Annotated in this window: 51 protein-coding genes and 1 tRNA gene (2 of these 52 cut by a window edge); 20 read left to right on the forward strand and 32 right to left on the reverse strand. The window is 70.2% G+C overall.

Translation table 11 applies throughout. The features are described from left to right. Positions 1–431 carry the 5' portion of a CDP-glycerol glycerophosphotransferase family protein gene (locus M3195_RS06490; RefSeq protein ID WP_251585768.1) on the reverse strand. It extends 820 nt beyond the left edge of the window, so only the first 431 of its 1251 coding nucleotides appear in the window; it begins with the start codon at positions 429–431; the stop codon falls past the left edge of the window. 56 nt (positions 432–487) lie between these two features. Further along, the gene (locus tag M3195_RS06495) at positions 488–2125 is read right to left on the reverse strand and encodes a S1C family serine protease (protein WP_251585770.1); all 1638 of its coding nucleotides are present in this window, start codon (positions 2123–2125) and stop codon (positions 488–490) included. A gap of 100 nt (positions 2126–2225) precedes the next feature. On the opposite strand from M3195_RS06495, the gene M3195_RS06500 reads away from it, so the two are divergent. Next, positions 2226–3425, forward strand: coding sequence for an aminotransferase class I/II-fold pyridoxal phosphate-dependent enzyme (locus tag M3195_RS06500; RefSeq protein WP_251585772.1), 1200 nt, complete (start codon positions 2226–2228; stop codon positions 3423–3425). A 25-nt stretch (positions 3426–3450) separates the two neighbouring features. Here M3195_RS06500 and M3195_RS06505 read toward each other — a convergent pair whose 3' ends face one another. Then, complete coding sequence (locus M3195_RS06505) at positions 3451–4257, reverse strand: carbon-nitrogen hydrolase family protein (protein ID WP_251585774.1); 807 nt, start codon at positions 4255–4257, stop codon at positions 3451–3453. A gap of 81 nt (positions 4258–4338) precedes the next feature. Here M3195_RS06505 and M3195_RS06510 point away from each other — a divergent pair. Next, positions 4339–4412, forward strand: a tRNA-Met gene (locus tag M3195_RS06510). A 69-nt stretch (positions 4413–4481) separates the two neighbouring features. Here the strand turns inward: M3195_RS06510 and M3195_RS06515 are convergent. From M3195_RS06515 to M3195_RS06530, 4 genes are all read right to left on the reverse strand, one after another. Next, positions 4482–5978 (reverse strand): purine-cytosine permease family protein, encoded by a 1497-nt coding sequence (locus M3195_RS06515; protein ID WP_251585775.1) that lies wholly within the window; start codon positions 5976–5978, stop codon positions 4482–4484. 55 nt (positions 5979–6033) lie between these two features. Next, on the reverse strand, positions 6034–6858 hold the full coding sequence (locus M3195_RS06520) for a nitrilase-related carbon-nitrogen hydrolase (protein WP_251585777.1): 825 nt from the start codon (positions 6856–6858) through the stop codon (positions 6034–6036). A 165-nt stretch (positions 6859–7023) separates the two neighbouring features. Continuing rightward, positions 7024–9924, reverse strand: coding sequence for a UPF0182 family membrane protein (locus tag M3195_RS06525; RefSeq protein WP_251585779.1), 2901 nt, complete (start codon positions 9922–9924; stop codon positions 7024–7026). 65 nt (positions 9925–9989) lie between these two features. Next, complete coding sequence (locus M3195_RS06530) at positions 9990–11066, reverse strand: YlbL family protein (protein WP_251585781.1); 1077 nt, start codon at positions 11064–11066, stop codon at positions 9990–9992. Between the two features lie 134 nt (positions 11067–11200). Between M3195_RS06530 and M3195_RS06535 the strand changes: the two genes are divergently transcribed. Continuing rightward, on the forward strand, positions 11201–12634 hold the full coding sequence (locus tag M3195_RS06535; RefSeq protein WP_251585783.1) for a zinc-dependent metalloprotease: 1434 nt from the start codon (positions 11201–11203) through the stop codon (positions 12632–12634). A gap of 814 nt (positions 12635–13448) precedes the next feature. On the opposite strand, the gene M3195_RS06540 is transcribed toward M3195_RS06535, so the two are convergent. Both M3195_RS06540 and nudC read right to left on the reverse strand, forming a co-directional pair. Beyond that, on the reverse strand, positions 13449–15170 hold the full coding sequence (locus M3195_RS06540; protein WP_251585785.1) for an ATP-dependent helicase: 1722 nt from the start codon (positions 15168–15170) through the stop codon (positions 13449–13451). After that, positions 15167–16063, reverse strand: a complete 897-nt coding sequence (nudC, locus tag M3195_RS06545) for an NAD(+) diphosphatase (protein ID WP_251585787.1) — start codon at positions 16061–16063, stop codon at positions 15167–15169. The genes M3195_RS06540 and nudC overlap by 4 nt, the downstream gene beginning before the upstream one ends. 64 nt (positions 16064–16127) lie before the next feature. Here nudC and M3195_RS06550 point away from each other — a divergent pair, with 64 nt between their 5' ends. Beyond that, complete coding sequence (locus M3195_RS06550) at positions 16128–17510, forward strand: hypothetical protein (protein WP_251585789.1); 1383 nt, start codon at positions 16128–16130, stop codon at positions 17508–17510. On the opposite strand, the gene M3195_RS06555 is transcribed toward M3195_RS06550, so the two are convergent. Then, positions 17456–20953, reverse strand: a complete 3498-nt coding sequence (locus M3195_RS06555) for an ATP-dependent DNA helicase (RefSeq protein ID WP_251585791.1) — start codon at positions 20951–20953, stop codon at positions 17456–17458. The two genes, M3195_RS06550 and M3195_RS06555, sit on opposite strands and share 55 nt — an antisense overlap. Then, the gene (locus tag M3195_RS06560; RefSeq protein WP_251585793.1) at positions 20950–24183 is read right to left on the reverse strand and encodes an ATP-dependent helicase; all 3234 of its coding nucleotides are present in this window, start codon (positions 24181–24183) and stop codon (positions 20950–20952) included. The genes M3195_RS06555 and M3195_RS06560 overlap by 4 nt, the downstream gene beginning before the upstream one ends. Between M3195_RS06560 and M3195_RS16880 the strand changes: the two genes are divergently transcribed. From M3195_RS16880 to M3195_RS06570, 3 genes are read left to right on the forward strand one after another with little or no spacing between them, the layout of a single operon-like run. Then, positions 24182–24310: a hypothetical protein gene (locus M3195_RS16880; protein WP_285885508.1), complete on the forward strand. Its 129-nt coding sequence runs from the start codon at positions 24182–24184 to the stop codon at positions 24308–24310. The genes M3195_RS06560 and M3195_RS16880 overlap by 2 nt on opposite strands. 42 nt (positions 24311–24352) lie before the next feature. Next, complete coding sequence (locus tag M3195_RS06565; protein WP_251585795.1) at positions 24353–24577, forward strand: DUF3107 domain-containing protein; 225 nt, start codon at positions 24353–24355, stop codon at positions 24575–24577. Between the two features lie 6 nt (positions 24578–24583). Next, positions 24584–24871 carry a hypothetical protein gene (locus M3195_RS06570; protein ID WP_251585797.1) on the forward strand — a complete coding sequence of 96 codons (288 nt, stop codon included), beginning with the start codon at positions 24584–24586 and terminating at the stop codon, positions 24869–24871. 24 nt (positions 24872–24895) lie between these two features. Here M3195_RS06570 and M3195_RS06575 read toward each other — a convergent pair whose 3' ends face one another. Then, positions 24896–25609, reverse strand: a complete 714-nt coding sequence (locus tag M3195_RS06575) for a ferritin-like fold-containing protein (protein WP_251585799.1) — start codon at positions 25607–25609, stop codon at positions 24896–24898. Positions 25610–25776: 167 nt separating this feature from the next. On the opposite strand from M3195_RS06575, the gene M3195_RS06580 reads away from it, so the two are divergent. Beyond that, positions 25777–27291 carry a DEAD/DEAH box helicase gene (locus tag M3195_RS06580; RefSeq protein WP_251585801.1) on the forward strand — a complete coding sequence of 505 codons (1515 nt, stop codon included), beginning with the start codon at positions 25777–25779 and terminating at the stop codon, positions 27289–27291. Here M3195_RS06580 and M3195_RS06585 read toward each other — a convergent pair. Continuing rightward, positions 27204–28211 carry a DUF817 domain-containing protein gene (locus M3195_RS06585; protein ID WP_251585804.1) on the reverse strand — a complete coding sequence of 336 codons (1008 nt, stop codon included), beginning with the start codon at positions 28209–28211 and terminating at the stop codon, positions 27204–27206. The genes M3195_RS06580 and M3195_RS06585 overlap by 88 nt on opposite strands. Positions 28212–28275: 64 nt before the next feature. Further along, positions 28276–29148 carry a PHP domain-containing protein gene (locus tag M3195_RS06590; protein ID WP_251585806.1) on the reverse strand — a complete coding sequence of 291 codons (873 nt, stop codon included), beginning with the start codon at positions 29146–29148 and terminating at the stop codon, positions 28276–28278. Positions 29149–29234: 86 nt separating this feature from the next. Between M3195_RS06590 and M3195_RS06595 the strand changes: the two genes are divergently transcribed. Further along, a complete protein-coding gene (locus M3195_RS06595; protein WP_251585808.1) occupies positions 29235–30263 on the forward strand; it encodes an endonuclease/exonuclease/phosphatase family protein in 1029 nt (342 codons plus the stop codon). A 36-nt stretch (positions 30264–30299) separates the two neighbouring features. Continuing rightward, on the forward strand, positions 30300–31721 hold the full coding sequence (locus M3195_RS06600; RefSeq protein WP_251585810.1) for an aminopeptidase P family protein: 1422 nt from the start codon (positions 30300–30302) through the stop codon (positions 31719–31721). A 129-nt stretch (positions 31722–31850) separates the two neighbouring features. On the opposite strand, the gene M3195_RS06605 is transcribed toward M3195_RS06600, so the two are convergent. From M3195_RS06605 to M3195_RS06615, 3 genes are read right to left on the reverse strand one after another with little or no spacing between them, the layout of a single operon-like run. Continuing rightward, complete coding sequence (locus M3195_RS06605) at positions 31851–32495, reverse strand: alpha/beta hydrolase family protein (RefSeq protein ID WP_251585812.1); 645 nt, start codon at positions 32493–32495, stop codon at positions 31851–31853. Then, positions 32495–33133, reverse strand: a complete 639-nt coding sequence (locus M3195_RS06610) for a DUF4870 domain-containing protein (protein WP_251585814.1) — start codon at positions 33131–33133, stop codon at positions 32495–32497. Before M3195_RS06610 ends, M3195_RS06605 begins: the two co-directional genes overlap by 1 nt. Further along, the gene (locus M3195_RS06615; RefSeq protein ID WP_251585816.1) at positions 33133–33855 is read right to left on the reverse strand and encodes a general stress protein; all 723 of its coding nucleotides are present in this window, start codon (positions 33853–33855) and stop codon (positions 33133–33135) included. The genes M3195_RS06610 and M3195_RS06615 overlap by 1 nt, the downstream gene beginning before the upstream one ends. A 99-nt stretch (positions 33856–33954) precedes the next feature. Here M3195_RS06615 and M3195_RS06620 point away from each other — a divergent pair, with 99 nt between their 5' ends. Genes M3195_RS06620 through M3195_RS06635 form a run of 4 tightly spaced genes read left to right on the forward strand, consistent with a single transcriptional unit; the run spans position 33955 to position 37371 of the window. After that, positions 33955–35235, forward strand: coding sequence for a magnesium transporter MgtE N-terminal domain-containing protein (locus M3195_RS06620; protein ID WP_251585818.1), 1281 nt, complete (start codon positions 33955–33957; stop codon positions 35233–35235). Then, a complete protein-coding gene (locus M3195_RS06625; RefSeq protein ID WP_251586436.1) occupies positions 35235–35777 on the forward strand; it encodes a DUF1003 domain-containing protein in 543 nt (180 codons plus the stop codon). Before M3195_RS06620 ends, M3195_RS06625 begins: the two co-directional genes overlap by 1 nt. Continuing rightward, positions 35774–36898: an Mrp/NBP35 family ATP-binding protein gene (locus M3195_RS06630; RefSeq protein WP_251585820.1), complete on the forward strand. Its 1125-nt coding sequence runs from the start codon at positions 35774–35776 to the stop codon at positions 36896–36898. Before M3195_RS06625 ends, M3195_RS06630 begins: the two co-directional genes overlap by 4 nt. Continuing rightward, positions 36895–37371: a YcxB family protein gene (locus M3195_RS06635; RefSeq protein ID WP_251585822.1), complete on the forward strand. Its 477-nt coding sequence runs from the start codon at positions 36895–36897 to the stop codon at positions 37369–37371. Before M3195_RS06630 ends, M3195_RS06635 begins: the two co-directional genes overlap by 4 nt. A gap of 21 nt (positions 37372–37392) precedes the next feature. Here the strand turns inward: M3195_RS06635 and M3195_RS06640 are convergent, their stop codons facing one another. Continuing rightward, entirely contained in the window at positions 37393–37779 is a 387-nt protein-coding gene (locus M3195_RS06640; protein ID WP_251585824.1) for a twin-arginine translocase TatA/TatE family subunit, read from the reverse strand. Between the two features lie 90 nt (positions 37780–37869). Here M3195_RS06640 and M3195_RS06645 point away from each other — a divergent pair, with 90 nt between their 5' ends. Further along, positions 37870–38505, forward strand: coding sequence for an O-methyltransferase (locus M3195_RS06645; protein ID WP_251585826.1), 636 nt, complete (start codon positions 37870–37872; stop codon positions 38503–38505). A 118-nt stretch (positions 38506–38623) separates the two neighbouring features. Here the strand turns inward: M3195_RS06645 and M3195_RS06650 are convergent, their stop codons facing one another. From M3195_RS06650 to dapE, 3 genes are all read right to left on the reverse strand, one after another. Beyond that, on the reverse strand, positions 38624–38797 hold the full coding sequence (locus M3195_RS06650) for a DUF3117 domain-containing protein (protein WP_017203323.1): 174 nt from the start codon (positions 38795–38797) through the stop codon (positions 38624–38626). Positions 38798–38894: 97 nt separating this feature from the next. Beyond that, on the reverse strand, positions 38895–40112 hold the full coding sequence (locus M3195_RS06655; protein WP_251585828.1) for a hypothetical protein: 1218 nt from the start codon (positions 40110–40112) through the stop codon (positions 38895–38897). Continuing rightward, a complete protein-coding gene (gene dapE / locus M3195_RS06660; RefSeq protein WP_251585830.1) occupies positions 40094–41167 on the reverse strand; it encodes a succinyl-diaminopimelate desuccinylase in 1074 nt (357 codons plus the stop codon). Before dapE ends, M3195_RS06655 begins: the two co-directional genes overlap by 19 nt. 65 nt (positions 41168–41232) lie before the next feature. Here dapE and dapD point away from each other — a divergent pair, with 65 nt between their 5' ends. Beyond that, a complete protein-coding gene (dapD, locus tag M3195_RS06665; RefSeq protein WP_251585832.1) occupies positions 41233–42186 on the forward strand; it encodes a 2,3,4,5-tetrahydropyridine-2,6-dicarboxylate N-succinyltransferase in 954 nt (317 codons plus the stop codon). A 246-nt stretch (positions 42187–42432) separates the two neighbouring features. Beyond that, positions 42433–43812, forward strand: a complete 1380-nt coding sequence (locus M3195_RS06670; protein WP_251585834.1) for a DEAD/DEAH box helicase — start codon at positions 42433–42435, stop codon at positions 43810–43812. Between the two features lie 76 nt (positions 43813–43888). On the opposite strand, the gene M3195_RS06675 is transcribed toward M3195_RS06670, so the two are convergent. From M3195_RS06675 to M3195_RS06700, 6 genes are all read right to left on the reverse strand, one after another. Then, positions 43889–45184: a citrate synthase gene (locus M3195_RS06675; RefSeq protein WP_251585836.1), complete on the reverse strand. Its 1296-nt coding sequence runs from the start codon at positions 45182–45184 to the stop codon at positions 43889–43891. Between the two features lie 171 nt (positions 45185–45355). Continuing rightward, entirely contained in the window at positions 45356–46468 is a 1113-nt protein-coding gene (dapC, locus tag M3195_RS06680) for a succinyldiaminopimelate transaminase (protein ID WP_251585838.1), read from the reverse strand. 3 nt (positions 46469–46471) lie between these two features. Then, on the reverse strand, positions 46472–46792 hold the full coding sequence (gene fdxA / locus M3195_RS06685; RefSeq protein WP_050721431.1) for a ferredoxin: 321 nt from the start codon (positions 46790–46792) through the stop codon (positions 46472–46474). Between the two features lie 9 nt (positions 46793–46801). Further along, complete coding sequence (locus M3195_RS06690) at positions 46802–47299, reverse strand: histidinol dehydrogenase (RefSeq protein ID WP_251585840.1); 498 nt, start codon at positions 47297–47299, stop codon at positions 46802–46804. Positions 47300–47364: 65 nt separating this feature from the next. Continuing rightward, on the reverse strand, positions 47365–47679 hold the full coding sequence (locus tag M3195_RS06695; protein ID WP_251585842.1) for an AzlD domain-containing protein: 315 nt from the start codon (positions 47677–47679) through the stop codon (positions 47365–47367). Then, positions 47676–48386, reverse strand: a complete 711-nt coding sequence (locus tag M3195_RS06700; RefSeq protein WP_251585844.1) for an AzlC family ABC transporter permease — start codon at positions 48384–48386, stop codon at positions 47676–47678. Before M3195_RS06700 ends, M3195_RS06695 begins: the two co-directional genes overlap by 4 nt. Positions 48387–48479: 93 nt before the next feature. Here M3195_RS06700 and M3195_RS06705 point away from each other — a divergent pair, with 93 nt between their 5' ends. Further along, positions 48480–49028: a helix-turn-helix domain-containing protein gene (locus M3195_RS06705; protein ID WP_251585846.1), complete on the forward strand. Its 549-nt coding sequence runs from the start codon at positions 48480–48482 to the stop codon at positions 49026–49028. On the opposite strand, the gene M3195_RS06710 is transcribed toward M3195_RS06705, so the two are convergent. From M3195_RS06710 to typA, 4 genes are all read right to left on the reverse strand, one after another. After that, a complete protein-coding gene (locus M3195_RS06710) occupies positions 49029–50654 on the reverse strand; it encodes an MFS transporter (RefSeq protein WP_251585848.1) in 1626 nt (541 codons plus the stop codon). A 43-nt stretch (positions 50655–50697) separates the two neighbouring features. Next, positions 50698–51726, reverse strand: coding sequence for a glutaminase A (gene glsA, locus M3195_RS06715; RefSeq protein ID WP_251585850.1), 1029 nt, complete (start codon positions 51724–51726; stop codon positions 50698–50700). A 105-nt stretch (positions 51727–51831) separates the two neighbouring features. Next, positions 51832–52707, reverse strand: coding sequence for a phospholipase (locus M3195_RS06720; RefSeq protein ID WP_251585851.1), 876 nt, complete (start codon positions 52705–52707; stop codon positions 51832–51834). A gap of 162 nt (positions 52708–52869) precedes the next feature. Beyond that, entirely contained in the window at positions 52870–54783 is a 1914-nt protein-coding gene (gene typA / locus M3195_RS06725) for a translational GTPase TypA (protein ID WP_251585853.1), read from the reverse strand. A gap of 121 nt (positions 54784–54904) precedes the next feature. Between typA and M3195_RS06730 the strand changes: the two genes are divergently transcribed. Both M3195_RS06730 and M3195_RS06735 read left to right on the forward strand, forming a co-directional pair. Beyond that, positions 54905–55996 carry a variant leucine-rich repeat-containing protein gene (locus M3195_RS06730; RefSeq protein WP_251585855.1) on the forward strand — a complete coding sequence of 364 codons (1092 nt, stop codon included), beginning with the start codon at positions 54905–54907 and terminating at the stop codon, positions 55994–55996. Between the two features lie 31 nt (positions 55997–56027). Then, entirely contained in the window at positions 56028–56813 is a 786-nt protein-coding gene (locus M3195_RS06735; RefSeq protein WP_251585856.1) for a CPBP family intramembrane glutamic endopeptidase, read from the forward strand. Positions 56814–56834: 21 nt separating this feature from the next. On the opposite strand, the gene M3195_RS06740 is transcribed toward M3195_RS06735, so the two are convergent. After that, positions 56835–57110, reverse strand: the 3' end of a protein-coding gene (locus M3195_RS06740) for a PH domain-containing protein (RefSeq protein ID WP_251585858.1). 288 nt of this gene lie beyond the right edge of the window; 276 of the gene's 564 nt are visible here — the last part of the coding sequence; its start codon lies beyond the right edge, outside the window; it ends in the stop codon at positions 56835–56837.

Below are 57110 nucleotides of genomic sequence, written 5' to 3' on the forward strand. Positions count from 1 at the left end.
ACCGGGGGAACCTGCGTCGTCGCCGGAGAGTCGAGCCCGATGCGCTTGAGCGGGATGCCGTGCCACAGCTGCACGACGAAGGCGCCGGAGTTGGCATAGCGGTTCACGTCGCCGAGTCCATGGGTGACCACGACGACTCCGGCTCGTGCGGTGGCCCACCACCCGCGGAGGCCCGATTTCGGGATCGTGCGGATGCCGAGCGCTACGGCGTCGCGCTGCTCCCGCTCAGAAGCGGTCAACCACAGCGTGTCGTGCCCCTGCGCGGCCGCGAACCGCTGCAGTGCGAGCGCGCCGTCGCCGATGCCGGCTCCGCAGCCGAACACCCAGCGCCTACCCCGCGGTACGAGGAGGGTGCCGATGCGCCCCACGAGGTAGAGGGGGATCCGGAGCAGCTTGGCCGCATTGCCGGATCCGAACGAGAAGGACGCCACCCCGCGAGCCTATCGCGGGGTGGCGTCCTGTCTGCGAGCGAAGGAGCGTCGCCGGGTCAGCCGGCGAGTTCGCCGAGCGTCACGTCGATCTCGTACTCCTTGCCGCCGCGGATGTACGTGACCTTGGCATCGCTGCCCGCGGCCGCGGCCCGCACCTGCGCGGTGAGGTCGTTCGCGCTCGTGATCGGAACCCCGTTGAACGCGGTGACGATGTCGTCGGCTTTGAGGCCCGCGGCAGCAGCAGCTCCCCCGCCCGTCACATCGGCGATGTAGGCACCGGAGACCGAGGCGTTCTCGGCACTCGCGGCGTCACGGACCGAGGCGCCGAGAAGGCCGTGCGTCGCGGCGCCGTCGGCGATGATCTCCTCCGAGACGCGCTGGGCGATGTTCGAGGGGATCGCGAAGCCGATGCCGATCGACCCGGACTCCTCCGAGCTGCCCGAACCTGCGATCGCGACATTGATGCCGATCAGCTCGCCCTTGCTGTTGACGAGGGCTCCGCCGGAGTTGCCGTGGTTGATCGCGGCATCCGTCTGGATCACGGCGATGGAGATGCTCTCCGAGCTCTGCTGCGAGCCGTTGCCGGGGAGGTCGAACTGGAACGGCCCCTGACCGTCACCTTCCTCGGGCGACTGCTGCTCCTGCGGGGCATCCTCCGAAGACGAGTCGGGAAGGGCCGACGACTGGATCTGGATGCTGCGGTTGAGTGCGCTGACGATTCCGGTCGTGACCGAGTTCGACAGGCCCAGCGGAGCGCCCAGCGCCACGGCGGTGTCGCCGACGTTGAGCTTCGACGAGTCGGCGAAGTCGATCGGCGTGAGATCCTCGGCGTCGGTCAGCTTGATGACAGCGAGGTCGTAGATGGGGTCGGTGCCGACCACAGTCGCCGAGAAGATGCGTCCGTCGGACGTGGTGACGCGGATCGTCGGGTCGGCCACGGCTCCCCCGAGGGTCACGACGTGCGTATTGGTGAGCACGTAGCCGTCTTTGCTGATGATCACGCCCGAGCCGCTGCCCGCCTCGTTCGCACCGGCGACCTCGATGGTGACGACCGACGGCAGTGCGGCCGTGGCGACCGCGGTGGTCTCGTTCACGGACCCCGGGTTGTTGACCGTGACGGTGTCGGGCCCCTGGGCGACGCCCGTGGTGTTCTCGTTCGAGATTCCGGTGAGGATCGCACCGCCGCCGAATCCGGCGACACCGCCGACGAGGGCCGCGGCGACGACGACAGCGGCGAACTTGACGCCCGCACGGGGCTTCTCCTTCGTCTTGACGGCTGCGCCCGCGGAGCCCGGAACGGGCTCAGCGGTGTGGATGCCGAACGCCGCGCCCGGGGCGGTCGCGGTCGCCTGGTGGGTCGGGCCCTGGTGAGACGGCCCCTGCGGGGTCGGCGCGCCGTAGGGTGCCTGCGGCACGGTCGGCGCCTGGCCGAGATGCGCAGCCGGGGCCTCGAACGTCGGAGCCGCGGGCTGCGACGAGGTGAACGTCGAGGGGATCTCGTGGCCGCGACCGGGAGCGGCCGGGACGTCGGAGGCCGCAATGCCGGAGGCGGGGGCGGCGGAGGCCGTCTCCGCGGTGGGGGCCTCGATCACGGCATCCGTCGTCGAACGGTCGACGTCGGACGCTGCCGGGGCGGACGGCACGGCGTCGTGCGACGCGGGTGCCGGCTGGTCGGGGGTGGTGTCTTCGTTCATGGTGTGTGCTCCTTCAACAACGCCCCTTCAGAGTGCGCCTCGTATCTGTGCGTTTCGTATGTCGAGGATGAGTTTCCGCTATGGCCTTAGCCTGGTGTTCATGAGTGTCATCCCCGGCGCATGGCGGCGCACGGCAGCGGGAGCCGGACTGCTCGCACCAGACGGTTCCGTCGCACCTACGATCTTCGCAGAGATGTCGGCAGCAGCGGCTCGAACCGGCGCGATAAATCTCGGTCAGGGCTTCCCCGATGAAGACGGTCCGGGCGAGGTCCTCGAGGCGGCCAGAGCCGCGATCTCCCGCGGTGAGAACCAGTACCCGCCCGGTCGCGGCATCCCGGATCTACTCACCGCCATAAGCGAGCACCAGCGGCGGTTCTACGGGCTCGAGGTGGACCCTCAGCGCGAGGTCATCGTGACGGCCGGGGCGACCGAGGCCCTCACGGCGACCTTGCTCGCGCTGATCGACGGCCCTGACGACGAAGTCGTGGTGTTCGAGCCGTACTACGACTCGTACGCGGCCGCCGTCGCTCTGGCGGGCGCGCAGCTGCGAACCATCCCCCTCCGTGCGCCGGACTTCCAGCCGGACCTGGAGCAGCTGGCCCACGTCGTGACCGACCGGGCCCGTGTCATCCTCGTCAACGATCCGCACAATCCCACCGGAGCGGTTTTCGACCGCCGCATCCTGGAGGAGATCGTGCGCCTCGCCGAACTGCACGACGCCGTCATCGTGACGGACGAGGTGTACGAGCACCTGACCTTCCACGCCCCGCACACGCCGATCGCCACACTCCCCGGGGCGGCGGAGCGCACTCTCACGATCTCCTCAGCGGGCAAGACGTTCTCGGCGACGGGCTGGAAGATCGGCTGGGTGCACGGGCCGGCCGAGCTCATCACCGCCGTCCTGACCGTGAAGCAGTACCTGACGTACGTCAACGGCTCACCCTTCCAGCCGGCGGTCGCCGTGGGGCTTCGTCTCGACGACGAGTTCTTCACGGGTGCGGCGCGCACCCTCTCCCACAAGCACGAGATTCTCGGCGCCGGACTCCGCGCAGCCGGCTTCACGGTGCATCCGCCGCAGGGCGGCTACTTCACAGTGGCGGACGCGTCGGAGCTCGGCGGAGCGGATGCCGCGGCTTTCTGCCGCTCGCTGCCGGAGCGCGCCGGCGTCGTCGCGATCCCGCTCACGGCGTTCGTCTCCCCGCAGCATCGCGACGACTATGCGGGACTGGTGCGCTTCGCGGCGTGCAAGCGCGTCGAGGTCCTGGAAGAGGCCGCAGCAAGACTCGCCGGCGGCTTCTGACCGCTCTCGTCGGCGGGTGTCCGATTCAGGCGGGCACCACGCGGTAGCGCCGCACGCGCAGCGACGGGTTCGTGGCGCGGACGCGCTCGATCGACGCCGCCTCGACCGTGGCCACCGCGATGCCCTCGGACGTGCCGGCCCCGGCGAGCACGACACCCTGCGGGTCGACGATCTGCGAGTGCCCCACTCCGATCGGCGTCGGGTGGTCGGCGGAGATCACGTATGCCGTGTTCTCGATGGCGCGAGCGGCCAGCAGCGTCGTCCAGTGATGCTCCTTGAGTGGACCGCGCACCCATTCCGCCGGGACGACGAGGGCATCGGCACCGTCGTCGACCAGCGTGCGCGCGACCTCGGGGAATCGCAGGTCGTAGCAGGTCATCAGCCCGAAGCGGATACCGGCGACCTCGAAGGTCGCGGCAGCGTCGAGGTCGCCGGCCTCCACCCAGTCCGACTCCGTCTGCCCGAAGGCGTCATACAGGTGCTGCTTGCGGTAGGTGGCGAGGATGCCGTCGCCTCGGACGGCGACGACCGTATTGCGTACTCGCCCGGCGTCGGAGGCCTGCTCCACGAGCCCGGCGACGATGACCACGCCGTGGTCGGATGCCGCGGCGCGCAGCGACGACACGAACTCGCCGTCCAGCGTCTCGGCGTTCCCCGCGAGCGACTCGTCCATCGGGTCGACGAAGTAGCTCGAGTACTCGGGGAAGACGACGAGTCGGGCACCCCTGGCCGCCGCCTGTGCGGTCAGCTCCGCGACGCGCTCGCGATTCCGCTCACGGGAGTCGGTGGGAGCGAGCTGGCAGACGGCGACGGGCACGGCAGCGGAGGTCATGCGCCCATCCTCCCGCACACGCCCGGGAGTCCGCCCCCGATTCGCGCACCCTCGGTATCCGTGGTAAGTTACTTCTTGTGCCGCGGGGTGGAGCAGTTCGGTAGCTCGCCGGGCTCATAACCCGGAGGTCGCAGGTTCAAATCCTGTCCCCGCAACAAATGGAAGGCCCTCTGACCCGGAGAAATCTCGGTCAGAGGGCCTTTCGCTTTCCCTGGCCGGGCGTGTCAGTCGCGACCCGCGCCGAAGCTCACGGAGCGGATGCCGGCGGCCTCCGCCTCCTCACGGGCGAGCTGCCTCTCGGCGTCCAGGTCGAGACCGCGCGCGAGGACGACGTAGGCGATCGCCGAGGCGACGAGGCCGACGAACAGGGCGATGTCGATGCCGCCGATGGCCGTCGCCACCGGACCGGTGAACCAGGTCGTGACGACGAACGGGATCATCGCAACGATGCCGATGACGTACGCGGTGATGCCGCGCCATCCCCATGCGCCGTAGAGGCCGTGCGGACGGAACATCTCCGCGACCGCGTAGCGCCCGCGACGCACCAGGTAGTAGTCGACGAGGTTCACCGAGGTCCACGGCACCAGCACGTACAGCAGCACCACGAGGAAGCTGCCGAAGGAGTCGAGGAACTCCCCCGTCGAGAACGCCGCACCCAGGAGACCGCCGAGCCCCACGAGCGAGCACGCGACTATGCGGGTCATCCGCGTCGGACGCACGGGACGGAACGAATCGGCGACCGTGATCAGCTCGATGCTCGCGGCGTAGATGTTGATCGTGATGACCGTGATGAGCGCGGGAAGCGCCGACCACATCAGCACCGGTCCGAGCCCCGGAAGGATCGCGTCAGCGGCGGCGCCGATCGCCTCGACCGGGTCGGCCTCGGTGAACAGCGACGCCACGAACGCGCCGAGGATCATGAGCCAGCCGGCCCCGACGATCACGCCGGAAGCGGTGTGGAAGAGAGCCTTGCTCGGGCTCGTCTGCGGAGGCAGGTAGCGCGAGTAGTCGGAGACGTATGGCGCCCAGCCGAGCGCGTAGGCCGCAGCGGCAGCGAACTGCACGAGGAACGCCGGCCAGTTCATCTCCGCGAACGAGAAGTCCGCGGCCGGCAGGGGCAGCACGAAGATCGCGACCACGGTGAACACGCCGAACGTGGCGAGGAACAGCCAGGTGAGCCACTTCTGCACGCGGTGGATCCAGTGGTAGCCGACGATGGCGAGAGTCAGCGCGAGAGCCGTGATGAGCACGTACCACCACGCACCCGCATCCACGCCGGTCGTGGTCGTCAGCACCTGACCGGCGAGCAGCTGGTTGAAGATGTTGAATCCGACGATGCTCGCGACGACGACAAGGCACACGATCGCGACCCCGCGGTAGCCGAACTGGGCGCGTGACTGGATCATCTGCGGGAGCCCCAGCTGCGGACCCTGCGCGGAGTGGAAGGCCGTGAAGACCGTGCCGACGCAGACGCCCAGCACGATGGCGACGACCGAGACGAGGAAGTTCGCTCCCATCGCGACGCCCACCATCCCCGTCGCCAGGGTCGTGAGGTTCGCGTTCGACATGAACCACAGCGAGAACAGACTCGACGGGGTGCCGGTGCGCTCGGTCAGCGGGACCCAGTCGATGGACTTCACCTCGATGCCGCTGGTCGAGGGCAACGCGACCTCGGTCTGCGCGACGCCGGGCTCGGGGAGACCGCTGCTCTGGTGTGACATGGGTGGGTTCCTTCTCGGGTGAGGAATCGATGGATGCCGGCGCGAGGCCTGCGGGTCAGGACGAGTGCGCGCGGTAGATGTCGGGCCGACGGTCGGCGAACAGGTCGTTGTGCGGGCCCAGCCCCTTGTCGCCGGTCGTGATCTGCAGGATCGCGGTCGCCGCGCCGTCGCTGTCCTCCGCGACGACCCAGCCCTCCCCGTCGATCACGGCCGTCCCGCCGGTCCACTCCACCCCGCGTTCGACGCCGTGCCGGTCTGCGATCACCGTGGGCAGCCGCGACGACCGCGCCGCGCCCATGGCCTGGATCGTCTCGGGCGGCCGCTCCCCCTCGGGGCGCGGTACCAGCGGCCAGTTCACCGGAAGCGCGAGCAGGTCAGCACCGGAGAGCGCGAGGGCGCGCGGCACCTCGGGGAACTCGTTGTCGTAGCAGATCGCGACACCGAGCAGCCCGACGGACGTATCGACGACCATCCCGGCATCCGTTCCGGGGGTGAAGACGAGCTTCTCCTCTCCCCAGAGGTGCGACTTGCGGTAGACCGCGAGCACTCCGTCGCGCGTCAGCACCGCGGCGGAGTTGTAGAGGTGGTCACCGTCGAGCTCCGCGAACCCGATCACTGCCACCGTCTGCGAGCCGAGCCGCTCGGCGAGTCGGCTCAGTCGGTCATCGTCCCGAGGCATCGCGAGGCGCATCGCCTCGTCACGGTCGGTGAAGACGTAACCGCTGGTAGCGAGCTCCGGCGCGACGACGAGGCGCGGCGCATCGTCGTGGAACCCGGAGAGCGCGTCGGCGAGGCGGCGCAGATTCGCATCCACATCGCCGACCTCGATCATCGGGCTCAGAGCGATCGCCTCGATGGTGCGCGCGGAGGAGAGCGTCATGTCAGCAACAGTAGGACGCGACGTGGCATCGTCCCATCCCACCGATCCTGTGGCCCCCATCGGGTTCGCCGATGGAGGCAGTCGGCGCGGATGCACGAAGCCGCGCGTCCCGCTGCCGCCGGATCGAATCCGTCAGCTGCGGGGCGCGCGGCTCGGTGCGAGGAGCTACTCCCCCGATGCGCCTTCCAGCTCGAGGAGCGTGTTGACGGCGTCCGTCAGCCGCTTGTCGGCCTCGGCGAACTTCGTGAGGTCACCCGACTTCAGCGCCGCGTCGCGGTCGAGCAGTGCCTGCTGCGCGTCCGCCAGCGCGTCGGCCTCGGCATCGGTGGGCGTCGTCGGCTCGGTCGTCGGCACTTCACCGGCGTCCGGATCGGGCTGAGTCGGTTCCACCTGGTCATCGCCGCCGGTGGCCCCGGAGTCACCGCCGAACAGGGCGTCGAGCGCCGCCGTCAGCGTGTCCTCGAACGCGACCTTGTCACCGAAGGCCACCAGGACCTTCTGCAGGCGCGGCAGCTTCGTACCCTCGGACGACTGCACGTAGACGGGTTGCACGTAGAGCAGACCGCCACCCACGGGAAGCGTGAGCAGGTTGCCGTAGATCACCTGCGACTCGCCCTGCTGCAGCAGGTTCAGCTGCGGCACCACGGAGGTGTCGGAGTTGTACGTGTTCTGCACCTGACCGGGACCGGGCACCGTGGTGTCGGTGTCGATCTCCAGCATCCGCAGCTGACCGTAGCCCTCTGCCTTCTTGCCTGCTTCCGATCCCGCGTCGGAGTCGACGGCGAGGTAGCCCATCAGCACATCTCGGTTGCCGCCGCTGCCGGAGGCGCTCGGGATGAACGTCGAGAACATCGAGAACCGCGGCGAGTCCTGGCCGGGCATCTGCATCGTCAGGTAGTACGGCGGCTGGAGCACCGAGTCGCTGCGCGGGTCGTTCGGCGTCTGCCACCGGTTGTCCTGCTGCGCGAACGAGCCGGCGGTGTCGATGTGGTAGATGCCGAGGATGTCGCGCTGGACCTTGAACAGGTCGGTCGGGTACCGAACGTGGCTCATGAGGTCGCCCGACATCTCGCTGACCGGCTTGAGCGTCGACGGGTAGATCTTCTGCCACGTCTGCAGCACCGGGTCCTGGTCGTCCCAGGCGTACAGCGTGACGGATCCGTCGTACGCGTCGACCGTCGCCTTGACCGAGTTGCGGATGTAGTTGATCTCGTCGATCGCGAGGGACGGCGACGGGAGGTTCGAGTCGGCGATCGCCTCGGACAGGCTCACGTTCGTCGAATACGGGTACGACGAGCTCGTGGTGTACCCGTCGATGATCCAGACGATACGACCGTCGACGACGCTCGGGTACGGGTCGCTGTCGAGCTCGAGGTACGGCGCGACCTTCTGCACTCGGGTCTTCGGATCGCGGTCGTAGAGGATCTGCGAGTCCTCGTTCACGAGGTTCGAGAACAGGATCTGCTCGGACTGGAACTTCAGCGCGTACAGGAGCTTCGTGAACGTGTTGCCGATCTTCGGTCCGCCGTCGCCCTCGAACGTCGTCTTCGTCTCGCTCGACCCGTCCTTCCCGCGCGGGTAGTCGATCTCGACCGGATCGGACCCGTCCGGCGCTCCGACGATCGAGTACTCCGGGGAGTTCTCTCCGAAGTAGACGCGCGGCTCGAAGTTCTCCTGGTCTGTCAGGAAGCCGGACGAGGGGATGCCGCGCTCGAGGAAGACGGGCTCGCCGTCGCTCGTGCGCTGGTTGCCCGCCGCCGCCACGAGGCCGTAGCCGTGCGTGTAGACCGCGGCGCGGTTGTTCCAGTTCGTGACATCGACGCCTTCCATGTCGAGGTCGCGCACCGACACCACCGTGTCCTGCATCTGCCCGTCGATCTCGTACCGGTCGACGTCCATGTTCTCCTGGAACTGGTAATAGCCGCGGTACTGCTCGAGCTGGCGGACGGTCGGGCTGATCACGGCCGGGTCGACGATGCGGATGGACGCCGTCGTCTCCGCGTCGGCCCGGAGCTGCCCGGCCTCGGCGTCGGTCTCGGCCTCGAACGGCGTGGTCTCGAGGTCGGCGACGCCGTACGCCTCCTTGGTGCCGTCGATGTTCCGCTGGTAGAACTCGGCCTGGTAGGCGTTCTGGTTCGGGCGCACCTGGAAGGTCGTGACCGCCCACGGGTAGCCGACGCCGACGACGAGCGAGGCGATGATCAGGAGCGCCGTCGCCGCGAGCGGGAACCGCCAGCGGCCGATCACGGCGGTGACGAAGAACAGCACGGCCACGATCGCGGCGATGATCGCGAGGATGGCGAGGCCGGGGATGGTCGCGTTGACGCCGGTGTACGCGGGGCCGACGATGCGATCGTCGGGGCTCACGAGCGTCTTGTACCGGTCCAGCCAGAGGCTGGCCGCCTGCACGAGGAGGTAGAGACCGGCAGTCACGGCGAGCTGGATGCGCGCGGCCTTCGAGATGCGCAGCTCACCCTGGCCGATGCGCACCGAGCCGTAGAGGTACGACACGAGCGCCGTGACGATGAGCGTCAGCAGCAGCACGGCGGAGATGAATGCGAGCAGGATCGAGTAGAACGGCATCGCGAACATATAGAAGCCGGTGTCGACCCCGAACTGCGGGTCGGTGGTGTCGGTCGCCACGCCGTTCGCCCAGAGCCAGACGGTCTTCCACTGGCTGGCAGCCGAGAATCCGGCGAAGAGGCCGAAGAAGATCGGCATGCCCCACATCGCCAGGCGGCGGAGCGGTTCGATGACCTCCTGGTAGCGGTCGAGCTGCGAGCTCAGCCGCACGTACACCGGTCGCAGCCGGTAGGCGAGCTGGATCGCGACGAACAGGGGCACCGCCATGCCAAGGAACCCGACGACGAACATGGTCACCGTCGCGATCCACTGCGTCGTGAGCACGTTCGTGAAGCCCAGCTGGTCGAACCAGAGGTACTCGGTGAAGAGCGACGAGAAGACGAAGAAGACGGCGATCAGCGCGGCGATGATCGCCAACGAGATGCCGAAGATTCTTCGCGAGGTTCGAGGAGTGGCCGGGTTCGGTGCGGAAGTCGAGGTCACCCTTCCATCCTAGGCACGCCTTACTGTGGTGCGGCTGTCGTTCCTGTCACGGGGAGGTCACGGCGTCACTTCGCGGCGACGGTGTCGCAGGTCGGCAGCGAGCCGACCTCGCCGCCGTTCGCGATCACCTCGAGCGCGGCGAGCGATTCGTCGAGCGTGGAGGTGCTCAGCACAGTGAGGCCGTCGGGAATATGCCCCGTCACCTCGTCGCAGTTCGACTCCGGCGCCAGGAAGTAGTCGGCGCCCGCATCCCGCGCTCCGTACAGCTTCTGACGGATGCCGCCGATCGGCCCGACCGTGCCGTCGGCTTCGATCGTGCCGGTGCCGGCCACGTTCTTCCCGCCGTTGAGCTCGCCGGGGGTCAGGGTGTCGATGATTCCGAGCGCGAACATCATGCCGGCGCTCGGACCGCCCACGTTGTCGAGCTGGATCGTCACGTCGACCTCGAAGTCGTAGTCGGTGCGCAGGGTGACGCCGATGAGCCAGGTCGTGACGTCCCCCTCGACCTGCTTCTCGGGGGTGACCTCGACGGTCTGCTCCTCACCGCCGCGCAGCACCGTCAACTGCACGGGGTCGCCCGCTGCATCCTGGATCGCCTGGCGCAGCAGCTTCGCCGAGGCGACGGGAGTGCCGTCGACGGCGGTGATCACGTCATCGGGCTCCAGGAGCCCGGCGGCGGGGGCGTCGTCGAGCACCTCGACCACGGCGACGGCGGCACCCGTGTCGTACCCGAGCTCGTTGAGAGCAGCCGCCGTGGCCTCGTGCTGCGAGTCGACCATCAGGGTCGCGTTGCGCTCGTCACGCTGCTCGCTGGTCTGCCCCTCGGGGAAGACCGACTCGATCGGGACGACGGCGCGTGACGGGTCGGTCCACGCCAGCGCGAGCTCGAACCAGCTGGGCGTGCGCTCCCGGTTGCCGACGACCTGCACGGTCGTGAGGTCGAGTGTGCCCGCGGTCTCGAACGTCTCCGCACCCTCGACCTTGATGAGGGGAACCTGCTCGTCGTCGGCACCGGCGGCCGTGCCGAGGGTGTCGTACACCGGTCCTGGTCGCTGGATCACGTAGGGCGTGGGAAGGAAGGTGAGTACGACGAGCGCGACCAACGCGACGATCAGAGCCCACACTCCCAGTCCGAGCTTCATAGACCGGGTTCGATCCACAGGTTCCTCCGTCGTTCGCGGGCGGCGTACAGCGATCTGCCCATGCCCGGGTCTCGCGGCCGATCCTGTGACTAGCGTAGATGCCACGGCTTCAGACGTGCTGAGAGGCGATCGCGATGGCAGACAACGACCCGACCCCCGAGGACTTCCAGGAGTTCCTCCGACGAATGATGTCCGGCCAGGGAGGCGGAGACATCGACCCCGAGGCGCTGCGCAACGCGTTCTCGGGTATGGACGGGCTACAGCTCGATCCGGCCATGATGCAGACGATCATGGCGCAACTGCAGGGCGCCTTCGGCGGCGACGCCTGGGAGAACGCGCTGCGGCAGGCACTGCACATCGCGAATCGCGACGGTCTCGGGATCTCCGAGGGGTCGCGCACCTCTCTCGCCGACTCGTTCGCTCTGGCCGACCTGTGGCTCGGTGAGGCGACCACCATCTCCGAGCTCGCCGAGGCGCCTAAGGCCATGACCCGCGGCGAATGGGTCGAGGCGACGCTTCCGGTGTGGAAGGAGATCGCCGACCCGGTGTCGACGAGCATCGCCGACGCGCTCACTGCGGCGCTCGACAGCCAGGTCCCCGACGACATGCGGGGCGTGGTGCAGGGCGCGGGCAAGCTGATGCGCGGACTCGGCGGATCGGTGTTCGCGGCCCAGTTCGGCCAAGTGCTGGGCAACCTGTCGCTCGAAGTCGTGTCGGGCGGCGACGTCGGCATCCCGGTGCTGCCGGCCGGCACCGCTGCCGTGATCCCGCAGAACCTCGCGGGCTTCGGTGAGGGTCTGGAGATCCCCGAGGATCAGATCGCGCTGTACATCGCGACCCGTGAGCTCGCCTATGCGCGTCTCTACCGGCACGCGAAGTGGCTGCACCTGCACGTCATGGCGCAGATCACCGACTTCGCCCGCGGCGTGACGGTCGACGTGGACGCGCTCGAGGACGTCGCCAGCCGGCTCGACCCCTCCGACCCCGAGGAACTGCGCGCGGCGATCGAGGGCGGCGCACTGCTGCCCACGCAGACCGATGCCCAGCGCGAGGCCCTCGCCCGGCTCGAGAACCTCGTCGCGACGATCGACGGGTGGGTCGACGTCGTCACAGCGCAGGCGACCGCGCGTCTTCCGGACGGCGCACGCATCGCAGAGGCCGCGCGCCGACGACGCGCCGTCGGCGGGCCCGCGGAGGACGCCCTCGGCGCGCTCGTGGGCCTGAAGCTGCGTCCGCGTCGCCTGCGGGAGGCGTCGGCGATGTGGCAGGCGGTGACGGATGCCGTGGGCGCCGCCGGACGCGACGCGCTGTGGGACTACCCCGACCTCATGCCGACCTCGGAGGACATCGACGATCCCACGGCGCTCGTCACCCGGCTCCAGGCGACCGCGCGCGGCGAGCAGCCGGAGACCGACGAGTTCGACGAGGCACTGGCGCGGCTGCTCGACGGCGACGACTTCGGCGGTGGCGACGAGCAGAGCGCCGATCCCGGCGACTCCTCCCCCGACTCGTCTGATGCACGCGATGAGTCGGGCGACGACTCGCCCGGGGGTGACCGACCTGTCTGACCGGACCGCGTGATCTTCGCGAGGCGCCTCTCCTGCACGAGAAGGCGCCTCGCGGAGTTCTCCACCGATACGGCGGTCGTGGTGCCGCGGCATCCGATCTCTCCGCAGAATCGAGGGATGCCGCTCAGCACTCCGACGATCACCCGCCTCGACCCCGCCGTCCCGCTCCTCTGGCGCGACGGCGACACGCTGCAGGTCGGGGTCGAGGGGACCCTGCGCATCCCCGCCTCCGCGCCGTGGGTCGAGCACGTGCTCGCTCGCATGGCCGCCGGCTTCCGCCGCTCCTCGTTCGACGTGATCGCGCATTCGCTCGGAGCGCCGCGCGCGGAAGCCAGGGCCCTGTACGCCCGACTCGAACCGCTGCTGGTCGACGAGGTCGCCGTACATCGCGCCGCCTGGGTCGAGAGCAACGACGTGCGCGACGCGCGGTGCGAGTACCGCCTGCGCGAGGCGCTGCTCGACGAGGGGGTGCCGGCCGGCGATCCGCGTTCATCGGCGGACGTCGCGGTCGTGCTGGTCGAGGGTGCGGCCGCCGCTCTGCAGTTCCGGCGCTACCTGCGCGACGACGTGCCGCATCTGCCGGTGGCGCTCGAGCGCGGAAAGACCACCGTGGGGCCGCTCGTGGTGCCCGGAAGCTCTCCGTGCCTCGCGTGCCGGGACTCCCACGAGCGCGATCGCGATCCCGCCTGGCCGCGGCTGCACACGCAGCTGATCGGCCGCGCCTCGGGGCCGATCAGTGCCCTCCGCGTCGCGGATGCGGCCACCGCGGTCGCCGCGATCCTCCGCGCCGGAGCCGACGGAGCCGTCATGGAGCTCAGCGGCGGCGGTCGGCGCGAGCTGCGGCCGGTGAGATTTCACGAAGAATGCCGGTGCCGCGAGCTGTCGTTCCTATCTCGGCCAGGAAGCGCGACGGCGCCCGTTCCCCTCGGCCGGCTGAGCGCGACCACGACACCGACAGCGTACGCGCGGCGCGCGTGACGCCGACGTAGGCGAGTCGTCGTTCCTCGTCGATCGCGTCGAAACCCGTGGCGTACGAGATCGGCAGGGCACCCTCCGCCCAGCCCGCGAGGTGCACGTGCGGCCATTCCAGACCCTTCGCGGCGTGCAGCGTCGACAGCGTCACCGTGCGCATGGTCGGCTCGTGCTGATCCTTCGCCCGTGCCATCAGCGCATCGCTGAAGCTGCGCAGCGTCTCGTCAGGTCCGGCCTCCTCGGCGAGTCGCAGGATCGCGCGCCGCGCCTCCCATCCGTCGCGCTGCGCGCCTCCGGCCGCCGGGGGCTCGTCGCTGAGGCCCAGCTCGCGGAGAACGCGCTGCACCCCGGGGAGAAACCCGTGCTCGGTCGGCGCGACCGCCGCCGCCCGGAGGGCGAGGATGGCCTGGCGGACCTCGGGCATGGCGAAGAAGCGCGTCCCGCCGAGCACCGACGTCGCGATGCCCTCCGCGGCGAGCGCCTGCTGCAGAGAAGCCGACTGCGCGTGCGCGCGGTACAGCACCGCGATGTCGGAGGGCGAGGCGCCCTCCTCGATGCGCGCGGAGACCGCGGCGGCGATGCCCTCCGCCTCCTCGCGCTCGCTGTCGTACGCCGTCACCGTCGGCGCATCCGCGGAGAACGTCTCGCGCGCGGGCATCAGCTCCAGGGCTCCCGGCCGGCCGCGCATGAGGGCGTTCGCCGCCTCGAGTATCGGGGCCTGCGACCGGTAGTTCGTCTCGAGGCGCACGACGGTGGCGCCGGGATGCCGTCGCTCGAACTCGAGCAGGAAGCGCTGCTCGGCTCCCGCGAACGAGTAGATCGTCTGACTCGCGTCACCGACGACGCAGATGTCGCGCCGGTCCCCGAGCCAGAGCTCGAGGAGACGGTTCTGCAGCGGCGAGACGTCCTGGAACTCGTCCACCGTGAAGTGGCGGTACTGCTCGTGCACAGAGGCGGCGACGCGGGGTTCGGCCTCCAGCATCCCGGCGCAGGCGAGCAGCACGTCCTCGAAGTCGAGCTGATGCCGCTCGTCCTTGAGCGCCTCGTAGCGCTGCTGCAGCTCGACGAGCTGCTGCGCGTCGACGCCGCTGGGCGTGCGACCGAGCGAGGCGTGCTTCTCGATCGAGAGCATCGAGACCTTGCGCCATTCGATCTCGGACGCGATGTCGCGCAGCGTCGCCGTACTCGGACGCAGGCGCATCGCGTCGGCGGCCTGCCCCAGCATCCGCACCTTGTTGTCGATGATCGACGGAGCCGGCGATCCGGCGAGGGTCGGCCAGAAGAAGTTCAGCTGAGCGAGCGCCGCGGCGTGGAACGTCCGCGCGGCGACGCCCTCGACTCCGAGCGCTCGCAGGCGTCCGCGCAGCTCTCCCGCCGCCTTCGCCGTGAAGGTCACCGCCATGACGCGCGACGGCGAATAGGCGCCGGTGTCGACGCCGTGCGCGATGCGGTGCGTGATCACCCGCGTCTTGCCGGTACCCGCACCGGCGAGCACGGCGACCGGACCGCGCAGCACGGACGCCGCCTCCCGCTGCCTGTCGTCGAGCGCGTCGAGCGCGCTCACGCGCGCCCCTCGTACCAGGCCGTGATCAGCGCGCGCGCGATCGATGCCGGGCCCGGCAGCCCGACGGGTCCCTCCCCGGCGAGCGCGGTGCCGATCTCGTCGCGCGTGAACCAGCGGACGTCGATGATCTCCTCGCCGTCGGCGCGGACATCGGCCTCGTCGAGCGCGACAGCGCGGAAGCCGAGCATGAGCGACCGAGGGAACGGCCAGGGCTGCGACGACACGTAGTGCAGCGACGCCAGGCGCACCCCCGCCTCCTCGGCAAGCTCCCGGTGCACCGTCGCTTCGAGCGACTCCCCCGCCTCGGTGAAGCCGGCGAAGCACGAGTACATGCGTCCGCCCCAGTTGGCGTTGGCGCCCAAGAGCAGACGCTCGCCGTCGGCGCTCTCGACCGCGACGATCACCGCGGGGTCGGTGCGCGGGAAGTGCTCTCGTCCGCACACGAGGCAGCGCCTCGACCAGCCGGCCTGCCGGAGTTCGGTTCCTCCGCCGCACGTCGGACAGAACGGCGCGTCGCGCAGCCATCCGCCGAGGGCGAGAGCCTCGATGAGCAGCTGGGAGTCCTCGTCGCCGAGGCGGGCCCCGAGATCGCGCAGGCCCAGCCATGTCTCGTCCGGAGCGGTGTCGATCGTGTCGGCCTCGGGGGTCAGGACCGCGAGGAGCACGACCACGTCTTCGGAGTCGCGGCCCAGCAGCGCCCAGGTCGCCTCGCCGACCTCGGAGGGGGAGACGCGCAGCAGCTGCGGCTCGTCGAGATCCGCGTCGGCGATGCGCGCGCGGCCGTCGCGGACGGCGATGACCCTGGTCGTGTCGTCGGCCCGGAGCCGCTCGATCACTCCTGCCTCGGTCCGCAGCTCGGCCGCACGGTCGAAGGTCGCGCGCATCGTGGTCATCGACTCCCTCTCTCACGGGCGTGGCGGAGGCGGGACCGCCCCGGCGCCCGCCTACCCTGGGGGTATGGGACGCTCTCCTTTCACTCTAGCCGCGGCGGTGACGGCCGCACTGCCCGGAGCGGAGGTGACCGGCGCGCGACCGCTGACCGCGGACGGCGACGGACGTTTCGACTCCGCAGTCGCCTCTCTCGCCGACGGGCGGGAGCTCGCGATCCGCGTGGCGGAGGACGACGAGGCCGGCCGCGAGCTCGCCGCCGAGGCGCTCGCGCTCCGAGCCCTGACCGCCGGAGCCCGCGCGATGCTGCCGTTCGAGGCTCCCGCGTACATCGGCGAGGCGCGCCTGGGCGATGCGCCCGCGCTCGTCACGGAGCTGCTCCCCGGCTTCCAGATCGAGGCCGCTCACGTGCCCGCCGGTCGCGGAGCCGCGGAATCGATGGGCGCGGCGATCGCCGCCGTGCACGCGCTGCCGACCTCGGTCGTCCGCGGCGCCGGTCTGCTCGCTCGCACAGCGCAGGAGAGCCGCGACGAGATCGCCAGACTCGTCGACACCGCCGCGGCGACCGGACGCGTGCCCGCGCGCCTCACGGTGCGCTGGCGCGAGGCCGTGGCCGACGACGACCTCTGGCGCTTCGAGTCGACGGTCGTGCTGGGCGGCCTCCAGGCCACCTCCTTCGTGTTCCGCGACGACCCCGAGGCCGGCCCCCAGGTCACCGGCCTGCTGGGCTGGCACTCCCTGTCGGTGGGCGACCCTGCGGTCGACCTCTCCTGGCTCTCGACGGCACCGGATGCCGCAGACGACGTGACCGCGGCGTACGGGCGCGCGATCGACCGCGTGCCCGATCCGGCCCTGGAGGTGCGCGGGCGCCTGCTCGCGGAGCTCGAGTTCGCTCGCTGGCTCGTGCACGGCGACTCGCTGCGCCGGCAGGACATCGTCGACGACGCCGCCGCCCTGCTCGAGGCTCTCGCGGACGGGCTGCGGCACGACGACCTCACGGTGATCTCGGCGCGTGCGGACGGCGTCGACTCGGCCATGGACGCCCTCGACCGCGTTCCCGCCACCGCAGCTGCCGGGGCGGGAGCCGCGGGCGCCACGGCCATGGAGACCGACGCCTACAACCCGGACGAGCTGTGGCACGACGAATCGGACGACGACGGGCGGCGCGACACCGGCTCGATCGGCGGCGGCGCAGATGCCGACAGCACCCACGACCTCTCGGATGCCGCTGCAGAAGCCGCCGAGGCCGCGCGGCGGGCGGATGTCGGCGGGCTCGAGACAGAGGATCTGTCGGGTCTGCGGGACCGGTTCCCCGGATCCCGAAGCGGCGATGGTTCCGGCGATGCGTCGGACGGGTCTTCGGCCGCGGACTCGCATGACTCCCCGGAGGACGAGGCTCAGCGCGCCGCGCGCGCCGCGCTCCAGCGCTGGAGGAGCTCGGACTCCGAGTAGACGCGGTCACCGCGGATCACCAGGTCGTCGGCGACGTAGTACAGGGCGACGTCGATCTCGTCCAGGGGGACCCCGAACCGGCGGTGGTAAGCGAGCCGGTACAGGGCGAGCTGCAGCATCCGCTCCTCGCGCTCCTGCGCCGTGCGGGGTGCCTTGCCCGTCTTCCAGTCCACGATCTCGATCCGGCCGCCACGGTCTGCGCGACGGTAGACGGCGTCGAGTTTGCAGATGACGATGTGCCCTGAGCCGTCCTCCTCCGGCGCTCCGCCGAGCGCGAAGTCGATCTCGATCTCGACGGCGATCGGCGCGAGCCCGCCCCATTCGCTGCGCTCGAAGATCTGCTGCAGGATCAGCAGGTCCGCCGCGTCCGCGGGCGACACGTCACCCGGCGAGTCCGCGGCGGGGTCGTCCTCATCGAGCTCCCAGAGCGCCTCCTCGACGCGCGAGCCGACGCCGACCAGCTCGCTGCGCCGCTCGACCCAGGCGTGGAAGAGCGTGCCGAGCCGGGTCTGCCGGTAAGGCCGCTCAGGCATCGGGCGCACGATCGACGAGATGGTGGCGTCGAAGTCGGTCACGTAGTCCTTGAAGCGCGACGCGGGCACACGCGTGGGAGGCTGTGCTGCCGTCCCCCGCAGGCGGGCCTCCCGCTCGACGAGGAGACGGGCCAGCTCGGGCGACGCGACCGGATCCTCGGCCATAGCTGACCGGACGGCGGCCGCTGCGGACTCGACGAGCGGGCGGCGCGCGCCGAGCGGATCGAGCGGCCAGCTCAGCGTGGCTCCGGGACCCTCGTACGGGTTGTCCTCAGGGTCGACCGGCTCGATCGTGTCGAGGCCGAGCACGTCCATCGCCTCGACGAGGAAAGGGCTCGGCACGCGCGGCGACCTCTGCCCCGCCCAGTGGGCGCCGGTCAGCAGCAGATCGGTGCGCGCCCTCGTGATCGCGACGTAGGCGAGACGGCGCTCCTCCTGCTGCTGGTAGTCGCGATAGGCATCCTTGAAGCGCTTGAGAGCACCGCCCTGCGGGTTCGCCTTGGACACGCCGCCCGACAGCGACGACTGCGCCAGGGCCTGCCGCTTCTTCGGGTCGGTCTCATCGCCCATCGCCGCCACGGGATCCCAGTCGAATCGCGGCAGGGCGTCGCGATCGCCGCGCAGGGCGAAGGGCACGACGCCGAAGCCGAACCATCCCGACGTGTCCGACACGCGGCCGGGGAGTTCGTCGGTGACCAGCCGCACGACGGCGACGGCATCCCACTCCAGACCCTTCGACCCATGAATCGTGAGCAGCTGCACGACTCCCGGCTCCGGGGGCTCGGGCCGCGGCATGAGCTCATCGGTGCTCTCGGCCTTGTCGAGCCAGGCGAGCAGCGCGCCGATCGTGCCGCGCTCGTCGGCGGCGAGAAAGGCCCGCACCTCGTCGGCGAACGCCCGCAGCTGCGTCGCCGCGACCCGCGCCGGCCCCCGCGTCTCGTTCGCCGCGAGCTCGATGTCGAGCCGGAGTTCCAATTCGATCAGGCGGATGAGCTCCGGGATCGGCTGCGACGACGCGCGCCGCAGCCGTTCGAGCATCTCGCCTGCGGCGCGTATGCGGGAGCGCCCGGCGGGGCTGATGCCCGCGATGAGCCGGTAGTCGTCGCGTACCGCGCGCACGACGTCGACCGCGTCGATGATCGACACGGCCTCGTCGGCGCCGCGCGAGGAACGGAGGCGAACGCGCACTTCCTCCGGCAGCGGCATCATCCCCGTGTCACGCTCGGAGAGTGTGCGGCCGAGGTCGTAGAGCGCGGCCATGTCTGCGACGCCGATCGCGAACCTCGGTCCGGTGAGGAGCCGGATGAGGGCGGACCCAGCCGTCGGATCGTGCACGACGCGCAACGTCGAGACGACGTCGACCACCTCGGGCGTCGCGAGCAGCCCCCCGAGACCCAGGATACGATGCGGCACGCCGCGCGCTGCGAGAGCGGCCGCGAACGTCTGCATGTGGCGCTTCGAGCGGAACAGGATCGCTCCGGTGTGAGGACGACCCGCCGCCGCCTGGTCGTGTGCTGCTCGCCGCTCGACGAACCACTCGGCGACCTCGGCGGCCTCGTCGTCGACGGTGAAGGGGAAGCGCACCTGCACCGCTCCCTCCCCGGCCCCCGGCCTCGGTTCCAGCGGAGGTACGTCGAGCCCCGGTCGCTGCAGTGGCTCCAGAACGCGGTTCGCGACATCGAGGATGCGGCTGTCGTTGCGCCAGCTGGTCATGAGGCTGTAGGCCGCTGCCGGAGACGCGTCCAGGCCTGCGAACGCCTCCGAGAACGCATACAGGTTGTCGGCGCTCGCCCCGCGCCACCCGTAGATCGACTGGTGCGGGTCACCGACCGCCATCACCGCGGAATCGCGGAAGAGCTCCGCCAGGAACCGGGTCTGGATGACCGAGGTGTCCTGGTACTCGTCGAGCAGCACGACGCGATGCTGCTCACGCAACTCAGCGCGGACGTCGGGTGCCGATTCGACGATGTCGTACGCCCCGCCGACCTGGTCGGCGAAGTCGAGCACTCCCCGTCGGCTCTTCTCCGAGATGTAATCGCGCACCAGCTGAGCGAGCGTCGCGAGACTCAGGAGATTCGTCGCGGCGGTCTCGACGACGGCCGTGCCCCGGTACGGAGCGAAGGCCTCGGCCTGCTCCCTCGCGATGCGCACGGCGCGATCGACGTCGATCCGATGGTCGAGGACGTCTCCGGCGAGCCGCTGCACCGCGTCGATCACCGTGCCGAGCGCGAAGTCGATCTGCTCGAGCTCGGGAATGTCCGATCGCAGCACGACCTCGCGCGCCAGCATCCACGACGCGGCCTGACTCAGCATCGCGACGTCGGCGTCACGACCGATGCGGGCGGCGTGCTCCCTCACGATGCCGTCGGCGAAGGCATTGTAGGTCGACACGCGGGGGCGGATCATCAGCTCCTCCGCGGCGCGGGGTGTCGCCGGATCCCACCCTGTGCCGTACGCGTCCGCGAGCTCGTCGAGCACTCGGAGCCGGACCACGTCGCGCTGCCGACCCGGCGCGGCGGCCTCGACGCGCTCCAGAGCACCACTCGCCACGATCTCGGGGAGGAACGGGAGCAGCCCGCGGCGTCCGTACTCGTCGATCAGTGCGAGCCGAGTGCCGATGCGCTCGGCCAGCTCGCCCGCCGCCTTGCGGGTGAAGGTCAGACCGAGCACCTCGTCGCGGCGGACGTGGCCGTTCGCGACCAGCCACACGACGCGACCTGACATGGTCTCGGTCTTGCCGCTTCCCGCTCCCGCGACCACGAGTGCCGGCGCGGGCGGCGCCTCGATCACGCGCTGCTGCGCTGGCGTCGGCGACGGCTGCCCGAGCGCGGCGGCCACGTCGGTCGCGGAGATGCCGAAGGTGCCCGGCCACGACTCGACGGTCTCCCGCGGCGCATCGACCAAATTCATGCGCTCACCGCCGGCACGGTGTGGATGCGGCAGGGATTGATGCGGCGCTGGGTGTCGGCGCAGTGCGCCTCGACCTGGGCGGTGAAGCTCGACGCCGACATGCCGCGCGCGGCCTCCCCCACCCGGCGCAAGAAGGCCGCCCGCGCCTCTTCGTCGAGCGTGTGCTGGTGTGCGATGCGGTAGTCGCTCTTGGCCAGGGTCTTCGACACCACGACCAGCCGAGCTCCCGCGAGCGCATCGGCGGGCGCATCCGGGATGAGTCCCTGCTGCACGGCGATCTGGTACGCCGCGAGCTGAGCGTGCTCCACGACACCGGGGTCGGACTCGGGATCGGACTTTCCGGTCTTGAGGTCGACCACGACGACTCGCTCCCGCCGCGCATCGTCGACCTCGGCGACCGCGGCGATGGGCTGCCACTTCTGCCCCCGCGCGTGGGGATGGTCACCGGCGCCGGGCGGATACAGCTCCACGCGGTCGATGTAGCCGTGGATGATCGCCTGATCGCCCTGCACATCACCGACGGGATGCACCGCGGGGATCTCGTCGTCGCTCGCGGGGATGTCGACGGCGAAGCGGAACTCCACCTCGCTCGCGATCTCGCGGCCGCCGTCGCGGCGGACGTCGTGCAGATAGGTGTGCAGCCGGTCGATGAGAGTGTCGGCGCGGCGGCGCTCCTTGCGTCCGATCCACTCCGTCTCGAAATCCAGCTCGGGCCAGTGCTCGGCGAGCACGGCGCGCATCTGCTCGAGGTCGCCGTCCGGCGACTTCTCCATCGCCTCGTGCACGATCGTGCCGATGCCGGCGGTCGGCGGCATGACGGTGTCTCCGCCCAGCGCCGAGACGGCCCAGTTCAGACCGCACTCCTCGTACGATTCGAGGCGCGACGGCGAGACTCGCGCACCCTCCTCCGCCAGGTCGCGAAGACCGGAGTCCGTCGACGGCGGCGTGACCCCGTACCACTCGGACGGGTCGGCGCCCGGTACGCCTTCGCGGGCGAGCACCGCCAGCTGCTCGGCGGCCTCGGACCTGGCGACGGCGGAGTGGGAGGTCGTGAGCACCCGCCGATGCCGCGCGACGAGCCCCCGCAACGTGAGCGGATGCTCCGCAGAGGCGTGTTGGGCCGGAGGGGGCGGAGGCGGCAGGAACGCGAAGAAGGGACTCGGCGTCATGTCGTCGTCGTCGACCGCGGTGATGAGCAATCGGCGGCGCGACCGCGAGATCGCCCTCACGAAGAGGCGCAGCTCGTCGTGCAGCACCGCGCGGCGCCTATCGAGCACCCCCGGGGGCTCTTCGAGGCGACCCGTGCGCGCGGCGAGCAGTGCGTCGGCGAGCCGCCAGGTCTGCAGCATCCCGCCGCGCAGACGCACGTTCGGCCATACGCCGTCCTGCACCCCGGCGACGACGACGGCGTCGAACTCGGTTCCGAGCGCTGTGGCCGGCGTGAGCAGGGTCACTCGACCCGGCCGATCGGGGCTGGAGAGCGAATCCTCCGGCACCTCGCTGTCGAGGACGTCTCGCACGAACACCTCGGGCCGCTCGTTCGGCGTGCGTTCGACGAATCGCTTGGCCGCGCCGAACAGCGACACGAGGGCGTCCAGCGCCCTCGCGGTCTCGGCACCGCTCGCCTGCATCGACATCTCGCGCCACGCGATCTGCAGCGCCCTGCCGTCCACCGCCCTCGCGCGATCCCACACCCGCCAGAGCAGGTCGTGGATCGTCTCGCCCTCTGCGGCTCCCTTCGCGACCTCGGCGACGGTCTGCGCGAATCTCGCCGCCGTGCGCGACTCCGCCGCGTCGATGAGCGTGAAGTGGTCGGGCCCCGTCAGCGCCTGTCGCAGCAGCTCCCTGGCCGGCGTGGATCCGCCCTGCTCGAGCTCGACGTGCCGAAGTCGCGCGCGCAGCCGTCGGAGACCGATCGCATCCATCCCGCCGAAGGGCGTGCGCAGCGCTTCCTCCCACTCCTGCGCGGTGCGCTCCTCGGCCGGCGTCAGCGCGAGACGGACGACGCCGACGATGTCGCGAACCACCGACTCGCTGCCGAGCGGGCGTTGCACGCCGGCGGCGCGCGTCGGGATCTCACGGGCCGCGAGCTCGGTCTCGAGCTGAGCGACCTGGCGCGTATCGTGCGCGATCACTGCCATGCGGTCCCACGCCACCCCGTCGACCAGATGCCATTCGCGCATGACCCCCGCGATGCGGTCGAGCTCCTCGTAGGGCGAGGGGGCGATGAAGGTCGAGACCGACGTATCCTCTGCGCCGTCGGTCTTCGGCGCCGGTGCACGCCGGTGGTCGACGCGGCCCGATGCACCGATCGCCTGCGTGACGGTTCGCGTCAGCGACGTCAGCGACGCCGTCTGACGATGCGGGGCGTCGAGCACGTGGACCTCGCCGAGGGCGGTGGCCAGCTGCGCGAACAATTCGGGGGTCGCACCGCGGAACGCGCCCGAGGAGATGTCGGGGTCTCCGAAAGCGAGCACGGCGACGCCCCGCTCGCGGAGCGCCTGCACGAGGGCCACGCCGCCGCGGGTGAGCTCCTGGGCGTCGTCGATGAGCACGATCCGGAGGTCGGCGAGAGGGCCGAGCTCCGCGGCGCCCGCGCTCTGCAGGATCGTCCGCGCCTCGGTGAGCAGGTCGGCGGCGTCGCGATGCGCGGCACGGGCGAGGTCGAGCACGGCGCGGTATTCGACGAGGAGGTCGGCCACGGCCGTCCAGACCGGATCACCGGCGCGGCGGAGGTCTTCCGGCTGCGCACCCAGCTCGGCGCACTCCGCGAGGAAGGCTCGGAGTTCGGAGCGGAAACCGCGCGATCCGCGCACGGACGCGCTCAGCGCCTCCGGCCAGGCGATGTACTCGTCTTCGGCGTCGCCCGCCAGGAGGTCGGCGATCAGGCGGTCCTGGTCCGCTCCCGTGAGCAGCGCGGGCGGCTCTTCACCCGCGTGCACCATGGCGCCGCGCACGATCTGAAAGGCGAAGGAGCCGAGCGAACGCGCCAACGGCCCCGGGGTCGCCTCGCCGATCCTGACTCCGATGCGGTCGCGCAACGACGTCGCGGCCTGACGGCTCGGCGTCAGCACGAGCAGATGTTCCGGCCGCAGGCCCTCAGGGCCGAGGAGGTGCACGACGCGCTCGATCAGCGCGCGTGTCTTGCCGGTGCCCGGTGCGCCGATGACGATGCCGGAAGCCGTCGCGTCTGAGCCGATCACGGCGATCTGCGCAGCATCCTCTGTCATGTCCTCCACGCTACTGCGGCGCGCCGACATCGTCGTCGAGCGGCTGCGGCACGACGCCGCGGGCACCCTGTGCGCTCAGGGCGAAACCGCCTCGTGCAGCCGATCCCGCCCCGACACCGCGGGGTAGAGTTGGGCGCACAGCATGGTCGATTCGACAACGGGAGTACGCGTGGAAATCCGCATCGGCATCATCAACACCGGCCGCGAGCTCAGCTTCGAGACTTCGGCGACCGCGGACGAGGTCCGCGCGCAGGTGTCCTCCGCCCTCGAGCAGAGCACCTCGCACCTGAACTTCGCCGATGTGAAGGGGAACTCCTACCTGGTCCCCACCGCCCACCTCGCCTACATCGAGCTCGGCACCGAGGAATCGCGCCGCGTCGGCTTCGTGGCCTGACCCGCGATGTACATTCTCCTCGCGCTCATCGGCGCGTGCGTGTTGGGGATCGCCGCGCACTTCCTGATGGGCGGTCGCGAGCTGCGCGGTGTGGCGTTCACCCCGGCGGTCGCGACCGCGATCGCGGCGCTCCTCTACACGGGACTGCAGTGGCTCGGCGTCGGCGAGGACAGCGTCTGGCTGTGGCTCGCGAGCGTCGTCGGCTCGGTGCTGGTCGCAGCAGTAGCGACGGCGGCGCTGGTCGCGCTTCGGCGACGGTCCGACGCATCGGCGAAGGCTGCTCTCGGCATCTGATCGCCGCGCCCGACGGGGCGGTCGTTACGACGCGAGTCCCATCGCATCCATACGCCGGGCGTGCGCACCCATCAGCTCGGTGTAGACCGGTTCGACGCGCTCCTCGGTCATGGCTGCGAGCTCAGGCTGACGCAGGGCGGAGCGGCAGACGAGGATCGTGTCGCCGACGAGACGGCGCGCCCACATCGACAGCAGCGAGCGCCATTCGCCGTCTCCGTCGATGGTCTCCTGGATGATCGCCACGATCTCGTGCCGCGCGTCGTCCTCGCTGAGGATGGCGACCACGCGAGCTCCGACCTCGCCGTAGCTCGACGCGAGCGCGAGGTAGAAGTCGTCCAGCATGCCGGCGGTGATGTACACCGACAGCAGCGTCTCGCGCGGGCGCGCCCCGATCGTCTTGCGGCGGAACGCGTCGAGGTTCTCGCGGAAGGGCAGCATCAGCTCGGTGGGGTCATCACCCCGCTCGGAGATGAGGTCGACGATCGCGCGATGCTTCGTCAGAGCCGCACCGGCCGCGCGCGACAGCGACTCCTTCTCGGAGAGCTCGGGCGTCGCGCGGATGAGTCGGGTGAGCGTCTCGAAGTATCCGAGCTGCAGATAGGCGGCCTGGCCGAGGAAGCGGTCGAGCTCGGGGGCGACCTCCGAGAAGTCGACCTTCGTCGACGTGCCCTGATCGCCGCGGCTGCGCAACGTCATCGTGCGGCGGGGCGCCCCGCGCTTCCAGAACCAGTTGACCACGGGTTCACAATACTCGGACGAGAGGTCCCTACGAGGCTCCCGCACCCCCTCGGGTAGGCTGGAGCCGTCCCCGCCGTCGGAGCGGGGCCCGCGCCTGTGGCACATGAGACGGCGTGGATCCATGGAACGTGGCGATCCTCGCAGGTCGCCGGACAGGCATCTGAACATTGACTACCTTCGCTGATCTCGGAATCGATCAGGACATCGTCGACGCACTCGCCGCAAAGGGCATCGTCGACGCCTTCCCCATCCAGGAGCAGACCATCCCCCTGGGCCTTCCCGGCCAGGACATCATCGGCCAGGCCAAGACCGGCACCGGCAAGACCTTCGGCTTCGGCATCCCGGTCGTGCAGCGCCTCGGCCAGAACCCGGAGCCCGGCGTCAAGGCGCTCATCGTCGTGCCGACTCGTGAGCTCGCGGTGCAGGTGTACGAGGACATCGACCTGCTCACCAGCAACCGCTCGACCAGCGTGGTGGCGATCTACGGCGGCAAGGCGTACGAGGGCCAGATCGACCAGCTGAAGGCCGGCGCGCAGATCGTCGTCGGCACGCCCGGTCGTCTGATCGACCTCGCCGGTCAGCGCCTGCTTGACCTCTCGCACGCGACCGAGGTCGTGCTCGACGAGGCCGACAAGATGCTCGACCTCGGCTTCCTCGCCGACATCGAGAAGATCTTCCAGAAGGTGCCGGCCGTCCGCCACACGCAGCTCTTCTCGGCGACCATGCCCGGCCCGATCGTGGCGTTGGCTCGCCGCTTCATGACCAACCCGATCCACATCCGCGCGAACGACCCGGACGAGGGTCTGACGCAGGCCAACATCAAGCACCTCGTCTACCGAGCGCACTCGCTGGACAAGGACGAGGTCATCGCCCGCATCCTGCAGGCCGAGGGTCGCGGCAAGACCGTGATCTTCACGCGCACGAAGCGCGCAGCGCAGCGCCTCGTCGACGAGCTGAGCGACCGCGGCTTCAACGTCGGCGGCGTGCACGGCGACATGGGCCAGGACCAGCGCGAGCGCTCGATGGCCGCGTTCAAGGCGGGCAAGAAGGACGTGCTGGTCGCGACCGACGTCGCGGCCCGAGGCATCGACGTCGACGACGTGACGCACGTCATCAACCACACCATCCCCGACGAGGAGAAGACCTACCTCCACCGCGCGGGTCGCACGGGTCGCGCCGGCAAGACGGGCATCGCGGTCACGTTCGTCGACTGGGAGGACCTGCACAAGTGGGCCCTCATCAACCGCGCCCTGGAGTTCGGTCAGCCGGAGCCCCTGGAGACGTACTCGTCGAGCCCGCACCTCTACGAGGACCTCGACATCCCCGCCGGCACGAAGGGCCGCCTGGTCTCAGCGCCGAAGGCCGAGAAGCCGGCTCGCGCTCCGCGCCCCGAGCGCGCAGCGGATGCCGCAGCGGAGGGCACCGCGGAGGGCGGCACGCGTCGGCGTCGCCGCCGTCGCGGTGGATCCGCGCAGGTCGGCTCGACGTTCGCCCAGGGCGGGACCGAGAACACGGGCGGCGACGCCGGCTCACCCGCGACCGCCGACCGCGGCGCCGAGGGTGCGGGCACGCATGACGGCGCAGGCAAGGAGCATCACGACGGCAAGCCGGCGCCCGCTCGCCGTCGCCGTCGCCGTCGCGGCGGTTCGGGTGCCGGAGCGGCACCGGTCGCCGGCGCCTGATCGACTCCACTCGACACGACCTCCGAGGGGGCGGATGCTGCGGCATCCGCCCCCTCCGTCGTGTCCGGACGAGCCCCTGGCGCACGCGGCGGGTACACCCACGTGACCATGACGACAGAGATGATCATGAGCAGGAACCAGGAACTGAGCTTGCTCAGCGACACCGGCTGCCACTCGACGACCTGGTCGGGGTAAGCCCACGCACCGGCCCAGGTCCCGATGTTCTCGGCCAGGTAGATGAAGACGGCGACCCCGGCGAAGACCGCGAGCAGCGGCAGCCGGATGGTGCGGCGCCAGACCCGCGCGTGCATGACGGTCGGCAGCCAGAGGATCACTACGCCGGCGAGGAGCACCCACCTCGCGTCCCACCACCAGTGGTGTGTGAAGAAGTTGAGGTAGATCGCGGCGGCGAGCACGGTCGTGAGCCACCGCCACGGGTACCGGGTGAAGCCGAGATCGAAGAGCCGGTACACGCGCACCATATACGACCCGACGGCCGCGTACATGAAGCCGCTGAACAGGGGCACGCCGCCGATGCGGAGGATGCCGTCGGCCGCATACGCCCAGGAGCCGACGTCGGTCTTGAAGAGCTCCATGACCGTCCCGGTGAGGTGGAAGAGCACGATGACCCACAGCTCCCGCCCCGATTCGAGACGGAACACGAGCATCCCGATCTGGATGAGCACCGCCGCGATGGTGAGCAGGTCGTTGCGGGCGAGCGCGGCATCGTCGGGGTACCAGAGACGCGCCGCGACGATCGCGACCAGCAGCAGCGCCCCGAACACGCAGGCCCAGGCCTGCTTGAGAACGAACACCGCGAACTCGACGAGCCCGGCCCGGACGCCGCGGTGGGACGCGTCGCGGAGGATGCGGTGAGCGATCGCGTCGATGCGCTGCTCGAGGGAGGTCGCTCTCTGCATGCCGGGAAGCGTATCGGCGCTCCTCGACAGTTCACCGTGAGACCGCGGACCTCGGCGGCGTCGGTCAGGGGTAACGCGGTGAGGAGCCGGTCGCGCGCTCGATCAACCGGGCGACCATCTCGTCCGACGTCGTATTCTCCCCCGGTACGTTCGGCTTGCCCGCCCCGTGGTAGTCACTGGATCCGGTGACGATGAGGTCGTGATCGGCCGCGATCCTCCGCAGCGTCTTCTTTCCGGCCGCGGTGTTCTCGCGGTGATCGATCTCGAACCCCCCGAGTCCCGCGTCGATCAGCCGCTCGATGAAGGGGACGGGCATCATGCGGTCACGCCCCGCGGTGACGGGATGCGCGATGATCGCCACGCCGCCCGCGTCGGTGATGAGCCGCACCGCGGTGAGCGGATCCGGCGCGTAGTGCGGCTCGTAGTAGCCCTCCCGCGGATGCAGGATGCCGTCGAAGGCCTCGGTGCGGTCGCGGACGATGCCCCGGGCGACGAGCGCGTCGGCGATGTGCGGGCGGCCGACCGTGGCATCCGGAGTCGTCTGCGCGACCACGTCTTCCCAGTGCAGGTCGTAATCGCGCCCGATGCTGCGGACGATCCGCTCCGCCCGTCCGATCCGGTCGCCGCGGATGCGCTCGGTCTCGGCCACCAGCCCGGCGTGCGCCGGGTCGAAGAGATAGCCGAGCACGTGCACGCTGCGCCATTCGTGCTTGGCCGAGAGCTCCATCCCCGGGAGGAAGGTCATCCCGAGCGTCGTCGCCGCGTCGCCCGCCTCGTCCCACCCCGTCGTCCGATCGTGGTCGGTGAGAGCGAGGGTGCGGATGCCGTGCGCGTGCGCCTGGCGCACCACCTCGCCGGGTGCCTCGGTGCCGTCCGAGTGATTCGAATGCAGGTGCAGGTCTGCGGGACCCGCGAAGCGGTGGGAGCGAACGGCCATCCTCCGAGCGTACCGAGCGTCGGCGGCCCTGAGACGCGCGCGTCCGCGGCAGGGACTTCACAGCGACCGCTCCTAGGCTGGACGGGATGCTACGACTCCTGGGGATCCTGTTCACCGTGCTGTTCGCGATCGCGACGGCCATCGTCGTGTGGCCGCAGTTCTTCCACCTCGAGCAGACCTGGCCCTTCGCGCAGATCGTGGCCGCCCGCGGCCTGGTGCTGGGCGCGTTCCTCATCGTCGCGGTGCTGGCAATCCTGCTGCTTCTCGCGCGGCCGCTGCGCGGCTTCGCGGCATCCGTTCTCATCGTGGCCCTCCTCGGCGCCGGCGCGACGGGCGTGGTCGGCGTGACACGCGGCTTCGGAGCGGGCGTGCTTCCCGCGGCGACCGACACGAGCATCCGCGTGCTCACCTGGAACACGGCAGGAGATGCCGTGTCGGCCGAGCAGATCGCGCGGCAGATCCTCGATCAGGGTGCTGACATCGTCGCGCTCCCGGAGACGACCGAGGCCGTCGGCGAGCAGATCGCCGTGATGCTGCGGGAGCAGGGCCACCCGATGTGGGTGCACCACGTGCAGTTCAAGCCGGATGTGGTGGACGGTCCGAAGTCGTGGCACACGACCGTGCTCGTCTCGCCCGAGCTCGGCGAGTACTCGGTCATCGAATCGTCGCAGGACGGATCCAGCAACACCGGCTCCGTACCGAGCGCTGTGCTCATGCCGGTGGGCGGGAATGCGGGCGGTCCGACGATCGTCGCCGTGCATGCCGTCGCTCCACGCATGGAGGAGATGGGTCAGTGGAGCAGCGATCTGCGCTGGATCGCCGACCAGTGCCCCGAGGGGAACTTCGTGCTGGCGGGCGATTTCAACGCGACCATCGATCACATGGCGGGCCTCGGCGTCGACGGCGGCGACATGGGGTACTGCCGAGACGTCGCCTCGCGCACCGGAAACGGGCTGAGCGGCACCTGGCCGAGCTCATTGCCCGCGCTGCTCAGCGCGCCGATCGACCACGTGATGGCCTCGCCGAACTGGACGCCGACGGGCTCGGTCGTGATCGACGACGCCGGAGGCAGCGACCACCGCGGTCTCGTCGTACAGCTGGAGCCGGCGGGCTGACATCCCTCGCTCCCGGTCAGGTGACAGACTGGAGGGATGAGCACCGCAGAGCGCGACACGATCGCAGAGCCCGCCGTCGAGACCCCGGTCGAGAACAGCACCACGAACCGGAAGCAGCCCTTCCCCCGCGGCTTCCTCGACACGATCTCGACAGGATGGGCGGAGCGCCCCGAGTCCCTCCCGGCGCCGCGCCCGCAGGCCGCCTTCGCCTCGACCCGCCGTGCCGCAGTCTCGGCCGCGTTCCCCGGGAAGCGCCTCGTGATCCCCGCCGGATCGCTCAAGCAGCGCAGCAACGACACCGACTACCCGTTCCGCGCCCATTCCGCCTTCGCGCACCTGACCGGCTGGGCCGCCGATTCGGAGCCGGATTCGATCCTCGTCTTCGAGCCGACCGACGACGGCCATGACATCACGCTCTACTTCCGCGAGCGCGCCGACCGCACGACCACCGAGTTCTACGCGGATGCGACGGTCGGCGAGTTCTGGATCGGGCCCCGCCCCTCCCTCGCCGGGGTCGCCGCCGACCTCGACATCGCCACCGCGCACCTCGACGAGTACACCGAGGTCGAGGGAGCGCTCGTGCTCGACGAGTCCGACGACCTCACCCGCGTCGTCTCGGAGCTGCGTCTCGTGAAGGACGAGTACGAGATCGCCGAGATGCGCCGCGCTGTAGACATCACGGCGCAGGGGTTCGACGACATCATCCGGGCCCTCCCCGAGGCGGTCTCGCACGCTCGCGGCGAGCGCGTCGTCGAGGGAGTGTTCCACCGCCGCGCCCGCGAGGACGGCAACGGCGAGGGCTACGACACGATCGCGGCATCCGGCCCGCACGCCTGCTACCTGCACTGGACCCGCAACGACGGCACGGTCGTACCGGGAGACCTCATTCTCGTGGACGCCGGCGTCGAAGCCGACAGCCTGTACACGGCCGACATCACCCGCACCCTCCCGGTCTCGGGCACCTTCACGGAGGTGCAGCGCCGCGTATACGAGACCGTGCGCGAGGCCGCCGACGCCGCCTTCGCCGCCGCCCGCATCGGCGTCCGGTTCCGCGAGGTGCACGAGGCCGCCATGAAGGTCATCGCCGCCCGCGTCGCCGAGTGGGGCCTCCTGCCGGTGACGGCTCAGGAGGCGCTCGATGCGGATGCCGGAGGCCAGCACCGCCGCTACATGGTGCACGGCACCTCGCACCATCTCGGCATCGACGTGCACGACTGCGCGCAGGCGCGTCGGGAGATGTATTACGACGGCATCCTCGCGCCGGGCATGGTCTTCACGATCGAGCCGGGACTCTACTTCCAGATCGACGACCTGACGGTGCCGGTCGAGTACCGCGGCATCGGCGTGCGCATCGAGGACGACATCCTCATGACCGAGGACGGACCCGTCAACCTCTCCGCCGGCATCCCGCGCACCGCTGACGAGGTCGAGGCCTGGATCGCGCGCGTGCAGGCCTGAGCGCTCTCTTCTTCCCCGAGATCAGGACATCGCACCGAGATCAGGACGATTCAGCCCTGAATCCCCTGATCTCGGGGAAGGTTCCTGATCTCGGGATGCGAGGGATGCGAGGGATGCGAGGGGATGCCGTCAGCGAAAACCGTCAGTCACGATCGGCGCCAGCGACGCTCCGATCTCGTCGGCCGGCCGCTTGCGTCCCTTGACCTCGAACGTGTGTCCGCCACCCTCGATCCAGGCGACCCGTGCGTCCTGACAGGTGGCCACGACGTCGTCGAACTGGGATCGAGGCTGGATGAACGGGTCGTTCGTGCCCTCCACGAACAGTTGCGGCACCGCGATCGCGGGAAGGTGCTCGGACCGGGGCTTCTCGGGCTTTCCCGGGGCATGCAGTGGGTACCCGAGGTAGACGAGTCGGTCGACCGCCAGTCCCTGCGCCACGGCCATCGACGCCATCCGGCCGCCATAGGACTTGCCCGCCGCCCAGACCTCCGCGCCAGGTCGCTCGTCTCTGACATGCGCGACGACGGCTTCCCACGTGGCGATCGCATGCGCGGCCGGCCCCGGCATCCGCCGCCCCTGCTCCACGTACGGGAAGTTGAACCGCAACGTCGTGAAACCGAGATCGTTCAAGGCGCTCGCGAAACCGGTGAGGAAGGGATGGTCCTTTCCCGTGCCCGCGCCGTGCGCGATCGCGACGACCGTGTCGCCGTCACCCGCCCAATCCGCGGACACGGTCGTCTCCCCCGTCGGCAGGACGACGCGGATGTCTCCCATCAGCCGCGCAGGTACGGGATCGCGAACGGCACGCGCATGACCTTGCCGGCCGACGCTCGCACCATTCCGACGATCACGAGCACAAGGTGCAGGATGCCGACGGCGAGGTAGAGCAGGATGATCGTGCCGAACGGGAAGAAGCCCGTGATCGGACCGTCGGCCGACAGCGCACCGAGCAGCACGAAGTGCGTGACGAGCAGGCCCGTCGACACGAGCAGGTACGTGAGCCCCCAGTTGAGCGCGGATCGCGCGTTCTCCCGCGCGACTCCGCCTGCTCGACGCGACGCTCCGCCGCTGACCGCCATGGCGATGCCCGAGGCGAAGCCGCCGACGAACGGGAACGGGATGAGGATCAGCAGACCCAGCGCCCAGGGAAGCAGACCGCGCGGCGGAGCAGCGACCGGGTACACGCCGACCGGGTAGCCGGCGGGAGGCTGAGGGTATGCCACGGGCGGCTGCGGATACGGAGTCTGCACGTACTGCGGAGGCGCCGCCGGCGGCTGGTACTGCGGCTGCGGCTGCTGCGGTGCAGAGTCTTGCGGCTGAGGATACGGGGTCTGCCCGTATTGCGGAGGCGTCACCGGCGGCTGCGGCTGCGGCTGCTGTGGCTCGGACGATCGGGGCGTGTCCTCGCTCATCACGCGCCTTCGGGCTTCGGACTGCCCGGCGCGTCGACACCAGGAGTGTCTGCAGGAGGAGCGTCGGCCGGCGGTGCGACCGGGTCTGCGGGACGAGGCGGGATCACCGGGCCAGCGGTGGGAGCGCCACCCTCTCCCGACTCCTCGCCCGGGTCCTTTGGAGCCGTCGGCGGCGGGGTGGGCTGCCCTCCGGTCGGGATGCGCTCCCCGTACTTGGGCGGCTCGTCGAGGTTGACGGGAGGACGCACGGTCGCGGTGCGCACCGCGCCGAGCACCTGCCGCGCCTTTGCGAGCGAGGTCGCCTGCACGCGCACCTCGTAGTGGTCGGCGGCGAACTGCGTGACGCTCGCGAAGTCGCGGCGTCGCCGCACGATCGCGTAGGTCACGAGGCTCAGCAGCATGCCGAGTGCGACGCCGATGAAGACGAAGCCGACAAAGAGCTGGATCGGCACCTCGGGGTTGCCGAGCACGAGGATGGCGGAGAGGAAGAGTCCGATGAGCACGCCGTTGATGGCGCCGGAGCGCGCGGCGGCGGCGTAGCCGAGCCGCCCGGTGATGCGCTCCACGGTACGGACGCTCTGTCCGACGATCGCGATGTCGCGCGCCGGGACCTCCTGGGCGATCAGCTTGGAGACGGTCTTCTGCGCGCCCTCGTAGTCGCGGGTCGAGGCGACGATCTCTCCCTCGTCGCGACCGTCTGCGGGGCGGTTCAGCATGCTCATCCGGCCATTCTCCCATGCCGTCCACCTCGGAGCCCTGACCCGTGCGACCGCCACGGACTCCACAGCTCTCCGTCGGGCGCCGCGGACTACGCTGGACGGGTGAGCACACAACGGGTATTCGCCGCGCGCCTGGCAGGGTGCGCCGTCTTCGACCCCGTGGGCGACCGGCTCGGCAAGGTCCGTGACGTCGTCATCGTGTACCGAAGTACGGCCGCGCCGCGCGTGATCGGACTCGTCGTCGAGATCCCCGGACGTCGGCACGTGTTCCTCTCCATCGGGCGAGTCACCTCGATCCGCTCCGGCCAGGTCATCACCACCGGACTCATCAACGTGCGCCGGTTCTCGCCGCGCGCCGGCGAGGTGCGCATCCTCGCGGAGCTGCTGGGTCGCCGCGTCACCCTCGTCGACGGCACCGGCGACGCCGTGATCGAGGACGTCGCGATCGAGCCCAACCGCCTCGGCGAGTGGGCGATCAGCCAGCTGTTCCTGCGCCGCCCGAAGACGAGCGCCTCGCCGTTCGCGAAGGGCCCGACGACGTTCGCGGCATGGAGCGAGGTCGCCGAGCAGCGCTCCCCCGGCGAGTCGCAGTCGGCCGAGCAGCTCATCGCCTCCTACTCCGAGCTGCACGCCGCCGACCTCGCCAACACCCTCCTCGATCTGCCGCAGCAGCGCATGATCGAGGTCGCCGAGGAACTCTCCGACGACCGGCTCGCCGACGCCCTCGAGGAGATGCCCGAGGACGAGCAGGTGCACATCCTCGACCGTCTCGGCGACGAGCGCGCCGCCGACATCCTCGACCAGATGGAGCCGGACGACGCGGCCGATCTCCTCGCACAGCTGCCACCGAACCGCCTCGAGCAGCTCCTCGAGCTCATGGAGCCGGAGGAGGCGGAGGACGTCAGGATGCTCCTCCGCTACGGCCCCGACACGGCGGGCGGTCTCATGACACCGGAGCCGATCGTGCTCTCCGCCGACGCGACGGTCGCCGAGGCCCTCGCGCTCATCCGCCGCCACGAGCTGCACCCTGCGCTGGCGGCCGCCGTGTTCGTGACGCTGCCGCCGTTCGAGACGCCCACCGGGCGCCTGCTGGGCATGGTGCACTTCCAGCGCATGCTGCGCTACCCGCCGCACGAGCGCCTCGGCGCCATCGTCGACGACAGCCTCGAGCCCGTGCCCGTCACCGCCTCCGCCGCCGAAGTGGCGCGCATGCTGGCGAGCTACGACCTGGTCTCGCTCCCCGTGATCGACGCGGCGCACCGGCTCGTCGGGGCGATCAGCGTCGATGACGTGCTCGACTACCTGCTGCCGGACGACTGGCGCACGCACGATGACGACGAGAGTGTTCAGCAGCCCGCGCGCGCGAAGAGGGAGGTCGGATGATGGCCCGCTCTCGCAGCCGCTCGCCCCAGCTCGACGCCCCGCTCGGGCGTGGCACCTCCCGCCCCCGGTCGACGTCGCGCGACCGGTTCGGCAGGTTCACCGAGTGGGTGGCCCGTGCGATGGGCACTCCCGCGTTCCTCGTCATCCTGAGCCTCTTCTGCGTGCTGTGGATCGGCTGGAACACGCTCATGCCCGTCGGCGTCCGCTTCGACGACGCCGCACTCGGCTTCACCGCGCTCACCCTCATGCTCTCCCTGCAGGCGTCCTACGCCGCGCCGCTGATCCTGCTCGCGCAGAACCGCCAGGACGACCGCGACCGCGTGCAGATCGAGCAGGACCGGCAGCGAGCCGAGCGCAACCTCGCCGACACGGAGTACCTCGCCCGCGAGATCGTCGCCCTGCGCATGTCTCTCGAGGAGCGCAACACTCAGGTCGTCACTCGCGACGTCCTGCGGCAGGAGCTGAAGGCTCTGCTGGCCGAGCTCGGCGACCACGAGAACGCCTCGGAGGAGCGGCGGGCGAACAGCCGCACCACCTCATGACGACGGTCGACGCCGTCCGAGCCGCCGTCTCCGCGGTGACGGATCCCGAGCTGCGGCGCCCCATCGGCGACCTCGACATGGTGCGCGACATCACGGTCGAGGGCGCGACCGCCCAGGTCGGCATCGTCCTGACGATCGTCGGCTGCCCCGCCGCGGCCCGCATCGAGTCCGATGTGCGCGCCGCTGCGGCATCCGTCCCCGGCGTCGACGACGTCGACGTGCGGGTCGGCGTGATGACCCCGGCCGAGCGAAAGGCTCTCACCGAGAAGCTGCGCGACGGACGCGCACCGCGCCAGATGCCCTTCGGGCCCGACTCGCTGACCCGCGTGATCCTCGTGTCGAGCGGCAAGGGCGGCGTCGGCAAGTCCTCGGTCACCGCGAACCTGGCGGTGGCGCTGACCGATCAGGGCCTCGCCGTCGGGCTCGTGGACGCCGATGTGCACGGCTTCTCCATCCCCGGACTCCTCGGCATCCCCGCCGGCACCCAGCCCACTCGGATCGACGACCTCATGCTGCCGCCGGTCGCCTACGGGGTGAAGACCGTCTCGATCGGCATGTTCCTCCGCGAGGGCGAGGCGGTCGTCGCGTGGCGCGGTCCGATGCTCCACCGCACGGTGCAGCAGTTCCTCACCGACGTCTTCTTCGGCGACCTCGACGTGCTGCTGATCGACATGCCGCCGGGCACCGGTGACATCGCGATCTCCATCGGACAGCTGCTCCCGCACGCCGAGGTGCTCGTCGTGACCACGCCGCAGACAGCAGCGGCCGACGTCGCGATCCGCAGCGGTCTGGTGGCGCGCCAGACCGGACAGCGCGTGATCGGCGTCGTCGAGAACATGGGCCCGCTGACGCTGCCCGACGGTTCGGTCATGGACCTGTTCGGCGCAGGCGGCGGAGCGGCCGTCGCCGCCGCCCTCTCCGACGGCGGCCCCGTGCCCCTGCTCGCCTCGATCCCGTTCAGCCCCGCGCTGCGCGCCGGAGGCGACGTCGGCGCCCCGATCGTGCTGACGGACGGAACGGATGCCGCGGCCTCCAGCATCCGCGATCTCGCCCGCACCCTCGCGCGGCAGGGGCGCGGCCTGTCCGGTCGCTCACTCCCGATGATGGTCGGCCCGTCGTGACCGTCACCGTCTCCGAGTCCCTCGTGCGCCGCATGGCCCGCGACGCCGCGGTCTACGGCCTCACCCGGCCCTGGGCGATCGTCATGTGGGTCGCGCTGGCGGCGAGTCTCGTGCTCAGCATCCTGAATCTCACCGCCGGCGCCGCGGACGACACCGGTTCGGCCGGCTGGCTGCCGCTCGCGAGCGTCGCTCTCATGGCCGTGGCGATCGGCGCCACGGTCTCGGGCGCACGTCGAGCGGTGCGCGCCGCGATGCCGCCCGGCACGGTCGTCTGGGCTCGGCTGAACGACGACGACCTGCAGATCGGCGCCGACCGCCGGGTCTCGGTGATCCCGTACGAGACGTTCCAGGGCATGCGCGTCGGGAGCGACGCGGTGATCCTGCGCGTTCAGGGGTCGTCGGCGGTCACGGCCGTGCCGCGCGCGGTGTTCACCGACGACGACGTCGCACGGCTCCGCGATCGCATCGGCTGAGCGAGTTGTCCGCCCGTCCGCTCAGGTCGCTTCGGCGTCGTACGGCGGGGGGCTCTCCACGGAGAAGTCCGGCCGCACCGTCGGCTTCTTCGGCGCGACCACCGCGGGCTCCGCGACGACTCCCGCGCTGGGCGTGGGAGTCGGGGTCCTGTCGTCTTCGAAGAGCGCGTCCCTGATGATGCGTCGGGGGTCGTACTGGCGGGGGTCGAGCTTGCGCCAGTCGACGTCGTCGAGCTCGGGTCCCATCTCGTCGCGCACCCGCGAGCGCGTGTCCCGAAGGAACTCGCCGGCACGACGGGCGAGCTTCGCCACGCTCTCGGCATAGCGAGGCAGCCGCTCAGGTCCGACGAGCAGAACAGCGATCAGACCGATCAGCAGCAGCTTCTCGAACGTGATCCCGAACTGCATCTGTCCAGGCTACCGCCGCGCCTGCCCGCCTGCCGCACACCGAGCGCATACGCTGGGAACACACAGACCTCAGTCGGGAGAATCAGGGCAATGAGCGAGAACGATGCGAACGCACGTTTCATCCGCGAGTCGATCGTGGAGCCCTCCGCGATCGCCCGCGCGCGTGCTCACGCGATCGAGCTCGGCGCGGCCCCGGTGAGCGCCGCGGTCGGCTCGCAGATCGCCGTGCTGGCCGCCGCGACGGGAGCCCGCTCGATCGTCGAGATCGGCACCGGCGCCGGTGTCTCGGGACTCTGGCTGCTGCGCGGGGCGCCGCAGGCCGTGCTCACGTCGATCGACAACGAGCCGGAGCACCTCGCCGCGGCGCGGCAGTCATTCGCCGACGCCCGCGTCCCCGCCACGAAGGCGCGTTTCATCACGGGCCGCGCGGCCGACGTGCTGCCCCGCATGAACGAGGCGTCCTACGACATCGTCCTCGTCGACGCCGACCCCGAGAACGTGATCGAGTACGTCGAGCACGGTCTGCGCCTGGTGCGCACCGGCGGGATGGTGCTCGTGCCGCGCGTGCTCGCCGGCGGAAAGGTCGCCGATCCGGTGCAGCGCGACGCGGTCACCACCGCGTTCCGCTCCCTCATCCAGGAGACGCAGGAGTCACCCGCGGTCCTCGCGACGGTCTCCTCGGCCGGCGAGGGTCTTCTGCAGCTCGTCAGCGTCGCTGCCGACTGAGCGCATCGACCGCGTCCTGCGTCGATCCCGGCACAGATGTGCCACACAGACGCGAAGAGGGCGACGGATCTCTCCGTCGCCCTCTTCGGTGGTCCGCATCGAGCGGACCGGAGTTCGGTCAGGCCGGCGCCACGACGGCTGCCAGCACGTCGTGAAGCTCCTTCGCCTCAGCGTCGTTCACGGACACGACCAGGCGGCCGCCGCCCTCGAGCGGGACACGCACGATGATGAGGCGCCCTTCTTTCACGGCCTCCATCGGTCCGTCTCCGGTCCTCGGCTTCATCGCTGCCATCGTGGGCTCCTTTTCCTCCGGTGGTATGCGATCAGTTTATCGGGTGGGGCCGAGACCTGGATGTCCGCTGAGAAGAAATGCAATCACGCGTTAACATTCACGGCACCTGCCAGAACGTGTTCCCGAGCGCGTACACGTGGAAGATCCAGACCCACTGACCGAGCAGGCAGAGCGCGAGGACGCCGAGTCGCCACAGCCGGGAGCGCGGGACGGCGACCGCTCCCCACAGCGGACTGAGCGGCAGCAGCAGGCGGAAGGTGCTCGACTGCGGGAAGAAGACCAGCAGCAGGTAGAGCAGGTAGCTCGCGCTCCAGAGCCGCAGATCGGCGCCGACGCGACGCACCTGCGGCAGGAGCAGCAACGCGGATGCGAGAGCGACGACGAGCAGGACGAGGGCGACCGGTCCCCACGCGGTCGGCAGTCCCCACTGCGCGAACCAGAACGACGACGCCTGCACCCACCCCTCGAAGGGGACGAACCCCTCCACTCCCCCGACGATCCAGAGACGTCGCCAGGCGAGCTCGGTGGCCAGATAGGCACCGGGGTCGCCGGTGACCGCACCCGCGAGGAGCTGCCAGCCGAACCCGCAGGCCACAGCGAGCGCTCCCAGCGCGACGATGTGCACCGCCTCCCTCGGCAGGAGCGGATCGTCCCGACGACGCAGAAAGCGCAGGATGCCGTGCAGCCCGAGGTACAGCGCGAACGCCAGGATGCCGGGGCGCGTGAACGCCATGACGGGGACGAGCAAGTACAGCCACGCGTATCTACGCCGGATCGTGGCGTCGAGCGCGAGGAAGAGCAGCAGGAGGAAGAGCGTCTCCGCATACCCGACCTGGAACATCGCGGCCAGCGGCCCGAACGCGAAGAACGCCACCGCCCAGAGCGCGGCCCTTCGTCCGATCCGGTCGCGCAGCAACCGATGGAGAGCGAGGCAGGCGAGGTACCCGGCACCGAATGAGAGCAGGAGTGCGCCCGCTCCCCAGGAGCCGAGCAGGAACCCGATGCCCTTCGCCGCGTATGCGAAGACCGGCATGAACGCCCACGCGTTCTCGGCCACGTCGCCGGAGTCCGTGAGCGGGAGCGTCGACGGGTAGCCTTCCTCCGCGACGAGCCAGTACCACTGCGCATCCCACCCGACGACGAAGTCGCCGAGTCCGGGATCGGCGCCGAAGCGCGAGAGCGAGGTCGACTGCAGGGCGGCGGCGATCATGAGAGCGGTGGTGACCGCGCGCGCCGCGAGATAGATCACGGCGATCTTGAGGGGCGCAGGGGTGCGCGCCCACCGCCGACCGAGCGTCAGCGCGAGCTGAGCCACGTACGCAGCCCTCGCTCCACGGCCTCGATCTGCGAGACGGCAACCCGCTCCTCATCGTGGTGGGCGAGGTGCGGATCTCCCGGCCCGTAGTTCACGGCCGGGATGCCGAGGGCGGAGAATCGCGCGACGTCGGTCCACCCGTACTTCGGTCGGGGTTCGGCACCGACGGCGGCGACGAACTCCTTCGCGATCGGGGCATCGAGACCGGGACGGGCGCCCTCCGCGGCATCCGTGATCTCGACGTCGAATCCGGCGAGCAGGTTGCGGATGTGGGCCTCGGCATCCGCCGCCGACTTGCTCGGAGCGAAGCGGTAGTTGACCTCGATTTCGCACGCGTCGGGGATGACGTTGCCCGCGACTCCGCCGGTGATGCGGACGGCGCTCATGCTCTCCCGGTAGAGCAGCCCCTCGACGGCGACCTCTCGCGCGCGGTACTCGGCGAGCCTCGCGAGGACGGGCGCTGCACGGTGGATCGCGTTCTCGCCGATCCACGCACGGGCTGCATGGGCGCGTACTCCGGACGTGCGCACGATCGCGCGCATCGTGCCGTTGCATCCGCCCTCCACCTCGCCGTTGGACGGCTCGCCGAGGATCGCGAAGTCCGCCTGGAACAGATCGGGACGCTCCGCGGCGAGCAGCGTCAGCCCGTTCTTGGACGCCTCGACCTCTTCGTTGTCGTACCACATCCAGGTGATGTCGACCGCCGGGTCCGTCAGCTCGGCGGCCAGCTTCAGCTGCACCGCGACGCCCGCCTTCATGTCGACGGTGCCACGGCCCCACAGGAACGGCGTCCCATCGATGTCGATGTCGCGCGTGGGGACGTTGCCGTTGATCGGGACGGTGTCGATGTGGCCGGCGATGGCCACGCGCTGCGCGCGGCCGAGCGAGGTGCGCGCCACGATCGTATTGCCGTGGCGGATCACCTCGAGATGGGCGTACCCGGAGACGGCCTCTTCGATCGCGTCGGCGAGCGGCTTCTCCTCGCCGGACACACTGGGGATGTCGCAGATCGCGCGGGTCAGATCGAGGGATGACGCGGTGAGGTCGAGCAGCATGGACCCAGCCTACTTACCCCGTCACGCGGGCGTCGGCCCGATGGAAGTGGCGATACCGTGGAGGCATGACTGAGGCGCGCACCGTGTGGGGTACTGGACTTTCGACCATCGCCGGCGACGGCACCGTCCTCGACGCATGGTTCCCCGAGGTCTCCATCACGGCGCCGGCGGCGGGAGACGCCGCAGCCGCTCTGCTGACGCTGGATGCCGTCGCCGGACCGGACGAGCGCCGCAACGTGACCGTAGAGACCGTGCAGCTGCACATCGACCTCGACGCGCCCCCGGCCTCCACGGTCGACGCCTACCTCCGTCTGCACTCGCTCTCGCACCTCATCGTGCGCCCGAACGAGCTCAATCTCGACGGCATCTTCGGGCACCTCCCGAACGTGGCGTGGACGAACGCCGGACCGATGCACCCCGACGACGCGGCACGGCTCCGTCCCCTGCTGCAGCGCGCCGGCATCCAGGTGCAGGGACTCGACAAGTTCCCGCGTCTCACCGACTACGTGCAGCCCGCGGGCGTGCGCATCGCCGACGCGTCGCGAGTGCGCCTCGGTGCGCATCTGTCGCCAGGCACCACGGTCATGCACGAGGGATTCGTAAACTTCAACGCCGGCACGCTCGGCGCCTCGATGGTCGAGGGACGCATCTCGCAGGGCGTCGTCGTCGGCGACGGCAGCGATATCGGCGGCGGCTCCTCGATCATGGGCACGCTGTCCGGCGGCGGTTCGCATCGCGTCTCGATCGGCGCGCGCACCCTTCTCGGCGCGAACGCCGGCATCGGCATCTCGCTCGGCGACGACTGCGTCGTCGAAGCGGGCCTCTACGTGACGGCCGGGACCAAGGTCGTGCTGGTCGACGGGCCGGCGACGCCCGGTGGCGGGCGTCCCTCCGTCAAGGGCGCGGAGCTCTCCGGGCGCGACGGTCTGCTCTTCCGTCGCAACTCGCTCAGCGGTGCCGTCGAGGCGGTCACGAGAGCGGGCGTCGGCGTCACCCTGAACGAGGCGCTGCACGCCTGAGACCGGCCAGCGCCGGAGATCGCGACCGCGCTGATAGACTGTAGGGGTCGTACGGGCCTCCAGTCCGGCGATGTCGTCGTCGTCACGGGGTCTCCGAGGACCGAAGCGGGCGCTCCAGAGCCGCCCCCACAACCAGCCTCAGCTGGCGTTTCGCACGGCGAACCGATGCGCTGTCCTGCGCCGTCGCCACCTCATACCCAGAACCCTCGCGTGCGGTCGTGCGCACGCGCTGATGGAGCTCTTTCTATGCCTTCCTTCCTCGAACTCGGCGTACCCGCCGATCTCGCCGCTGTTCTCGCCGCCTCGGGCAAGACGGAGGCGTTCGCCATCCAGCGCGACACGCTGCCCGACTCGCTCGCCGGCCGCGACCTTCTCGGCCGCGGCCGCACGGGCAGCGGTAAGACGATCGCGTTCGCGCTGCCCCTCGTCGCCCGCCTCGCCGCCTCCGGCGGGAAGCGCCGCTCCGGCCTCCCCCGCGGGCTCGTGCTGGCACCGACCCGCGAGCTCGCGACGCAGATCGCCGCGACCCTCGCTCCGCTCGCCGAGGCTGCCGGCCTGAAGGTCACGACCGTGTTCGGCGGTGTGAGCCAGCGCCCGCAGGAGCAGGCGCTGGGCGGCGGCGTCGACATCGTCGTCGCCTGCCCCGGCCGCCTCGAGGACCTCATGAAGCAGCAGGTCGTCCGCCTGAGCGAGATCGAGGTCACCGTGCTCGACGAGGCCGACCACATGGCCGACCTCGGATTCCTCCCCGGTGTCACCCGCATCCTGAACGCGACGCCCGCCGGCGGCCAGCGACTGCTGTTCAGCGCGACGCTCGACCGCGGCATCGACACTCTCGCGCGCCGGTTCCTCGTGAACCCGGTGAGCCACGAGGTCGACGAGGCCAGTGTGCCGGTCGGCGAGATGACGCACCGCGTGCTCGTCGTGGACTCGACCGAGAACAAGACGACGCTCGTGCGTGATCTCGCCTCCGGCACCGGTCGCCGCATCCTCTTCACCCGCACCAAGCACCAGGCCAAGAAACTCGCGAAGCAGCTCACGGCGGCAGGCATCCCCGCCGTCGACCTGCACGGCAACCTCTCGCAGAACGCCCGCGAGCGCAACCTCGGCGCCTTCTCGAGCGATCCCGACGACGGCGGCGTGCGGGTGCTCGTCGCGACCGACGTCGCGGCCCGCGGCGTGCACGTCGACAACGTCGACCTCGTGGTGCACGTCGACCCGCCCATGGAGCACAAGGCGTACCTGCACCGCTCCGGCCGCACGGCGCGTGCCGGTGCTGCGGGCACCGTGGTGACCGTGGTGCTCCCGGAGCAGCGCCGCGACGTCAAGGACCTGCTGCGCAAGGCCGCCATCACGGCGGCGCTCGAAGAGGTCACGCCCGCTGCCGTCGCTCAGCTGGTACCCGAGCGCGCGCCGCACGTGCGCCCGGCGCCCGTGCAGAAGCAGCCGCAGCGTCAGGCCCCGAAGCAGCGCCCGGCGGGCGGCGAGCGCGGCTCGGCCACCACCCCGCCGTCGCGTCGTCGCCGGCGCCCGCGGTCCGGCGGACAGGGACAGGGCGGTAAGGGCGGTCAGTCGCAGGGCGGCTCCCGCCAGGGCGGTCGCGGTCGCGGCAGCCAGGGCCGCTGACCCCCGCACGACGAGACGACAAGAGCGGATGCCGCACGGCATCCGCTCTTCTCGTCTGTGTCTCGTACGTCCGACGTCAGCGCGTCTGGAACGTGCGCTCGACCGAGCCCGTGTACAGCTGCTGCGGACGGCCGATCTTCGTCTGCGGGTCGAGCTGCAGCTCGCGCCACTGGGCGAGCCAGCCGGGCAGGCGACCGATCGCGAAGAGCACCGTAAACATGCGGGTCGGGAACCCCATGGCCTTGTAGATGACGCCGGTGTAGAAGTCGACGTTCGGGTAGAGGCGGCGCTCCTTGAAGTAGTCGTCGGCGAGCGCGATCTCCTCGAGCTCCTGCGCGAGGTCGAGAAGCGGGTCGGTCACACCGAGCTCGGCGAGGACCTCGCCGGCGGCCTCCTTCACGAGCTTGGCGCGCGGGTCGTAGTTCTTGTAGACCCGGTGGCCGAAGCCCATGAGCTTGACGCCCTCCTCCTTGTTCTTCACACGCTCCACGAAGCGCGAGACGCTCTGACCGGAATCGCGGATCTGGCCGAGCATCGTGAGCACCGCCTCGTTCGCACCACCGTGGAGGGGGCCTGAGAGGGCCTGGATGCCGGCGGAGATCGATGCGAACTGGTTGGCCCCGGTGGAGCCGACCAGACGCACGGTCGAGGTCGAGGCGTTCTGCTCATGGTCCTCGTGCAGGATGAGGAGGAGCTCGAGCGCCTTCGACATGACCGGGTTGATCTCGTACGGCTCGGAGTTGACGCCGAAGTTGAGCTTGAGGAAGTTCTCCACGAAGCCGAGCGAGTTGTCGGGGTAGAGGAAGGCCTGGCCGACGCTCTTCTTGTGCGCATAGGCGGCGATGACGGGCAGCTTGGCGAGCATGCGCACCATGTTGAGCTCGACGTGCTCGGGGTTGTGCGGATCCGTCTGACCCTCGTAGTAGGTCGAGAGCGCGGCGACGGCCGACGACAGGACCGACATGGGGTGCGCGGTGTGCGGCAGCGCGGAGAAGAAGCGCTTGAGGTCTTCGTGCAGCAGCGTGTGACGGCGGATCTTCTCGTCGAACTCGGCGAGCTCGGCCGCCGAGGGCAGCTCGCCGTAGATGAGGAGCCAGGCCACCTCGAGGTAGCTCGTCTTGCCGGCGAGCTGCTCGATCGGATATCCGCGATACCGCAGAATGCCCTTGTCGCCGTCGATGAACGTGATCTCCGACTTGGTCGACGCCGTGTTCACGAATCCGTAGTCCAGGCCGGTGTAGCCGGTCTGCCTGGTCAGCGTCGAGAAGTCGATGCTGTCGTGGCCGGCCGTGCCGCGCACGACGGGGAACTCCGCCGTGGTCTCGCCGATCGTCAGCTTCGCCGTCGCCTGCTGGTCTGCCGCTGCGCTCACGCGGGGGCCTCCTCATGGGTCTTCATCAAGCCTGGTGTGGCGATGTCACGACGCTGTGCGTCGGGGTCGAGCCGAGATCGTCGATACGCGACCGAATCGCTTCTACAGCCTAGTAGGCGCATAGGCCTACTGTGACATCGCACAAAACAACGGGGGTGTCGGGGAGGACTTCTACAGCGCCGAGTCGCGCAAGCGCCGCGCCGCCTCGCGCACGCGCGCCGTCGGCGCGGTGAGTGCGAGCCGCACGTGCTGCCCTGAGAAGGCGCCGTAGAACGAACCGGGACCGGCGAGGATGCCGAGGTCGGCGAGGCGCGACATGCTCGCCCAGGCGTCCTCCCCCGCGGTCGCCCACAGGTACAGTCCCGCCTCGGAGCCGTCGATGCGGAATCCCGCCGCCTCGAGGGCCGGGCGCAGGGCGTCGCGGCGCTCGCGGTAGAGCTCCTTCTGCGCTGTCACGTGCTCGTCGTCGCCGAGGGCGACGGCCATCGCGTGCTGCACAGGCGCCGGAGGCATCAGTCCGAGGTGCTTTCGGGCCGTGAGGAGGTCGCCCACGATGCGAGCACAACCCGCGAGGAAGGCCGCCCGGTAGCCCGCGAGGTTCGACTGCTTGCTCAGCGAGTAGACGCTCAGCAGGTTGGCCCTGCTGCCCCCGGTGACCCGCGGGTCGAGGATCGACGGGATGGTCTCGGATGCCCAGGCTCCGTCCCAGCCGAGCTCCGCATAGCACTCGTCGCTCGCGAGCACGGCGTCGAGCTCCCGCGCGCGGCGCACCGCTGCGGCGAGCTCTTCGACGGCCCAGGTGCGCCCGTCGGGGTTGCCAGGCGTGTTGATCCAGATGAGTCTGGCGCCCTCCGGCCATTCGGCGGGATCGTCGGCGGCGACCGGGGTCGCTCCCGCGACGCGCGCGCCCACCTCGTAGGTCGGATAGGCCACTCGCGGATGCACGACGATGTCACCCTCGCCGAGCCCCAGAAGCGTCGGCAGAAGCGCCACGAGCTCCTTGGAGCCGATCGTGGGGAGCACATTGTCGACCGTGAGATCGGGCACTCCCCTGCGGCGCGCGTACCAGTCGACGATCGCCTCACGAAGGGTCGGCGTGCCGACGGTCTGCGGGTAGGCGTGCGCATCGGTCGCGTCGGCGAGGGCCCGGCGGATCAGCTCGGGGGTCGGGTCGACCGGAGAGCCCACGGAGAGATCGACGAGACCGTCCGGATGCCGCGCCGCCCGCTCGCGGTACGGGACCACCGCGTCCCAGGGGAAGTCAGCGAGGTCGTGGACGCTCACGGGCTACTCGCCCTGCGGCGGCAAGGCGGCGATGATCGGGTGATCGTGGGCGATGACCCCGACCTTGGCCGCCCCACCGGGCGACCCGACCTCGTCGAAGAACTCGACGTTGGCCTTGTAGTAGTCCTGCCACTCCTCGGGCAGGTCGTCCTCGTAGTAGATCGCCTCGACGGGGCAGACCGGCTCGCAGGCGCCGCAGTCGACGCACTCGTCGGGGTGGATGTACAGCGACCGTTCACCCTCGTAGATGCAGTCAACGGGGCACTCGTCGATGCAGGCGCGGTCCTTGACATCGACGCACGGGAGGGCGATCACATACGTCACGCCACCAGTCTACGTGCCGAGACCCGTACGATCTCCCCGCTGCGGCTCGATGCCGCCGGTGGAATGCCGATCGACACCGGGCACCTCGGTGATGGGTGACGGAACGGCGTCCGTCTGAGCCGCTGCCGCAGGCAACTCCGTGCGCGACGGCACGCGGGCTATCCGCGGCCACGCGACGACGAGGAGAACGAGCCCCGCGACCACGTAGATCCAGATCCTGCCGCTCAGGGACTCCTGCACGACGATCGAACCGCCCGGCCCGACGCCCGAGATCAGCACGAGCATGCCGAGCATGCCGAGGCCGGAGGCCAGGGCTGCTCCACGATCGTGGGTCAGGGCGCGGATGGCGACGAGGATGGCGCCGCACGCGATGGTGCCGACGATGAGGCCGACGGGCATCGGCCCCCACGTCACGCTGTGGGCGATGGTGCCGGCCACGCCGAAGACGCCGCCGACGAGAGCCGCGGCGACCCAGGACAGCACCCGGGAGATCCATCCGATACGCACGGATCGATCCTACGCGCGCTCGGCACCCGCCACGGTCGGTGCCGACGCCGCCGCGACGGCTGGCCTCATGCCGCGAGCCCCGTCAGTCTCAGCAGCGCGGCGACCGCCGCCGCGGCGACGACGACCACGAGGAACGACTGCCGCAGCCACAGCAGTCCCGCCGCGACGAGAAGCGCGGGCACCCGAGCGTCCACGATGACGGCCTGTCCGGCGCCGAGGGTCTGCACGGCCACGAGCGCCGCCAGCAGCGCCACGGTGAGCAGATCGGAGATGCGCGCAGGACGCGGCGCCTCGAGCACCTTCGGCGGCACGAGGTATCCGACGGCCTTGAGCGCGAGACAGATCACGGCGGCGAGCAGGACCGCGCTCCAGACGCTCATCGCCCCTCCTCCGGCGCAGAAGCCGCTCGCACATCATCGCGGCCCAGCCAGTTGAACCATCCGACGAGGATCGCGACCAGCGCCGCGACCAGCACGGGGAGGCCGGGCATGAGGGCGGGCGTCAGAGCGGCGGCGACGAGGGCCGCCGCCACACCGACCGCGATCGCCTGGCGCTGCCGCAGACGCGGCCGGAGCAAGGCCAGAAAGGCGGCGGCGGCCGCGGCATCCAGTCCCCAGGTCTTCGGGTCGCCGAGGACATCACCGACGAGCGCGCCGATCAGGGTTGTGAGGTTCCACCCGAAAAAGATGCCGATGCCGGTGACCCAGAAGCCGACCTGCCGCAGACCCGGGTCGCTCTGCGAGACCGCGACGGCAGTGGACTCGTCGATCGTGAAGTGCGCCGCCGCGGCGCGCCGCGCGGGTGTCGTGCCGACGACGGGAGACATGCGCATTCCGTAGGCGATGTTGCGCACGCCGAGCAGCGCCGCGGAGGCGATCGCGGACGGCAGAGCTGCCACACCCCCGGCGGCGAAGACCCCGACGAACGCGAGCTGCGATCCCCCGGTGAACATGAGCAGACTCAGCACGCAGGTCTGCCAGACGTCGAGACCCGAGGCGACCGCGAGCGCACCGAACGAGACGCCGTACGCGCTGGTCGCGATCACGACGCCCGCGGCCTCTCGCCAGACCTCGCGCTCGGCCGTCATCCGCCGACCGTTCGATCGAGTGAACACATGATCATCATTCTGAACAGGTCAGGCAGGATAGTCAAGCGAACGATCGTTTGACATGATGAACGAATGGACGACCTCCGCACTCGCATCGCCCGCACCCTCCGTCGAGAGCGCGAGGCGGCCGGCATCTCGGTTTCGGAGCTCGCGCGTCGCGCCGGCATCTCGAAGGCGACCGTCTCGCAGCTGGAGTCGGGGGCCGGCAACCCCAGCGTCGAGACGCTGTGGGCGCTCGGCGTCGCGCTCGGCGTGCCGTTCGCCGTCCTCGTCGACCAGCAGGCGAACGCCCCTACGCTGATCCGGGCGGACGAGCACGCGGGCGTCCCATCGTCGGCGGCCGCGTACAGCGCCACCCTGCTGTCGGCGAGCCCGCCCGGGGCACGTCGCGACGTGTACATGATCCAGGCCGAGCCGGGCGAACCGCGTCACTCGGATCCGCACCACGGCGGGACCACCGAGCACGTCATCCTCGTCTCAGGCCAGGCGCGCGTCGGCCCGGTCGGAGAAGCCGTGCTGCTGAATCCCGGCGACTACCTCTCCTATGCCGGTGACGTGCCGCATGTCTTCGAGGCGGTCGTCCCCGGAACGAGCGCGGTGCTCATCTCCGAGCTGCGCTGATCACTCCCCCGTCGGTGCGGGCGACGGATCCGGGATCTCGTCGGGCTTGTAGCGCGGCAGACGTGACGCAGGCAGGATCGCGATCGCACTGATGCCGGCGAGGAGCAGGAGTCCGAGTCGCAGCGTCCCCAGCCGCGCCTGCTCGTTCACGGCCACCGCGGCGTCGACCTGAGCAGGCGTCGCGTCGGTTCTCTCGAGCACCACCCGCAGATCGTCGTTGCTGACGAAGTTCACATCGTCGAGGTCGACCTGCGCGACGAGCTCGGGTGGCAGTTCCGGATGGTCGACCACCGCGCGCCCGACGCTGAGCCCGAGCAGCGACACCAGCAGCGCACCCGCCAGCGCCGTGCCCACCGCCGAGGCCAGATTCTGCGTCGTGCCACGCAGGGAGCCGACGTCCCCGGCGAGCTCCGACGGCGCCGCGGTGACGAGCACGTTGAACACGAGCGTGACGAGCGCGCCCTGCCCGATGCCGAAGACGATGAGCCCGAGGATCGTCGCGAGGGTCTCCCAGTTGTTGTTCACGACGAACGACAGCCACACCAGCGCCACCGTGGTGAGGACGAAGCCGAACATCCCGATGATCCGGGGCGGATAGCGGCGGTAGAAGCGCACCACGAGGGTGGCCGTGACGAAGACGGTGAGGTTGAACGGCATCATCGCGAGCGAGGTGTCGAACGGAGTGCGCCCCTGCACGATCTGGATGTACAGCGGGATGGTGAAGTTCACGCAGGCCTCGAGCGCGACGACGATGAACATCGCATACACGGCGGCACGCTCGCGCGACGACTCGAGCACGCGCAGGTCTATCAGCGGAACCCCGCCGCGGGCGATGCGCCGGCGGGTCCAGACGAAGAAGCATTGCCCCAGCACGATGCCCACCACGACGAAGATGGGCGCGGGCGAGAGCCCGAGGATGCTGAAAGGCGCCGCCTCCGTCGCGGCGACGGCGCCCCAGCCGTTGAGATTGTTGAAGCCGAGCGTGAGCAGCACGATCGCGGCCCCGATGAGAAGGGACGCCACCAGATCGATGCGGATGGAGGAGTCACCGCGGTCCCCGCGCAGGGTGAAGCTCAGTGCGAACACGATCACAGCGATGGCGAGCACGATGACGAACAGGGGGCGCCATCCGACGAGCGTGCCGAGGGTGCCCCCGATGAGGAAGGCGGTGACGCCCGAGATCGCCCGCGCCGATCCGATCGCCCCGATGGCCGTGGCCTGCTGCCCGCCACGATAGTTCTCGGCGATGAGTGCGACGATCGAGGGAACGATGATCGCGGCCGCGGCACCGGCGACCGCCTGTCCGGCGATCGCCCACCCGACGCTCGGCGACACGATCATGAGCACCGCCGAGCCGGCGAACAGGACGATGACGATCCGGAAGATCAGCACCCAGCCGATCCGCTGACCGAGCTTCGCACCGGTCATCACGAGCGCGGCGACCGCCAGCCCGTACATGACGATCGTCGTGCTCGCGACGGTGGGCGGCACACCGAACTCGGCGACGATACCCCCGAGCGAGATCGGCAGCGCCGCGACGTTGAACGACATGAGCACTTGCGCGAGGAAGAGGCTGACGAGCGGCAGCCAGGTGGTGCGGGGCTCGAGGGATGAAGTCGAGGTCATGGCGTCTCCTGGTTGGTGGGTGACGATCCGTCGATCAGGGTGCTCAGCGACGCGCGAGCTGGTCGTCGCCCGGATGGTCGCCCGCGGGCGCTGACGCGAAGAGGTCGAGCCCGAGCGATCGAGAGAGGTGGGCGATCGCGCGCTGCGATCGGATCGAGTTGCCCGCGCGGTCGAGCAACGGCGAGAATCCCGCGACGGCGCACTTGCCGGGCGAGACGGCGACGATCCCGCCTGCGACCCCCGACTTCGCGGGAAGACCGATCTCGAAGAGCCACTCCCCTGAGCGCTCGTACAGGCCGGTCGCGGCCACCACGGCGAGCGTGTCTCGGCAGACCTCCGCCGAGACCACGCGCTCGCGTGTGACCGGGTTCACTCCACCGTCGGCGAGGGTCGCCCCCATGACCGCGAGATCGTGAGCCGTCACCAGGAGCGCGCACTGCCGCGTGTAGACGTCGACCGCCTCGTCGGGGTCGCCGTCCAGCCGCCCGTAGCTGCGCAGCAGACGCCCCAACGCACGGTTGCGGTCGTTGTTCTCGGCCTCGGAGGCGTAGACCCGTCCGTCGAGTCGCAGCTGCCGTCCGGCGAATGCCGACAGCCCCTCCCTGAGAAGCTCCCAGCGCTCCACCGACGTCGCTCCGGGCAGCAGGGCCGTGGTCGCGATGGCTCCCGCGTTCACCATGGGGTTCATCGGGTGGCCGTCGTTGAGCTCGAGCGCCATCACGGAGTTGAAGGCGAGCCCGGTGTTGTTCACCCCGACGATCTCGCGCACCCGCTCATGACCGTGTTCCTGGATCGCGAGCGCGTAGACGAACATCTTCGAGATGGATTGGATCGAGAAGGGATGCTGCGCGTCGCCGGCATCATGCAGGCCGCCGTCCACCTCCACCAGGGCGAGTCCGAAAAGCGACGGATCAGCGTGGGCGAGCTCGGGGATGTAGTCGGCGACAGTCCCCCCGTCGATGCCGGTGCTCTCGGCGTGCGCTTCGCGGACCAGGTCGTCGACGCTCGCCCACCCGGGAAGCGAACCCGTCGAGACGTGAGTCGGGACGTCGTGCCGTGCTGCGGACTCCACGCGCCCTCCTCGGATCGGCGACGCCCCAGCCGTCTTCGCCCACGGTAGCGCGACGACGGCCCCCTGCCTAGAGGCGGAGGGCCGTCGGATGAGCGCGGGTGCAGCTCAGTACCAGTTGCTGGCTTGAGAGTGTCCCCATGCGCTGCAGGGCGTGCCGTACACCGACTCGATGTAGCCGAGACCCCAGGCGATCTGGGTGGCGGCGTTGTCCTGCCAGTCCGCGCCTGCCGAGGCCATCTTGCTACCAGGGAGCGCCTGCGGGATGCCCGTTGCGCCGCCGGACCTGTTGTAGGCCTTGTAGTTCCAGCCGGACTCCTTGGTCCAGAGCGAGTTCAGGCAGGAGAACTGGTCATCGCCCCAGCCGTACCGGCTCGCCATCATCTGCCGGGCGGTCGCCTTGGCGCCCTCCGGGGTGTTGGCCTGCGCCAGCGCGGCCGCAGCCGCAGCCGCTTGCTCCTGCTCGACCTTGCGCTGCTGCGCAGCCGCGTAGTCGTTCTGCAGTGTGGCGGTCTCGGCCGTGACGGCCTCGGTCTCGGAGGTGACGTAGGCCGTGAGGCTCGTGACCTCGCGTGATGACAGGCCGTCGCGGTCACCGAGCCGGTCGATCCAGGTGTCCAGGTCGGAGGTGTCGACTGCGGCGGGGGCGCCCGCGAGATCGAGGCCGGAGGCGGCGACCTCGGCGGTGACCGCGTCGGCGGCGGCCGCCGCGTCCTGAGCGAGCGAGATGTGTATCGCGGCGTCGTCGGCCTTCTTGGTGAGCGGCGCCGCACCGCCGGTCACGAACGAGGTGACGTCGGCGACGGCGGCGGGCGTCTCGGCGCCGGCCGCGGCGGGTGCGGAGACGATGCCGACGGTGAGGGCTGCGCCGATGACGCCCCCTGCGATGGTTCCGAAGATCCACTTCGGGCGGCGGGCGGTGACAGCGTTGCGGGCCTCCGCCACGGACGAGGCGCGCCGAAGCGCACGGGTGTTATGCAGCATGGGTTTCGACTTTCGGGTCGTCGTACGCCCCTTGGCGGAGCCCTCATCGGGAGTCGGCTCCGGGCGCAAGGTAACGATTCTGCAACATCGCACCTGAGCGCTTCATGAGAGAGGGCCCTGCCCCGTCCTCGGACGGTGCAGGGCCCTCTCGAGCGATCGGGGTCAGGCGTTGGCATCCTGACGCTTGAGGCGCGCGGCCTCGCGGGCGCGGGTGTTGGCATCCAGGTTGACCTTGCGAATGCGCACCGCCTCCGGCGTCACCTCGACGCATTCGTCGTCGCGCGCGAACTCCAGGCTCTCCTCGAGCGTCAGCACGCGAGGCGGCGTCATCGACTCGAAGTTGTCGGCCGTGGCCGACCGCATGTTCGTGAGCTTCTTCTCCTTGGTGATGTTCACGTCCATGTCGTCGGCACGCGAGTTCTCGCCGATGACCATGCCCTCGTAGACCTCCGCCGTGGGCTGCACGAAGAACGACATGCGCTCCTGCAGGGCGATGATCGCGAACGGCGTGACGACACCCGAGCGGTCGGCGACGATCGATCCGTTCTGACGGGTCGTGATCTGGCCGGCCCACGGCTCGTAGCCGTGCGAGATGGCGTTCGCGATGCCCGTGCCGCGCGTGGTGGTCAGGAACTCGCTGCGGAAGCCGATCAGACCGCGCGACGGGACGATGAACTCCATGCGCACCCAGCCGGTGCCGTGGTTCGTCATGTTCTCCATGCGGCCCTTGCGGTTGGCGAGCAGCTGGGTGATCGCTCCGAGGTGCTCCTCCGGAGTGTCGATCGTGAGGTGCTCGAAGGGCTCGTAGGTCTTGCCGTCGATCTTCTTCGTGACCACCTGGGGCTTGCCGACCGTGAGCTCGAAGCCCTCGCGGCGCATGTTCTCGACGAGGATGGCGAGCGCGAGTTCCCCGCGCCCCTGCACCTCCCAGGCGTCCGGACGGCCGATGTCGACCACCTTGAGCGAGACGTTGCCGATGAGCTCCCGGTCGAGACGGTCCTTCACCATGCGCGCGGTGAGCTTATGCCCCTTGACCTTGCCCATGAGCGGCGACGTGTTGGTGCCGATCGTCATGGAGATGGCGGGGTCGTCGACCGTGATGGCCGGCAGCGGACGCACGTCCTCGGGGTCGGCGATGGTCTCACCGATGGTGATGTTCTCGAAGCCCGCGATCGCGACGATGTCACCGGGGCCGGCAGACTCGGCGGGGTACCGCTCGAGCGCACGGGTCTTGAGCAGCTCCGTGACGCGGGCGTTGCTCGTGGTGCCGTCCGAGCGCACCCAGGCGACCGTCTGGCCCTTCTTGAGCGTGCCGTTGAAGATGCGCAGCAGCGCGAGGCGACCGAGGAACGGGCTGGAGTCGAGGTTCGTCACCCAGGCCTGCAGAGGCGCCTCGTCGTCGTAGGACGGAGCCGGGACGTGCTCGAGGATCGCGCCGAAGAGCGGTTCGAGGTCGTCGTTGTCGGGCAGCGAGCCGTCGGCGGGACGGTTCAGCGATGCGGCGCCCGCGCGTCCGGAGGCGTAGACGACCGGCACGTCGAGCAGGGCGTCGACGTCGAGGTCGGGCACGTCGTCGACGAGGTCGGAGGCGAGGCCGAGCAGAAGATCGTGCGCCTCCTCCTCGACCTCGGCGATGCGGGCGTCGGGACGGTCGGTCTTGTTGACCAGCAGGATGACGGGCAGCTTGGCCTCGAGCGCCTTGCGCAGCACGAACCGGGTCTGCGGGAGCGGACCCTCGCTGGCGTCGACGAGCAGCACCACGCCGTCGACCATCGACAGTCCACGCTCGACCTCACCGCCGAAGTCGGCGTGGCCGGGGGTGTCGATCACGTTGATCGTGATCTCCTGCCCGTCGGCGTGGGCGCCCCTGTAGGTGATCGCCGTGTTCTTGGCGAGGATCGTGATGCCCTTCTCACGCTCCAGGTCGTTGGAGTCCATGGCGCGCTCGTCGACGTGGGCGTGTTCGCCGAACGAGCCCGTCTGGCGGAGCATCGCGTCGACGAGGGTGGTCTTCCCGTGGTCGACGTGCGCGACGATTGCGACGTTGCGGAGGTCAGAGCGGAGGGCGTGCGCCATGCAGGAGTCCTAAAGAGTGTGGGTTTTCGCCGGGAAGCCGACGTTCCAGGTTACCGTATGCGCACGGACCGGTACCTGAGCACGGCGCGGAGGCGCGCGGACCGTCGACTAGATTGGCGGGATGGGGGAACAGCTGCGAGACGCCGACCTCGACGCCGCTCGGAATCCGCACACCCCGCCGGCTCAGCTCGCCGACATCGCGGCCCGGCGCCGCGACCTGCACCCCCTGCTCCTGGGGCATCCCGCCTGCTATCCGCAGTTGCGGGAGTGGATGCTCCAGGTCAACCCCGCTGCCGCCGCGAACTACCCGATCGCGGGCGGAGGGTACGCGGCAACCGGCAGCGCGCCGCTTCGTCCAGCGCGGCGGAGTCGGATCGGCTGCCTTCTCATCGGTTGCGGCGGCATGGTCCTCGTCGCGCTCGTCATCGTCGTCTTCGTGGTCGGCGCCGCACTCTTCTCGGGCGGAGGATCCGATTCGACACCCGACTCCGGGGCGCCCGCGCCCGGTGATCCCGCAGCCGCCTTCGAGGCGGAGCGTGCGAGGTTCTACGAGCTCGCGGCTCAGCTCGAGGGCAACCCGGTCGCCCCCCTCGTGACGCGGACCGCGGAGTTCGAGCGGCTGGAGAAGAGCATGGCCGCGCCGGGCATCACAGCGGCCTACGCCGCGCAGCTGGCGCAGAGCGCGGAGACCTCCCGCAAGGAGCTCGAGCAGCGGATCGCGGACGCGACCGCCCGGCGCACGAACGCCTCGGGATCCGTCACCGAGGGAATCGTGGACGAGGCGGGAGCGGGGTTCATCGATATCGCCTGGGATGCCGCGACGGCGTGCGCCCCCTCACGGAACGCGGATGAGGGTCGCTTCACGGCCGGCTGCGTCTCCGAGGACCCGCTCGCCGTGCACCTCGCCCCGGAGGATCAGCTGCCGGGGGACATGGGGATGCGCGTGGTCGTCCTGCATGAGCTCACGCACCTCTACCAGCGTGCGGACTCCGATACCCACCCCGACGGACCCAGCGCCGCCGTCGAGCTGGTCGAGCAGGGGTACTTCCAGGGAAGCTCGGAGTCGATGGCGGACTGCTACGCCCTGACCTACCTGGACCAGTGGACGCTGACCTTCGAGGGCCGCACGATGGGCTACGGCTACGTCTGCGGCGAGGAGGAGCGGGGCCTCATCCGCCAGTGGGCCGCCGAGGTGAGCGCTCCGCTGCCGTGACGCTGCGGGCACGGGGACGTACGATCAGGACGTGACAGCCGTCGACCTCTCCCCCGCCCCCTCGCGCTCCCGTCTGTGGTGGGAGATCGCGATCGTCCTGGCGCTCGGACTCGGCCAGTCGGCCGTCTACGCGATCGTGCAGCTGGCGTACCGACTGACGGACACGACGCCGCTCGCCGACCAGACGGCGACACTGAACCCCTCGCGCAGCGACCGCGAGGTCTTCGATCTCGTCTATCAGATCCTTTCGATCGGATTCTCGGTCGTTCCCGTGCTGCTCGCCTGCTTCCTGCTCTGGGAGTCGCGCCGCCCGCACCTCGCACTTCTCGGCTTGGACGGCCGGAAAGTCGGATCGGATGCCGGGCGCGGCATCCTGCTGGTCCTGGCGATCGGCATCCCCGGCCTGGCGCTCTACCTCGTGGGGCGCGCCCTCGGTCTGTTCGTCGCGGTGAACCCGGCAGGGCTCGACGCGCACTGGTGGACGGTTCCCGTGCTGCTGCTGGCCGCGGCCCGCGCCTCCATTCAGGAGGAGTTCGTGGTTCTCGGGTACCTGTTCGCCCGGCTGAGGCAGCTGGGCTGGGGTCCATGGCCCATCATCCTCGCGACGTCGGTGCTGCGGGCGAGCTATCACCTCTACCAGGGCCCCGGAGCGTTCATCGGGAACCTCGCGATGGGACTGCTGTTCGGATGGCTGTTCCAGCGCAGCGGAAGGCTCATGCCGTTCCTGGTCGCGCATTTCCTCATCGACGCGACGGTGTTCGTCGGCTATCCCTGGGCCGCGGCCACGTGGCCGGAGCTCTTCGGACTCCCCGGCTGACGACGAGGAGCGGCGCCGCCGTCAGTTTGCGGTGATCGCGATCGAGGCGATCGCCCATGCCACGATCACGCCGAGCGCGAGGAGCGCACGTCCATCCCATCCGCGGCGGATCGGTGCATCCGTCGGTCCGGAGGCCGTCTGCCAGCGATCGCGGATCTCTGTGAGATCGCGTAGCCCTGCTGGCGCCTTCGCCTCCGAATCATCGTCGGCGGGGCGCCGCGTCGGCCGCGCCCTGGCCGGTCCGCCGTAGCAGGTGACGTCGGTGCCGTCGTCGAGCGAGAACACGAGCTGCCAGCG

This window comes from Microbacterium hydrocarbonoxydans (assembly GCF_023715885.1).
Classification (GTDB): Bacteria; Actinomycetota; Actinomycetes; order Actinomycetales; family Microbacteriaceae; genus Microbacterium; species Microbacterium hydrocarbonoxydans_C.

Coding starts and splice junctions, on each gene's coding strand:
- M3195_RS06695 (WP_251585842.1), bottom strand. CDS start 47,679: ATGAGCGTCTGGAGCGCGGTCCTGCTCGCCGCCGTGATCTGTCTCGCG.
- M3195_RS06670 (WP_251585834.1), top strand. CDS start 42,433: ATGCCTTCCTTCCTCGAACTCGGCGTACCCGCCGATCTCGCCGCTGTT.
- M3195_RS06710 (WP_251585848.1), bottom strand. CDS start 50,654: ATGACCTCGACTTCATCCCTCGAGCCCCGCACCACCTGGCTGCCGCTC.
- M3195_RS06610 (WP_251585814.1), bottom strand. CDS start 33,133: ATGAGCGAGGACACGCCCCGATCGTCCGAGCCACAGCAGCCGCAGCCG.
- M3195_RS06705 (WP_251585846.1), top strand. CDS start 48,480: ATGGACGACCTCCGCACTCGCATCGCCCGCACCCTCCGTCGAGAGCGC.
- M3195_RS06650 (WP_017203323.1), bottom strand. CDS start 38,797: ATGGCAGCGATGAAGCCGAGGACCGGAGACGGACCGATGGAGGCCGTG.
- dapE (WP_251585830.1), bottom strand. CDS start 41,167: ATGCTGCTCGACCTCACCGCGTCATCCCTCGATCTGACCCGCGCGATC.
- M3195_RS06555 (WP_251585791.1), bottom strand. CDS start 20,953: ATGAATTTGGTCGATGCGCCGCGGGAGACCGTCGAGTCGTGGCCGGGC.
- M3195_RS06645 (WP_251585826.1), top strand. CDS start 37,870: ATGAGCGAGAACGATGCGAACGCACGTTTCATCCGCGAGTCGATCGTG.
- M3195_RS06625 (WP_251586436.1), top strand. CDS start 35,235: ATGGCCCGCTCTCGCAGCCGCTCGCCCCAGCTCGACGCCCCGCTCGGG.
- M3195_RS06615 (WP_251585816.1), bottom strand. CDS start 33,855: ATGAGCATGCTGAACCGCCCCGCAGACGGTCGCGACGAGGGAGAGATC.
- M3195_RS06590 (WP_251585806.1), bottom strand. CDS start 29,148: ATGGCCGTTCGCTCCCACCGCTTCGCGGGTCCCGCAGACCTGCACCTG.
- M3195_RS06560 (WP_251585793.1), bottom strand. CDS start 24,183: ATGACAGAGGATGCTGCGCAGATCGCCGTGATCGGCTCAGACGCGACG.
- M3195_RS06600 (WP_251585810.1), top strand. CDS start 30,300: ATGAGCACCGCAGAGCGCGACACGATCGCAGAGCCCGCCGTCGAGACC.
- M3195_RS06530 (WP_251585781.1), bottom strand. CDS start 11,066: ATGAAGCTCGGACTGGGAGTGTGGGCTCTGATCGTCGCGTTGGTCGCG.
- M3195_RS06630 (WP_251585820.1), top strand. CDS start 35,774: ATGACGACGGTCGACGCCGTCCGAGCCGCCGTCTCCGCGGTGACGGAT.
- M3195_RS06535 (WP_251585783.1), top strand. CDS start 11,201: ATGGCAGACAACGACCCGACCCCCGAGGACTTCCAGGAGTTCCTCCGA.
- M3195_RS06730 (WP_251585855.1), top strand. CDS start 54,905: ATGGGGGAACAGCTGCGAGACGCCGACCTCGACGCCGCTCGGAATCCG.
- M3195_RS06720 (WP_251585851.1), bottom strand. CDS start 52,707: ATGCTGCATAACACCCGTGCGCTTCGGCGCGCCTCGTCCGTGGCGGAG.
- M3195_RS06495 (WP_251585770.1), bottom strand. CDS start 2,125: ATGAACGAAGACACCACCCCCGACCAGCCGGCACCCGCGTCGCACGAC.
- M3195_RS06550 (WP_251585789.1), top strand. CDS start 16,128: ATGGGACGCTCTCCTTTCACTCTAGCCGCGGCGGTGACGGCCGCACTG.
- M3195_RS06520 (WP_251585777.1), bottom strand. CDS start 6,858: ATGACGCTCTCCTCCGCGCGCACCATCGAGGCGATCGCTCTGAGCCCG.
- M3195_RS06505 (WP_251585774.1), bottom strand. CDS start 4,257: ATGACCTCCGCTGCCGTGCCCGTCGCCGTCTGCCAGCTCGCTCCCACC.
- M3195_RS06515 (WP_251585775.1), bottom strand. CDS start 5,978: ATGTCACACCAGAGCAGCGGTCTCCCCGAGCCCGGCGTCGCGCAGACC.
- M3195_RS06570 (WP_251585797.1), top strand. CDS start 24,584: ATGTACATTCTCCTCGCGCTCATCGGCGCGTGCGTGTTGGGGATCGCC.
- M3195_RS06605 (WP_251585812.1), bottom strand. CDS start 32,495: ATGGGAGACATCCGCGTCGTCCTGCCGACGGGGGAGACGACCGTGTCC.
- M3195_RS06595 (WP_251585808.1), top strand. CDS start 29,235: ATGCTACGACTCCTGGGGATCCTGTTCACCGTGCTGTTCGCGATCGCG.
- nudC (WP_251585787.1), bottom strand. CDS start 16,063: ATGACCACGATGCGCGCGACCTTCGACCGTGCGGCCGAGCTGCGGACC.
- M3195_RS16880 (WP_285885508.1), top strand. CDS start 24,182: ATGTCCTCCACGCTACTGCGGCGCGCCGACATCGTCGTCGAGCGGCTG.
- M3195_RS06640 (WP_251585824.1), bottom strand. CDS start 37,779: ATGCAGTTCGGGATCACGTTCGAGAAGCTGCTGCTGATCGGTCTGATC.
- typA (WP_251585853.1), bottom strand. CDS start 54,783: ATGGCGCACGCCCTCCGCTCTGACCTCCGCAACGTCGCAATCGTCGCG.
- M3195_RS06700 (WP_251585844.1), bottom strand. CDS start 48,386: ATGACGGCCGAGCGCGAGGTCTGGCGAGAGGCCGCGGGCGTCGTGATC.
- dapD (WP_251585832.1), top strand. CDS start 41,233: ATGACTGAGGCGCGCACCGTGTGGGGTACTGGACTTTCGACCATCGCC.
- M3195_RS06585 (WP_251585804.1), bottom strand. CDS start 28,211: ATGCAGAGAGCGACCTCCCTCGAGCAGCGCATCGACGCGATCGCTCAC.
- M3195_RS06500 (WP_251585772.1), top strand. CDS start 2,226: ATGAGTGTCATCCCCGGCGCATGGCGGCGCACGGCAGCGGGAGCCGGA.